At 39.7% G+C, this 57,671-nt stretch carries 59 protein-coding genes and 1 other annotated feature (2 of these 60 running past the window's edge); of the genes, 3 read left to right on the top strand and 56 right to left on the bottom strand.

Going from position 1 to position 57,671, the window contains the following annotated elements; translation table 11 throughout:
• The 11 genes from rpoB to rpmG all read right to left on the bottom strand — a co-directional run.
• Positions 1-1,689 carry the start of a DNA-directed RNA polymerase subunit beta gene (rpoB, locus tag DV740_RS11005; RefSeq protein ID WP_118088083.1) on the bottom strand. It extends 2,169 nt beyond the left edge of the window, so only the first 1,689 of its 3,858 coding nucleotides appear in the window; it begins with the start codon at positions 1,687-1,689; the stop codon falls past the left edge of the window.
• Between the two features lie 378 nt (positions 1,690-2,067).
• Entirely contained in the window at positions 2,068-3,222 is a 1,155-nt protein-coding gene (locus tag DV740_RS11000; RefSeq protein WP_118088082.1) for a DUF4179 domain-containing protein, read from the bottom strand.
• A 4-nt stretch (positions 3,223-3,226) separates the two neighbouring features.
• Entirely contained in the window at positions 3,227-3,778 is a 552-nt protein-coding gene (locus tag DV740_RS10995; protein WP_117697282.1) for a sigma-70 family RNA polymerase sigma factor, read from the bottom strand.
• Between the two features lie 166 nt (positions 3,779-3,944).
• A complete protein-coding gene (locus tag DV740_RS10990; RefSeq protein ID WP_022242929.1) occupies positions 3,945-4,265 on the bottom strand; it encodes a hypothetical protein in 321 nt (106 codons plus the stop codon).
• A gap of 162 nt (positions 4,266-4,427) precedes the next feature.
• On the bottom strand, positions 4,428-4,802 hold the full coding sequence (rplL, locus tag DV740_RS10985) for a 50S ribosomal protein L7/L12 (RefSeq protein ID WP_117697286.1): 375 nt from the start codon (positions 4,800-4,802) through the stop codon (positions 4,428-4,430).
• Positions 4,803-4,856: 54 nt separating this feature from the next.
• Positions 4,857-5,432, bottom strand: coding sequence for a 50S ribosomal protein L10 (rplJ, locus tag DV740_RS10980; RefSeq protein ID WP_022242927.1), 576 nt, complete (start codon positions 5,430-5,432; stop codon positions 4,857-4,859).
• A 47-nt stretch (positions 5,433-5,479) separates the two neighbouring features.
• Positions 5,480-5,625: a sequence feature (ribosomal protein L10 leader region), on the bottom strand.
• 34 nt (positions 5,626-5,659) lie between these two features.
• Positions 5,660-6,352, bottom strand: a complete 693-nt coding sequence (gene rplA, locus DV740_RS10975; protein WP_022242926.1) for a 50S ribosomal protein L1 — start codon at positions 6,350-6,352, stop codon at positions 5,660-5,662.
• A gap of 65 nt (positions 6,353-6,417) precedes the next feature.
• Positions 6,418-6,843 (bottom strand): 50S ribosomal protein L11, encoded by a 426-nt coding sequence (gene rplK, locus DV740_RS10970; RefSeq protein ID WP_117841463.1) that lies wholly within the window; start codon positions 6,841-6,843, stop codon positions 6,418-6,420.
• Between the two features lie 15 nt (positions 6,844-6,858).
• A complete protein-coding gene (gene nusG, locus DV740_RS10965) occupies positions 6,859-7,377 on the bottom strand; it encodes a transcription termination/antitermination protein NusG (RefSeq protein WP_022242924.1) in 519 nt (172 codons plus the stop codon).
• A gap of 17 nt (positions 7,378-7,394) precedes the next feature.
• Positions 7,395-7,604, bottom strand: a complete 210-nt coding sequence (secE, locus tag DV740_RS10960) for a preprotein translocase subunit SecE (protein WP_022242923.1) — start codon at positions 7,602-7,604, stop codon at positions 7,395-7,397.
• Between the two features lie 45 nt (positions 7,605-7,649).
• Complete coding sequence (gene rpmG / locus DV740_RS10955) at positions 7,650-7,799, bottom strand: 50S ribosomal protein L33 (protein WP_117697288.1); 150 nt, start codon at positions 7,797-7,799, stop codon at positions 7,650-7,652.
• Positions 7,800-8,108: 309 nt separating this feature from the next.
• Here rpmG and fliD (DV740_RS10950) point away from each other — a divergent pair, with 309 nt between their 5' ends.
• A complete protein-coding gene (fliD, locus tag DV740_RS10950; RefSeq protein WP_117697289.1) occupies positions 8,109-9,410 on the top strand; it encodes a flagellar filament capping protein FliD in 1,302 nt (433 codons plus the stop codon).
• 67 nt (positions 9,411-9,477) lie between these two features.
• On the opposite strand, the gene DV740_RS10945 is transcribed toward fliD (DV740_RS10950), so the two are convergent.
• The 23 genes from DV740_RS10945 to DV740_RS10835 all read right to left on the bottom strand — a co-directional run bounded on the left by DV740_RS10945 (position 9,478) and on the right by DV740_RS10835 (position 34,035).
• On the bottom strand, positions 9,478-9,723 hold the full coding sequence (locus DV740_RS10945; protein ID WP_022242921.1) for a DUF2442 domain-containing protein: 246 nt from the start codon (positions 9,721-9,723) through the stop codon (positions 9,478-9,480).
• Positions 9,724-9,749: 26 nt separating this feature from the next.
• Positions 9,750-10,016 (bottom strand): DUF4160 domain-containing protein, encoded by a 267-nt coding sequence (locus DV740_RS10940; protein ID WP_022242920.1) that lies wholly within the window; start codon positions 10,014-10,016, stop codon positions 9,750-9,752.
• Positions 10,017-10,287: 271 nt separating this feature from the next.
• Complete coding sequence (locus DV740_RS10935; protein ID WP_118088081.1) at positions 10,288-11,502, bottom strand: CgeB family protein; 1,215 nt, start codon at positions 11,500-11,502, stop codon at positions 10,288-10,290.
• 20 nt (positions 11,503-11,522) lie between these two features.
• On the bottom strand, positions 11,523-12,581 hold the full coding sequence (locus DV740_RS10930; protein ID WP_118088080.1) for an NAD-dependent epimerase/dehydratase family protein: 1,059 nt from the start codon (positions 12,579-12,581) through the stop codon (positions 11,523-11,525).
• Positions 12,582-12,590: 9 nt separating this feature from the next.
• A complete protein-coding gene (locus tag DV740_RS10925) occupies positions 12,591-13,301 on the bottom strand; it encodes an IspD/TarI family cytidylyltransferase (protein WP_117841468.1) in 711 nt (236 codons plus the stop codon).
• Entirely contained in the window at positions 13,298-14,230 is a 933-nt protein-coding gene (locus DV740_RS10920) for a LicD family protein (protein ID WP_199534951.1), read from the bottom strand. Before DV740_RS10920 ends, DV740_RS10925 begins: the two co-directional genes overlap by 4 nt.
• On the bottom strand, positions 14,211-15,266 hold the full coding sequence (locus DV740_RS10915; protein WP_117841469.1) for a pyridoxal phosphate-dependent aminotransferase: 1,056 nt from the start codon (positions 15,264-15,266) through the stop codon (positions 14,211-14,213). The genes DV740_RS10920 and DV740_RS10915 overlap by 20 nt, the downstream gene beginning before the upstream one ends.
• A gap of 18 nt (positions 15,267-15,284) precedes the next feature.
• Positions 15,285-16,298 (bottom strand): polysaccharide biosynthesis protein, encoded by a 1,014-nt coding sequence (locus tag DV740_RS10910; RefSeq protein ID WP_117841470.1) that lies wholly within the window; start codon positions 16,296-16,298, stop codon positions 15,285-15,287.
• Positions 16,299-17,273: an FkbM family methyltransferase gene (locus DV740_RS10905; protein WP_117841471.1), complete on the bottom strand. Its 975-nt coding sequence runs from the start codon at positions 17,271-17,273 to the stop codon at positions 16,299-16,301.
• A gap of 3 nt (positions 17,274-17,276) precedes the next feature.
• Complete coding sequence (gene wecB, locus DV740_RS10900) at positions 17,277-18,401, bottom strand: non-hydrolyzing UDP-N-acetylglucosamine 2-epimerase (RefSeq protein ID WP_117841472.1); 1,125 nt, start codon at positions 18,399-18,401, stop codon at positions 17,277-17,279.
• A 4-nt stretch (positions 18,402-18,405) separates the two neighbouring features.
• Positions 18,406-19,260 carry a dTDP-4-dehydrorhamnose reductase family protein gene (locus DV740_RS10895; RefSeq protein ID WP_117841473.1) on the bottom strand — a complete coding sequence of 285 codons (855 nt, stop codon included), beginning with the start codon at positions 19,258-19,260 and terminating at the stop codon, positions 18,406-18,408.
• Position 19,261: 1 nt separating this feature from the next.
• On the bottom strand, positions 19,262-21,745 hold the full coding sequence (locus DV740_RS10890; protein ID WP_118088079.1) for a hypothetical protein: 2,484 nt from the start codon (positions 21,743-21,745) through the stop codon (positions 19,262-19,264).
• A gap of 19 nt (positions 21,746-21,764) precedes the next feature.
• On the bottom strand, positions 21,765-22,937 hold the full coding sequence (locus tag DV740_RS10885; protein ID WP_117841475.1) for a radical SAM protein: 1,173 nt from the start codon (positions 22,935-22,937) through the stop codon (positions 21,765-21,767).
• Positions 22,938-22,942: 5 nt separating this feature from the next.
• Positions 22,943-24,127, bottom strand: a complete 1,185-nt coding sequence (locus DV740_RS10880) for a radical SAM protein (protein WP_117841476.1) — start codon at positions 24,125-24,127, stop codon at positions 22,943-22,945.
• Positions 24,105-25,364 carry a glycosyltransferase gene (locus DV740_RS10875; protein WP_117841477.1) on the bottom strand — a complete coding sequence of 420 codons (1,260 nt, stop codon included), beginning with the start codon at positions 25,362-25,364 and terminating at the stop codon, positions 24,105-24,107. Before DV740_RS10875 ends, DV740_RS10880 begins: the two co-directional genes overlap by 23 nt.
• Positions 25,365-25,381: 17 nt before the next feature.
• On the bottom strand, positions 25,382-26,536 hold the full coding sequence (locus DV740_RS10870) for a radical SAM protein (protein ID WP_117841478.1): 1,155 nt from the start codon (positions 26,534-26,536) through the stop codon (positions 25,382-25,384).
• Complete coding sequence (locus tag DV740_RS10865; RefSeq protein WP_158561559.1) at positions 26,533-27,738, bottom strand: glycosyltransferase family 2 protein; 1,206 nt, start codon at positions 27,736-27,738, stop codon at positions 26,533-26,535. The genes DV740_RS10870 and DV740_RS10865 overlap by 4 nt, the downstream gene beginning before the upstream one ends.
• A 1-nt stretch (position 27,739) precedes the next feature.
• Positions 27,740-28,465 carry a phosphocholine cytidylyltransferase family protein gene (locus DV740_RS10860; RefSeq protein ID WP_117841480.1) on the bottom strand — a complete coding sequence of 242 codons (726 nt, stop codon included), beginning with the start codon at positions 28,463-28,465 and terminating at the stop codon, positions 27,740-27,742.
• Positions 28,466-28,486: 21 nt separating this feature from the next.
• Positions 28,487-29,548 carry a glycosyltransferase gene (locus DV740_RS10855; protein WP_118088077.1) on the bottom strand — a complete coding sequence of 354 codons (1,062 nt, stop codon included), beginning with the start codon at positions 29,546-29,548 and terminating at the stop codon, positions 28,487-28,489.
• A gap of 1 nt (position 29,549) precedes the next feature.
• Entirely contained in the window at positions 29,550-30,692 is a 1,143-nt protein-coding gene (locus DV740_RS10850; RefSeq protein ID WP_118088076.1) for a CgeB family protein, read from the bottom strand.
• 56 nt (positions 30,693-30,748) lie between these two features.
• Positions 30,749-31,114 (bottom strand): molecular chaperone, encoded by a 366-nt coding sequence (locus tag DV740_RS10845; protein WP_117841512.1) that lies wholly within the window; start codon positions 31,112-31,114, stop codon positions 30,749-30,751.
• Positions 31,115-31,196: 82 nt separating this feature from the next.
• Positions 31,197-32,456, bottom strand: a complete 1,260-nt coding sequence (locus DV740_RS10840) for a glycosyltransferase family protein (protein WP_118088075.1) — start codon at positions 32,454-32,456, stop codon at positions 31,197-31,199.
• A 1-nt stretch (position 32,457) separates the two neighbouring features.
• The gene (locus DV740_RS10835) at positions 32,458-34,035 is read right to left on the bottom strand and encodes a glycosyltransferase (RefSeq protein ID WP_118088074.1); all 1,578 of its coding nucleotides are present in this window, start codon (positions 34,033-34,035) and stop codon (positions 32,458-32,460) included.
• A 118-nt stretch (positions 34,036-34,153) separates the two neighbouring features.
• On the opposite strand from DV740_RS10835, the gene DV740_RS10830 reads away from it, so the two are divergent.
• Both DV740_RS10830 and DV740_RS10825 read left to right on the top strand, forming a co-directional pair.
• On the top strand, positions 34,154-35,320 hold the full coding sequence (locus tag DV740_RS10830) for a CgeB family protein (RefSeq protein WP_118088073.1): 1,167 nt from the start codon (positions 34,154-34,156) through the stop codon (positions 35,318-35,320).
• A 13-nt stretch (positions 35,321-35,333) separates the two neighbouring features.
• Positions 35,334-36,503, top strand: a complete 1,170-nt coding sequence (locus DV740_RS10825; RefSeq protein ID WP_118088072.1) for a CgeB family protein — start codon at positions 35,334-35,336, stop codon at positions 36,501-36,503.
• Here the strand turns inward: DV740_RS10825 and DV740_RS10820 are convergent.
• The 22 genes from DV740_RS10820 to DV740_RS10715 all read right to left on the bottom strand — a co-directional run.
• Positions 36,487-38,319 carry a motility associated factor glycosyltransferase family protein gene (locus DV740_RS10820; RefSeq protein WP_158551970.1) on the bottom strand — a complete coding sequence of 611 codons (1,833 nt, stop codon included), beginning with the start codon at positions 38,317-38,319 and terminating at the stop codon, positions 36,487-36,489. The genes DV740_RS10825 and DV740_RS10820 overlap by 17 nt on opposite strands.
• A 1-nt stretch (position 38,320) precedes the next feature.
• A complete protein-coding gene (locus DV740_RS10815) occupies positions 38,321-38,620 on the bottom strand; it encodes a hypothetical protein (protein WP_022242370.1) in 300 nt (99 codons plus the stop codon).
• A 259-nt stretch (positions 38,621-38,879) separates the two neighbouring features.
• Positions 38,880-39,707 carry a flagellin N-terminal helical domain-containing protein gene (locus DV740_RS10810; protein ID WP_118088071.1) on the bottom strand — a complete coding sequence of 276 codons (828 nt, stop codon included), beginning with the start codon at positions 39,705-39,707 and terminating at the stop codon, positions 38,880-38,882.
• 188 nt (positions 39,708-39,895) lie between these two features.
• Positions 39,896-40,381: a flagellar export chaperone FlgN gene (gene flgN, locus DV740_RS10805; RefSeq protein WP_118088070.1), complete on the bottom strand. Its 486-nt coding sequence runs from the start codon at positions 40,379-40,381 to the stop codon at positions 39,896-39,898.
• Complete coding sequence (gene fliS, locus DV740_RS10800; protein WP_022242367.1) at positions 40,365-40,742, bottom strand: flagellar export chaperone FliS; 378 nt, start codon at positions 40,740-40,742, stop codon at positions 40,365-40,367. The genes flgN and fliS overlap by 17 nt, the downstream gene beginning before the upstream one ends.
• 65 nt (positions 40,743-40,807) lie before the next feature.
• Entirely contained in the window at positions 40,808-43,120 is a 2,313-nt protein-coding gene (fliD, locus tag DV740_RS10795; protein ID WP_118088069.1) for a flagellar filament capping protein FliD, read from the bottom strand.
• Positions 43,121-43,132: 12 nt separating this feature from the next.
• Complete coding sequence (locus DV740_RS10790) at positions 43,133-43,555, bottom strand: flagellar protein FlaG (protein WP_118088068.1); 423 nt, start codon at positions 43,553-43,555, stop codon at positions 43,133-43,135.
• Between the two features lie 87 nt (positions 43,556-43,642).
• A complete protein-coding gene (gene csrA / locus DV740_RS10785; protein ID WP_117841490.1) occupies positions 43,643-43,858 on the bottom strand; it encodes a carbon storage regulator CsrA in 216 nt (71 codons plus the stop codon).
• Position 43,859: 1 nt separating this feature from the next.
• A complete protein-coding gene (gene fliW / locus DV740_RS10780; protein WP_022242363.1) occupies positions 43,860-44,321 on the bottom strand; it encodes a flagellar assembly protein FliW in 462 nt (153 codons plus the stop codon).
• A gap of 16 nt (positions 44,322-44,337) precedes the next feature.
• The gene (locus DV740_RS10775; protein ID WP_118088067.1) at positions 44,338-45,849 is read right to left on the bottom strand and encodes a flagellin N-terminal helical domain-containing protein; all 1,512 of its coding nucleotides are present in this window, start codon (positions 45,847-45,849) and stop codon (positions 44,338-44,340) included.
• Positions 45,850-45,863: 14 nt separating this feature from the next.
• Positions 45,864-47,714: a flagellar hook-associated protein FlgK gene (gene flgK / locus DV740_RS10770; protein ID WP_118088066.1), complete on the bottom strand. Its 1,851-nt coding sequence runs from the start codon at positions 47,712-47,714 to the stop codon at positions 45,864-45,866.
• Positions 47,715-47,732: 18 nt separating this feature from the next.
• Positions 47,733-49,475 (bottom strand): flagellar hook-associated protein FlgK, encoded by a 1,743-nt coding sequence (flgK, locus tag DV740_RS10765; RefSeq protein WP_117841494.1) that lies wholly within the window; start codon positions 49,473-49,475, stop codon positions 47,733-47,735.
• Positions 49,476-49,492: 17 nt separating this feature from the next.
• On the bottom strand, positions 49,493-50,005 hold the full coding sequence (locus DV740_RS10760; RefSeq protein WP_022242359.1) for a flagellar protein FlgN: 513 nt from the start codon (positions 50,003-50,005) through the stop codon (positions 49,493-49,495).
• Positions 50,006-50,021: 16 nt separating this feature from the next.
• The gene (gene flgM / locus DV740_RS10755) at positions 50,022-50,303 is read right to left on the bottom strand and encodes a flagellar biosynthesis anti-sigma factor FlgM (RefSeq protein WP_118088065.1); all 282 of its coding nucleotides are present in this window, start codon (positions 50,301-50,303) and stop codon (positions 50,022-50,024) included.
• A gap of 204 nt (positions 50,304-50,507) precedes the next feature.
• Positions 50,508-51,572, bottom strand: a complete 1,065-nt coding sequence (locus DV740_RS10750; protein WP_118088064.1) for a polysaccharide pyruvyl transferase family protein — start codon at positions 51,570-51,572, stop codon at positions 50,508-50,510.
• A gap of 36 nt (positions 51,573-51,608) precedes the next feature.
• On the bottom strand, positions 51,609-52,328 hold the full coding sequence (locus DV740_RS10745; RefSeq protein ID WP_117841951.1) for a DUF4190 domain-containing protein: 720 nt from the start codon (positions 52,326-52,328) through the stop codon (positions 51,609-51,611).
• 33 nt (positions 52,329-52,361) lie between these two features.
• Entirely contained in the window at positions 52,362-52,592 is a 231-nt protein-coding gene (locus DV740_RS10740) for a hypothetical protein (protein WP_022244117.1), read from the bottom strand.
• A 24-nt stretch (positions 52,593-52,616) separates the two neighbouring features.
• Complete coding sequence (locus DV740_RS10735) at positions 52,617-54,104, bottom strand: AAA family ATPase (RefSeq protein ID WP_118088063.1); 1,488 nt, start codon at positions 54,102-54,104, stop codon at positions 52,617-52,619.
• A gap of 113 nt (positions 54,105-54,217) precedes the next feature.
• Positions 54,218-55,861 (bottom strand): ABC transporter permease, encoded by a 1,644-nt coding sequence (locus tag DV740_RS10730; RefSeq protein ID WP_118088062.1) that lies wholly within the window; start codon positions 55,859-55,861, stop codon positions 54,218-54,220.
• Positions 55,851-55,943, bottom strand: a complete 93-nt coding sequence (locus DV740_RS15360; protein WP_197420783.1) for an ATP-binding cassette domain-containing protein — start codon at positions 55,941-55,943, stop codon at positions 55,851-55,853. The genes DV740_RS10730 and DV740_RS15360 overlap by 11 nt, the downstream gene beginning before the upstream one ends.
• 137 nt (positions 55,944-56,080) lie before the next feature.
• Entirely contained in the window at positions 56,081-56,944 is an 864-nt protein-coding gene (locus tag DV740_RS10720) for a hypothetical protein (protein ID WP_118056696.1), read from the bottom strand.
• Positions 56,945-57,201: 257 nt separating this feature from the next.
• On the bottom strand, positions 57,202-57,671 hold the 3' portion of the coding sequence (locus DV740_RS10715; RefSeq protein ID WP_330415628.1) for a hypothetical protein. Its footprint extends 250 nt past the window's final position; only the last 470 of its 720 coding nucleotides appear in the window; its start codon lies beyond the right edge, outside the window; its stop codon occupies positions 57,202-57,204.

Here is a 57,671-nt window from a genome sequence, read left to right as displayed (position 1 = left end):
ATATTCGTTAATTCTTGCATAACATGCCAGTGAGTTGATAAGTCCGATGTTCGGTCCTTCAGGAGTCTCAATCGGGCACATTCTTCCGTAATGGGAGTAGTGTACGTCTCGAACCTCGAATCCGGCACGGTCTCTGGACAAACCACCTGGTCCTAATGCGGATAAACGTCTCTTATGTGTCAGCTCACCCAGCGGGTTGTTCTGATCCATGAACTGTGACAGCTGGGAAGATCCGAAGAACTCTTTCACTGCTGCGGTTACCGGTTTGATATTAATCAGGCTCTGTGGAGAAATTCCTTCCTGATCCTGGGTGGTCATACGCTCACGAACCACACGTTCCATTCTGGAAAGTCCGATTCTGTACTGGTTCTGTAATAACTCACCTACGGCACGGATACGACGGTTACCTAAGTGGTCGATATCATCGTCATTTCCAATGCCCCACTCCAAGTGCATATTGTAGTTAACGGATGCAAAAATATCTTCCTTGGTAATATGCTTCGGAACCAGTTCAGATACGTTTTTACGAATTGCTTCCTTGATATCTTCCAAGGATTCATTTTCATCCAGGATTTTCTTTAATGCCGGATAATATACCAGCTCAGTAATACCAACTTCCTTCGGTACTACGTCTACATAGGTAGTGAGGTCTACCATCATATTAGAAAGAACTTTTTCATTTCTTTCTTCTGTAGCAATATATACCGCCGGAACAGCTGCGTTCTGAATCTCTTCTGCAAGCTCTCTGGTCAGCTCTGTTCCTTTTTCGATTACCTCTCCGGTAGTCTCAAGAACAACATCTTCAGCCAGCACTTTTCCGCGTAAACGGTTCTTAAATGCCAGCTTCTTGTTAAATTTATAACGACCTACTTTTGCCAGGTCATAACGTCTTGGGTCGAAGAACATTGCGGTAATCAGGCTCTCTGCACTGTCAACAGAAAGAGGCTCGCCCGGACGAATCTTCTTATATAATTCCAGAAGACCTTCCTCGTAGCTTGTAGCAACGTCTTTTCCAAAAGATGCTAAAATCTTTGGCTCTTCGCCAAATAAATCTATAATTTCCTGGTTGGTTCCCAGTCCTAATGCACGCAGTAATACTGTGATTGGCACTTTTCTGGTACGGTCAACACGTACATAGAAAATATCATTAGAGTCTGTTTCATACTCTAACCATGCTCCACGGTTCGGGATTACGGTACAGGAATAGAGTTCCTTACCTACTTTATCATGCGCAATGCCATAGTAAATACCAGGGGAACGAACCAACTGGCTTACGATAACACGCTCTGCTCCATTGATAACGAAGGTTCCGGTCTCTGTCATGAGAGGTAAATCGCCCATAAAAATCTCATGTTCATTAATTTCATCTGTTTCTTTGTTATACAGTCTGACTTTTACCTTCAAAGGAGCTGCATAAGTTGCGTCTCTCTGTTTACACTCCGGAATTGTATACTTCACATCATCCTCACATAATGTGAAATCCACAAATTCCAAGCTAAGATGTCCGCTATAATCCTCAATCGGAGAGATATCTGCAAACACTTCTTTCAGGCCCTCGTCTAAGAACCACTGATAGGAATCCTTCTGGACCTCAATCAGGTTTGGCATTTCCAATACCTCTTTTTGTCTTGAGTAACTCATACGTATGCCTTTTCCAGCCTTCACCGGACGTATTCTGTTTTTCTCCATTGACGTTTCACCTCTCGTTTTTTATTCTCAATCCACTAAATTTCAGCAAATTATATTCTTTGGGCTTCATTTCCTAAAAAAGGATATAGTAAAGCCACCTCACCACAATAGTGCAACGTATATGATACCACAAGTAGTTTTCTAAAGTCAAGCATTATTTTCGCACAATATGCATATATTTTTCAATATTGGGGAATAATTTTCATCTTCGCAGTGATGCAGCCTGCCATCTGCGTTTTTTATAACTGCCTAACATCAGAAAAAGCAGCCATGAAATGCTTTTTTCTTTGCATCCCATAGCTGCTTTTTTCTTTACCCTTTTTTCTTTATTTTTCTATTCTATTACATATTTCATTATCTATTTTATTGATTCCGGTTTTATTTTAAGTCCACATCCAGTTCTGCAATACTTTCACCCGCACCATTTTTGTTGGTTACGGATATATGGATTGTACTCTCTCCATTATAAAGCAGCATAATCCGTTCACTCTGGCTTCCATCCTCATTTGGGGTAAACCGGCCGCCTAACCACCACATTGCATTGCCTGCTTCGTCGGTAATAAATATATCCGGGTCATTATGTGGGTCATTGTACGGTGCGCCGGTAATATCCGGGAGCTGCATGTCAACGATCAAGACGGCACCGGTTTTGATTACCTGACTTACTGCAACACCATTATCTTCTTTATTTACTGCGATAGTCTCATTCTTGGAAGTATCCACATGCACCGGGAAGGAGAGCTGCCAGTCTCCGCTTACTTTTGTGGTGGTCTGATATTCTCCATTTTCATCCCATGCATCGGAAAGATAGCCTTCCAAGGTGTCTATGCTCCAGGTTACGGTAAAATCTTTCAAGTCCGAAATGTCAATCGGATTATCATTTTCATCAGTCAATGTTGATAAATCAATTTGTTCCATCTTCACATAGCTTCCGTCCTCTGCCTTTTCAAAAGGCTGCCCGATTGCCGACTGAATCAGGGTTTCATTGATAGAAACATTTTCCATCACCTTATCACTCTGCGGTCCCATAATCCAGTCTGATTCATTCAGTTTTTCATTGTCTGTGCTAAGGGTGGTTGTGTAGTAAAGCAGGTAACCATCGCAATACACATCCGAAACGCTTATCTTTACTCCACTCTGGTCTGTTTCCAGCACACACTGATTATCCGAAACCAATTCCGTGGACTCTTTTCCAATGGTAGAATAGATATCCGAAAGTTCCTTTTCATCTTTATCTCCCTGTGTTGCGCCAATCAGTTTTCCGATTGTGTTGCTGTAGATGCTGTCTGCCAGTGCAGAATTAGAAAATCCTGCTACTCCTACTGCAACCGCACAGGCTGCTGCCATTCCTGCCGCAATTTTTCTTATATTTTTATTTTTCTTATTCCTTGTTTCCATGTTCATACGTTTTACCTCCATCCGGATTCTCGTTTTATACCGTTCCTTTTCTTCGGAGGATAACTCTTCTACTTCATATTCATTCAAATCAATTTCCGCATCATTTAACATTTCATAGATTTTATCGTCTTTCATCTCTTCATGCCTCCTTCTGTTTCAAATACATGTTTCTCATTTTCCGCTTTCCTCTGGATACCCGGTTGTAAATGACATCTCTCGGAAGTCCGGTATCTTCGCTTATCTGCTCTACAGATTCTTCCTCTACAAATAATTTCATAAATATTTTCCGGTCAAGAGGTTTCAGACACAAAAGCAATTGTTCTACTTCATGGCTTAATTCCCCTTCTATCAGTTGTTCTAACATCCTGTCATTTTCCGCCGCTGTCACATCATCCATACAAAGCTGTTCCAAGTCCCGCTTATATTTTCTAAGATAGTCGATGGCTTCGTACCGGGCAATGGCTGCCGCCCAGTTCTTGAAGCTGTTCTTCTTATCATCAAAGGATGCTGCGTGTTCCCAGATGGAAAGCAGCACATCGTTCATGCATTCTTCCTGTTTCTGTGGCATGGTAAATAAGTGTTTCCGGATGACTGCCTTAAGCAATCCACCATACATATCTATGACATAAATCAATGCTTCTTCATTATGCAATTGTAATTGCTGAATATAATTCTTCTCTGTTATCTTCATTGTTATCCTGCCTTTTGCTTCATGCACCATGGTTTGCATTTTTGCAGCTACACTTATTATTACGAATCTGGTGTCTTAAATCTATCACTTTTATAAAAATATTTTCTATAAAACAAAGAACCTTCCAGCATTTCTGCCAGAAGGTTCTTCTTGTTGATGTCTCATTCTACTGGAAGCTGTCCCAGTCTTTCTGCATAAATAAGTATGTAATTAGTGGGCACAATACTGCGCTGATGATACTTTTTACCACTCCAACTCCGCCAAAGATATTGATTACCAGACCGATTGCTGCACATGCAATCATCAGATAGAATCCAACCTTCTTCTGTGCAAACAAAATCAGGCCGGCACCTACGATAATAAGCACTTCTGCAATGAGGCTGACAATCAGCAGTGGCTGAATGAGCATTAACGGAATCATCATTACTCCGGAAATGATATTGATTACAAATACAATCCAGAGCCATACCTTAAGTCCTGTGTTCATAACTAATCTCCTGTTCTTATATTGTTTTCAAGTTACGCTACTATTATTACATATTTCCTTTTTTCGTCAATAGGTCTAAAGTCCTATAAACTACAAGAAAATCGGATCCATATTTCTATGAATCCGATTCCTATCATTTCTAATTCAGTTGTGAATCAAAAATTATTTTAATGTTACTTTAGCACCTTCAGCTTCTAATTTAGCTTTGATGTCATCAGCTGTAGCTTTGTCAGCCTGCTCTTTAACGATCTTAGGAGCGCCATCTACTAAGTCTTTAGCTTCTTTTAAGCCTAAGCCAGTAGCTTCACGAACTACTTTGATAACCTTAACTTTGTTTGGTCCAACTTCTGTTAACTCTACGTCAAACTCAGTCTTCTCTTCTGCTGCTGCTGCGTCTCCACCTGCTGCTGCAACTACAACGCCTGCTGCTGCGGATACACCGAACTCTTCTTCACAAGCTTTTACTAATTCATTTAACTCTAATACGCTTAACTCTTTGATAGCGTCAATCATCTCAGCTGTTGTTAATTTAGCCATTTTAATTTACCTCCGTTTTTGGTTTTGTTTTCAATAAATTGATTGGTTTGCAGATTATTCTGCTGCTGGAGCTTCCTCTGCAGGAGCTTCTACTGGAGCTTCTTCTGCAGGTGCTGCCTCTTCTGCCTTAACTTCTACGTCTGCTGCGCCGCCTTTTTCAGCGATCTGATTAATAACACGAGCGAAGTTTGTAATAGGAGACTGAATACTTCCAAGGAATTTGGAAAGTAATTCTTCTCTGGATGGGATTGTAGCGATTGCTTTCATTCCATCTGCATCATAGAAGGTTCCTTCTACTACGCCGGCTTTAATCTCAAGTGCAGGAGCTGTCTTTGCAAATTTAGCAATTACTCTTGCAGGTGCTGTTGCATCTGTTGTTGAAATTGCGAATGCGTTTGGTCCTTCCAATACGTCGGAAAGGCTTTCGAAATCAGTTCCTTTGATTGCAAAATTAACTAATGTATTCTTATATACTTTATAAGCAACACCAGCTTCTCTTAACTGCTTACGCAGCTGAGTATCTTCTGCAACGGTAAGTCCACGGTAGTCAACGACTACTACTGACTGTGCATCTTTAATCTGCTCAGAAATTTCCTGTACGATAGGCTGTTTAAGTTCTACTTTTGCCACGAATCGTGCACCTCCTTCTTTATTTTTCATCTTGCGAAAGACAGGTACATTACCTTAAAAAATCCTCTCTGTGGAAGACAGAGAGGATTTGAAATCTCATTTACAAATACATAAGTATCTGCATTTCCTCGGTAGGTTCTCTACGGTTACGCCTTACGGCACCTACTGTCTTCGGCAATATGCTTTGCTATTATAGCAATTAATATCTTGGATGTCAATAACAAAAACTAAACAAGCTTCAGTGGGTTGATTTTTACACCCGGTCCCATGGTAGGAGCTACAGAAACGCTCTTCATGTACTGACCTTTTAATGTAGCCGGTTTTGCTTTGTTTACGGCATCAATAAGAGTCTGGAAGTTGTCCGCTAATTGTTCTTCACTAAAGGATGCTTTTCCAATTGGCACATGGATAATATTTGCTTTGTCTAATCTATACTCGATTTTTCCGGCTTTGATATCGTTTACTGCCTTGGTAACGTCCATAGTAACAGTTCCAGCTTTTGGGTTTGGCATTAAGCCCTTCGGTCCAAGTACACGACCAAGACGTCCAACAACACCCATCATATCAGGAGTTGCAACAACAACGTCGAAGTCAAGCCATCCTTCGTTCTGGATCTTCGGAATTAATTCCTCTCCACCAACGAAATCAGCACCTGCTGCCTGAGCCTCGTCTAATTTGGTTCCCTTTGCGAATACTAATACTTTTACAGCTTTACCAGTTCCGTGTGGTAATACAACTGCACCACGAATCTGCTGATCTGCGTGACGTCCGTCACATCCGGTACGAATGTGAACTTCGATAGTCTCATCAAATTTTGCAACGGCTGCTTTCTTTGCAAGTCCGATTGCTTCTGCCGGATCATATAAAGTTGCTCTATCAATTGATTTTGCAGCTTCTAAATATTTCTTTCCTCTTTTCATTCTAAATAACCTCCTGTGGTATTATCGGGAGTGGAACCCTCCCACGTATTTTCGTTTCTTCTGGGTTACTCTTCTACTTCAATACCCATACTTCTTGCTGTACCAGCGATCATGCTCATTGCAGCTTCAACAGATGCAGCATTTAAGTCTGGCATTTTCAGCTCAGCGATTTCCTGAAGCTTAGCTTTAGAAATTTTTGCAACTTTTGTCTTGTTAGGAGTTGCTGATGCACTCTTTAAGTTGCAGGCCTTCTTCAGCAGTACTGCTGCTGGAGGAGTTTTTGTAATGAAGCTGAAGCTTCTGTCTGCGTAAACAGTGATAACTACAGGAACGATTGTGTCTCCCATATCTGCTGTTTTTGCATTAAACTGTTTTGTGAATTCCACAATATTCACACCGTGCTGACCTAAAGCAGGTCCAACAGGTGGTGCCGGAGTTGCTTTGCCGGCAGGAATCTGCAATTTGATATATCCTTCTACTTTCTTTGCCATTTGAGGTTGCCTCCTTTAATTCATCTTCTTTACATCTGAAAAACTAATCTCGACCGGAGTCTCCCGGCCAAATAAATCCACATTAATCGTACAAATCTGTTTTCCGTGATCCATACGCTGGATAACACCGATGGTGTCCTTCCACACACCACCGATTACAACGACAGTATCGCCTTCATCGAAATCTACGACAATGTTGTCTGACTTGATTCCCAGTGGTCTCATTTCAGCGTCAGTGAGTGGTACCGGCTTAGATCCCGGTCCAACAAATCCGGTTACGCCTCTGGTATTTCTTACCACATACCAGGTATCATCATTCATGACCATATTGATAAGCACATATCCCGGGAACATTTTCTTCTGAACCTGCTTTTTCGCACCGTTCTTAAGCTCGACAACATCCTGCATCGGTACTCTGACTTCGAGTATCTGCTCTTCTAAATGCCGGTTCTCGATTGCCTTATCGATGTTCGCTTTGACCTTATTCTCATAACCTGAATAGGTATGAACTACATACCAGTGTGCCTCTGCCATAATCACCTATGCCTCCATTATAAATTCACTAGAAAATTCACACCATACTGGATGATTGTATCCAGAAGTGTAATTATCAGACCAAGTACAACTGACACAATAACAACTGCTGTTGTCTGACGGGCAAGTGATTCTTTTGTAGGCCAAATGATTTTTTTGAATTCAGCCTTAAGACCGGCGAACCAGCTCTCTTTTACTGCTGTGTTCTTGTTTTCGGTTTCTCCCATTTTGTCACTTCCTTTTCTTTTTGCTCATTGTCACGCATTCACAAATTATTTTGTTTCTTTGTGTAATGTATGAGTCTTGCAGAATCTACAATACTTCTTTGTCTCCATTCTGTCTGGATGAGCTTTCTTGTCTTTTGTCATGTTGTAATTACGCTGCTTGCATTCTGTGCATGCTAATGTAATCTTTGTGCGCACAACTTCCACCTCCATTACTTTCTTTGTGTTTTCTATGCCTATTTTTAGGCATAAAAAAAAGACTTACTTCCAAGCTAGTCTATGATAGCACAAACCACATGGAGCGTCAACTCTTTTTTCATATTCTCTGTAAACTTGTAATCTAGTACATATATTACCACAAAATCTAGCGTTTTTGCAACATTTTTTGTATATCTTGTAGATGACTTTTTCTTATTTTTATGCTATATTAGATATGTATAAATGGATTTTACTATACCCCGGCATCAGGAAGATGCACATTTCATGGAAGAAAGGAGGGGGTTATTTATGGCATCTGCTATTCTTGATAATATGTATAACTATTATCTTACAACTTATGGCAAGTCTACCGTTTCCCGGTATGATTCCCACAAGAAGAGTGAGTTGCGCTCTGTTTACAATAATATTGTAAAAATCAATAAAGAATCCCCTCTTTACAAAATAAAAGATTCTGCTGATGCACAGAAGTTTGCTATCGATATCAAAGAGCATGCCCGTGATTTAAAAAATGTCATTGCTTCTTTATCTACCGGTGACAGTCTTGCAGAGGCTTTTCAGAAAAAAATTGCCGTTTCTGATCAGGATGATATTGTTGATGCAGATTATATTGGAAACGGAGATTCCGGCGAGAATACCAACAGCTTTCAGATGGAAATCAAGAAGCTTGCTTCTCCGCAGTTAAACTACGGTAATTACTTAAAGGATGACCAGCTTGCTTTTAAACCAGGCAGTTATTCCTTTGATCTGAATACCAGCAGTGCTTCCTATGAGTTCCAGTTTAATGTAAATCCGGACGATACAAACCGGAGTGTCCAGGATAAGCTGGCAAAGCTTTTCAATACTGCCAGCATTGGCATTCATGCAGATGTTAAAGAAGATGACTCCGGCCACAGTGCCCTGGTCTTAACTTCCAGACAGACCGGTCTTAAGGATGACGAAGATTTTCTGTTCCAGATTCTGCCGGGAACTTCCAACGAATCCATACAGGCAATGGATAAGCTTGGTATTAACAAGGTTACGGATGCAGCTTCCAATTCCGTTTTTCTGTTAAACGGTACGGAACACAGTTCCTATTCCAATACGTTTACCATCAACAATACTTTTGAAGTACACCTGAAAGCGGTCAGCCCGGAAGGCAGACCTGCTACCCTTGGTTTTAAAGCAAATGTGGATGCCGTTGCCGATAATATTCAGGAACTGGTGGATTCCTATAATTCCATGGTGGATACCGCTAATGAATACCGCGAGTCGCAGCCGACCAGCCAGAAGCTGCTTTCTGATATGAGCGGTGTTGCACAGCATTTTAAAAATGATTTTGAAGCCATCGGACTTATTATAAATTCTGATTCTACTATTTCCGTTGACCGGGATTTACTGGCGGACGCTGTCGAATCGGATGATGCCACCGAGAGTTTCCATGTATTAAACCGCTTTAAGAATGCTTTAAGCGTAAAAGCCAACCAGGCTTCCTTAAATCCGATGCAGTACGTGGACAAAGTAATTGTTGCTTACAAGAACCCGGGCAAGAATTTTGCCACACCTTATATTACGTCTATGTACTCTGGTTTGATGTTGGATAAATATTTATAAGACCTGACTTTTACATGTAGGAAAAATCAGGTCTTATTTTTTTGCTGCCAGTGACAGGGTATGTTCTTTATTTTGCGAAGCTGGTGCTTTGTGTATACAATTCATCCGGACAGATATCCTGACCTTCCGGCCATACAACAGTATATCCATCTGTTCTTACCCTTCTAAAGTAATCCGGATTCTCCAATTTTCCATACCACGAGCCTTTTATATATGGTTTAACATCAAACCGTTTTCTTTCTCCATTATCAAATTCAACATCAAGAATATAACCTTCTTCCGCCCGAACGCTTGTAGCCGTTGGTCTAAGCATCTTCATATCCTCCTTGTTCTGTTCCATTATTTTAATGGAGCTATCCGGAAATAGCCTTCTCCCTCACTTAGCATTTTCCAATTGGCATATAATTCATCTTCATGGATTGTCATCCATGCCAATAGCATTTTTAACTGCCGATTAGGGAACTTGCCTTCCAATACTTCTCCATTCAGCGAAACTACAATTTCCTCTTCTCCATACAACGCATGAATATGTGGTTTACTATGTTTTCCACCTTTTTCACTTTGCATGCGTACAATAATTCCATAAAACATTGATAATGCGGGCATTTCATTCTTCCTCCTATGCAATTTTTCACAGGAGTTTTCTAAAAAAATCCTGCTTTTTTTGTGAGTTTAAAGCATGAATTTTTCAAGAAATATAAGATGTGTTCATTGATTCTATGAAATGAGGCATTATACGGATTCCTTTTTGCATATTGCCAAAATTATGAAAAAATATGCTTCGTAGCTATTGTAACATAACCGTCGAAGCATATACAATACAAGTTTCTAAAAACACTGTAAAGCGTCTCTAATTTTTTTATAAATCCACTATCTTCTACTCCTCCCCAATCTTTTCCAACATAAACTTCAAACGTTTCCGATAGCTGCAGCAGTTCTTCACTTTCTCATAACCGTTCTTTGCTATCTGCTGCCGTTCTTCCTCATGGGTAAGATAGTAGCTGCATTTTTCTACCAGTTCTGCTTCGGATTCAAAGCAAGCCAAATCTTTTCCAATTTCAAAATAATCCGGTAATTCTGCCTGATAATTGGTCAACAGGAATCCACCTGCACCAAGTACATCAAAAATCCGTAGAGGCAACCCGCTCTTGATATTCGGAATCGTAAAATTAAGATTGATTTTCGAATAGTGGAATACCTTCGGCATCTCCGACCAATAATCTACTGAGCCGCAATTCTTTACCCGAAGCAAAGTATCTCCGCCTGTATTTGTATAAAGGTTTACCGGGAATTTAGCCACCAGCGCCAGCAATGCACGCTGCCGCTGCAAAGAAGCAGTTTTAAATCCAAGCACCGTTGTTGCAAATACCAGCCCCAGATCAGAAAAAGAATCCTTCGATTTCTTCAGTTCAAAATATTCCGATACACGCTCTAAGATATCCGCAGTCAACATCGGTTCGATTATATTGCCGCCGCTGATATTAAGCTGTGCCTCCATGACAGCATCAAAATAACCCCGCAAATATTCCGGGAACCTTTTTTCCAGTTCATCATAGCTGTTCTTCTCATATAAATTTCCTACAAAAGAAATCCCGCCTGCAAAATCCCGCACCGAATGTTTTGAGGCATTCCCACTATCTGTTTCTGCTAACTGCATTTTATCCATAGTATCCTGTGCAAATAGCTCATCCAGCCGGTTCGTATCCACTGCCAGCGGCAGATGCCAGATATGTTTTATGCCCATTCCCTTGAATTCCAGATAATTGGTCTTATCAAAGAGAAAGAAATAATTGCAGTCCAAGAATACATTCTTGTGATACATGCTAAGCAGCGGGCTGTCACAGCTCCAGGATACATACTTTATCCCCATCTGCTGGCATACTCCGGAAATCACTGCAAAATAATTCACCGTAAAGACAAAGTCATAGTTTTTCTGCTGCAAGATACCATGCAAACGTGCCGCAAACACTTCATCCTCATCATAGCTTTCCAGTTCCTGCTCAATTACATCCACCTGATGTCCCATGGATTGGAATGTTGCAATGATGTCTATGTAGTTGTAGGAATTCCAGCGGTAAACCAAAATATTCATAGGGTGGCTCCTTTGCTATCTTATAGTCTTCCTTCTCTGATAATTCTTACTGTATGTGCCGTACCTTCTTCTCCACCAAAAAGTCCCTGCCAGCCCAGCAACTCCAGCTTTTCCCCATTCAGGCTGGAATTATCCATGGGATTAAATGCCTGTCGCTCTTCCTCTTTTGGGATTTGAAACTGCACCTGAACCCCTGCTTCCTTTGCAAATTGCTCTGCCAGCTCTTTTATAGACATAATGGAATTTCTATTTGAAATATTATATGCCTGTTCCTTTTCGCCTTTTAAAAGCAATAATAAAATTGCCGATGCACAATCCAGTGTGTAACAATAGGACCTTATCTGCGTGCCATTACTTTTCATAATAAGATTTTTGCCATCTGCTGCATCATATGCAAACATAGAAGACACACGATTATCTGCTCTCCGTGCTGTAGGTCCGTAAATATGCCCCGGACGGGCAATTGTAACATGAAGATTATATTCTTTTGCATAACTGATGCACATTGTCTCTGCTGCACGTTTTCCCATCGAATAAGAAGATCTTGGATTTAATAAATCTATATATCCATATTCCGACTCTTCCAATGGATTTTCACCTGCATGTTTTCCATACACTTCACTGGAAGAGATAAATACCATCCTCTGAATCTTCTGTTTCACTCCATACTTTAACATCTGATCTGTGCCATATAATGCTACCTGCATCGTTTCTACCGGACTTTGAGTAAACATTTTCGGATAGGCAATTCCCGCGCCATGAATAATATAGTTCACCGGGCATTCAAATTTAATTTTTCCAGTAGCTTCATATGGAACAATATGGAACCAGGCTGCTTTTTCATAAGGCTCAAATTTTTCTTCTATCTGTTTCTCATTTCTACCGGCTGCATATAGTTCAACCGGCACATTTCTATCCTTGTTGTACCAGATTAATAAATCTGCAATCGCAGCACCAATCAATCCAGTTGCACCAGTCAGCAATACCTTTTTTCCTTCTAACGCCTTTAAGATATCATTGGCTGACTCAATTGTTTTTTGCAAATCTTTCCGATATGTCTCGCTGTTATATCTGCTCATTTTGCCTTCCTACTTTAACCACTCTGACCGTTTTGCCAGCAGCAGTGCCTTAAATATATCAACATCATCCACTGTTGTAATTTTTATATTCTTCTCTGAGCCCATGGAAAAATGCACCTGTTTTCCCAGTTCTATCATCAATGTACAGGAAGCCACCGAATTAGTTATTCCTGCTTTTTCTGCTTCTCGATGCAATTGGCAGATATCCCCTAATTTAAATCCATGCGGAGTTTGTGTCCGCTTTAATTTTTCCCTTGGATAACTTCCCGTAGATACCATGCCATCTTCTGTTTCAAGCATTGCCTCTGCACATGGAATAACCGGAATTGCATTTCCGAACTGTTTTGTCTTCACAATGCAATCTAATATAATATCTGCCGATACCATTGGTCTGTTCGCATCATGTATCAATATAATATCATCTTTCTCATATTCTTTTTCCAATGCATAAATTCCATTTCGGATAGATGCCTGTCCGCAGTCTCCACCCGGGAAAATATGTTGTAATTTAGTTATATTAAATTGTCTGGCATATGCTTCTAATACATGTTCCCATCCTTCCAGACACACTACCGCAATAACATCTATTTCAACATGTTTCTGAAATGCCTCTAATGTATATACAATAACAGGTTTTTCATTTACCGTAAGAAACTGCTTCGGAATATCCTGTTTCATTCTTGTACCTGCACCACCTGCAATCAATAATGCAATATTCATTTGTTTTCCTCCCTCACATAATAACCCAGTCGATTTAATTCTTCTTTTGAGAAAATATCTTCCGGCTCTAGCAGTTGAATTTTGGATACACTTAAATGTGCCTTTCGTTCTTCTTTTGGAGGAAGTTTCCTGTAATCTCCATATAATTCCCTCAGATAATTATCATATTCCTTAAACACCCGGAAAGAATATCCTTCAAATTGCATATCCATCATTTCATCAAAGCACTCTGCCGGCATACCATATTTTCCATGCGGATAAGGATATGTCATATGACTGACCAATGTTGTCCTTTTCCTGTTACACCTTCCGGCAATTCGATTCCGCCAGGAAAATATGGTATCTCTTGGAACTACACGATATAAACAGCCAAACCACTTCCTTTTCAATCCGGAAGAAGCTGCCTTCATCCCCAATTCAGAATACAACAGTTTACGAATTACATAGCATGCCATATAATGCAGCCTTCTTAAAATATATCCATCCGGAACATTATCAACTACAAATATGTCAAGAAAAATTCCTCTTGTGCTCTGCATATGTTCCTGTCCCAGCCGGACAAATTCTGTTCCCTTACGCCGCAGCTTTGCATAGCCCCAGCGATAGTTCTTATCTGTCCGGTATTCCTGCAAAGTAAAACGTTTCTGATCCAGTTCTCTTTTACACGCTTTATAAAATCTCTGATATTCTTTTCTTCGCATAATGACATCTACATCATCATCCCATGGAATAAATCCTCCATGACGCACTGCCCCAAGCAGGCTTCCTCCGTCCAGCGAATATGCAATCTGATATTTCCGGCAGATACGGTCTACTTCTATCAGCATCTCCAATAAATCCAACTGCAACTTACGCAGTTCCTGATCCGATAATATGATTTCAGTGTTGTTCTGTTCTACTGTATCTTTCTTACGACCGTTCAACTTCAAGAAATGCCTCCCAAAACTGTTTCATGTATTTTTTTGCTCCGGTGGAAATCCGTATCCATCCACTCAATACACCCTTCTTATAATCCCGAATCCAGATTCCTTTTTCTTTTAATTCTGCCACAACCTCTGCCGATGGTTTTACCGGCTTCACCAGAATATAGTTCCCCTCTCTGGCATAACAGATATATTTTTTCTTTTCCAGTTTCTTTAACAGCCATTGTCTGCCTTTCCGCTCCGTTTTTTTCAGTTTCTTTTCCAAATCACTGTCCCGGATTACTTCTAACGCAAACAGAATCGCAACATTATTTACATTAAAAGTTGACTCCGCATTTTCAATATAGGAAATAAGTTGCTCACATCCCGCAACATATCCGATTCGAAGTCCTGCCATGGAAAATAGTTTGGAAAATGTCCGAAGCACCATAAGATTGTCATATTTTTTAACCAAAGAAATAGCACTCTTTTTATAAAAATAATGATAGGCTTCATCAATCACTACGAACGCCCCCATCTCTTGCGCTTTTCTTATAATTTCTTCTATTTCATTGTCCTTATATACCGTTCCAATCGGGCTGTTGGGATTCAGCAATACAACAATATTGGTCTGAGTGTCTATTTCTTTACAAATGTCATTTACATCAACCGTAAAATCATCGTGATATTCTACCATCACATGCTGCATTCCAAACATTTTGGCATATACATCATACATTTCAAAGGTCGGTGCAACTGTAACAACTTTCCCACCTGCTTTTGCAAAACATTGGAATATCAGCCGCATTGCCTCATCTGACCCCGCCGTTACAGAAATATTTTCACAAAGCAATGCATCATGTTTCGCAATTGCTTCCATAAGTCTATCTTTCTGTGGATATGTTGCAAGATACTCCGGTGTAATTTTTTCCATCACCCGCCGAAACACTTTTTCCGGAAGTCCGCCCGGATTTTCATTCATATCCAGTCGAAGTACACCTTCCCGGTTATCATGAAATTTTACTCTGTATAAATCCTTAATATTTTCATTGATGTAATACATATGTATTTCCTCATTAAATTACATATTTTCCAGTTCATTACGAACATATTCCAATGACAGCAGTTTTTCCTTTACCTGCTCTACATTCAGAATCGTGGTATTATCCGATGTAAATTCTTCTAATTTTGCTTTCTCTACCTGACCCTTTTCATAGTACTGTTCGTAATTTAAATCTCTGTTATCCGCCGGAACACGATAGAAATTTCCAAGGTCAAATGCATGCATACATTCTTCTCTGGTCAAAAGAGTTTCATACTTTTTCTCGCCATGTCTTGTTCCGATATAATGAATTTCATTGGTATCATGGAAAAGTTCTCTTACGGCCTGTGCCAGAACTCCGATTGTACATGCCGGAGCCTTCTGCACCATAATGTCTCCAGGCTTTGCATTTTCAAACGCAAACATTACCAAATCCACAGCCTCATCCAAGCTCATTAAAAAACGTGTCATTTCAGGGTCTGTAACTGTAATCGGCTTTCCGCTCTTTATCTGATCGATAAACAGTGGAATAACAGAACCTCTGGAGCACATTACATTACCATAACGGGTTCCGCAGATTGTAGTCACATCTGTTGTTCTTGATTTTGCCACAAAAACACGTTCCATCATCGCCTTACTGATACCCATCGCATTAATCGGATATGCAGCCTTATCAGTAGAAAGACAAATTACCTTCTGCACATCCGCCTGAATTGCTGCTGTTAATACATTATCTGTACCAATTATATTGGTTCGAACCGCTTCCATCGGGAAAAATTCGCAGGACGGAACCTGTTTTAATGCAGCTGCACTAAATATGAAATCTACACCATGCATTGCATCCTGTACGCTTCGTATGTCACGAACATCTCCAATGTAGAATTTAATTTTTGTATTATTATACAACTTTCTCATATCATCCTGTTTTTTTTCATCTCGTGAAAAAATACGGATTTCTTTGATATCGGTATCTAAAAATCTTTTCAGAACTGCATTTCCAAAAGAACCAGTTCCACCTGTAATCATCAATGTTTTGTCTGTAAAGAATCCCATCTATCTAATCCTCCTGTTTCTTAGCTGCTCTGCTGTCTCTTTTGCAATATAAAGTGTATTTTCTATCGTAGACATATAATGAACATAGCCTTTTTTCTCCATCATCTGTGAAAATTCAGCTTCCCGTCCCCATACTTCTACGCAAATCAGCTTTACTCGAAAACGATCTGTATCTAAAGCTTCCAATATTTCAAAGTCCATGCTTTCTGTATCAATGTCAATAATATCCGGGGCTTTGGTACAGTTTTCTTCCAGAATACGATTGATATTCATTACCGGAACATCCTTATAATTGTCTGCAAATCCTTCTCGTTCTGCAACCTCCTGGTTAAATGTATTATAACCTTTCAAGCTGGACTGATGATTCATATAATAGCGGAGAATTCCACCTTCGTCACCACTGGCTCCCGCCTCAACAATTTTATTCTTTGGTCGATATATCTGTGCCAGTTCACACATATTTCCATTCGGCTCTATTAATATGCCATTGGTATAACCTTTTTCATATAGAAGATAAGTATTATTTCTGACTACCGGATGGCAAACCCCGATGTCAACATATAGTGGATCCTTTATTCCCAGTGCCTCTATCAATTGTGTAAAAATAATATCTTCATTTGCAGTTGCATAAGAATGTAAATACGGTGCCTGTGGACAGTCAATTAACCGGGATGCAATAAAATCATACTCTTTGAGGTATTTTTCTATTTCCGGCATTATCTCCAGTTCAATATTCGGATATATAATAAAGCAGACCTTTTTTCCGACAAAATTCTTTAATATTTCCTGGGATTCCATCTTTATGCCACAGCGGATTTTCCCCCAGTTCTCTTTGGCTGCATCAATCATATAATCCAATTGATACAGGCTTAAATTATATCGTCTGTCATATTCATCCCTTCCGGCACCCCAGCCAACCAGATAGTCATAGGAAGTTCTCAATTCATTTATGTTAGTTTTACAGGTGTATCTCATGTGCTATTTCCTCCAGACCTTATCGTCAATAATGCGTGTATAGCTCTGAACAATTCTTATTACAGTTGAAGAAACATTTACGGCTTCATAATCCGGAACTGCTTCTCCAAAATCTCCCAGTTCAGCCATTCTCACAGCCATATCAACAGACTGTAACAAAGATTCTTCTGTAATCCCACCAATTACAAAACAGCCCTTGTCCAATGCTTCCGGCCGTTCGGTAGAAGTGCGGATACATACTGCCGGGAAATGACTGACCGCCGATTCTTCCGGCATAGTTCCACTATCTGATACCACACAAAAAGCATGTTTCATCAACGCACTATAATCGGTAAAATTAAATGGCGGCATTTTCCTTACCAGTGGATGGAACTGATAATTACGCTGTTCTACAAATTTGGCACTTCTTGGATGCAAAGAATAAATAACCGGCATCTGATATTTTTCTGCCATCTTATTTACCGCATTCATCAGACTTTCAAAATGTTTCTCATTATCAATATTTTCTTCTCTGTGTGCTGAAAGAACAATATAATTCCTTTCTGTCAGTCCAAGAGTGGTCAGCACATTGCTTTCCTCGATTTCTTTCTGATGTGCCAGAATCACCTCTTTCATCGGAGAACCGGTTACATAAATATGTTCTTTTCGAATTCCTTCTGAAATCAGATATCTTCTTGCATGTTCTGTATATGGAAGATTGACATCCGAAATATGATCTACAATACGTCGGTTGGTTTCCTCCGGAAGATTCTCATCAAAGCATCTGTTTCCCGCTTCCATATGAAAAATCGGAACCTTTAAACGTTTTGCAGAAATTGCAGTCAATGCGGAATTGGTATCCCCCAGTATCAGCAATGCATCCGGTTTTACCTTCTGCATCAGTTCATAGGATTTTGCAATAATATTTCCCATCGTTTCTCCCAGATTGTCTCCAACTACATTCAGATAATAATCCGGCTTTCTTAATTTTAAATCATCATAAAAAATATCATTTAACCTTGCGTCATAATTCTGACCGGTATGCACAAATATATGTTCAAAATACAAATCTGCTTTCTTTATAATTTCTGATAATCGAATCAATTCAGGTCTTGTTCCGGCAATTGTCATCACTTTCAATTTTTTCATTATGCTATACTCCTTTATACTGTTGATAAAGCTGTGGATGTTTCTGTATCCATTCTGCCATTTCTTTTACCATCTTTTCATAAGACGGTACTTCAAAAATTTCATCCTGCGTATTAACCAATGACTTATTATTAACAATACTACAATTTTCTTTTATTTCAATCTTCTTTTCTCTGCAATATTGATTAAACAATCCCAATAATGCATACTTACTGATCTCTTCATTATTTACCAGATGGTAAAGTCCTTTTTGATTCTTCTTTCCATCTGCTTCAATTGCTTTTGCCAGCTGTAAGGTTGTAACACCGGACCAGATTACATTTTTATATCCGCTCACAGAATTTCTCTGCAACATAAACCAGTGAAAAAGTCCGATTCCATTTTCCTTTAATTCCGGTCCTACAATCGAAGTCCTGATTGTAAGATTGCGGTTATCACAAACTTCTCCCAATGCCTTAGAACGTCCATAATAGGATGTTGCATCCGGCAGATCTTCTTCTGTATACTTTCCTTTTGTACCTTCAAAGACACAATCTGTACTGATATGTATCAGCTTACTTTTTGTATTCTCTAACTTTTCTGCCAGAAAATGTGGGAATACGCTATTTAAATAAATTCCATCCGAAAGTTTCTTATCTACTGCTGTATTCAATACTCCAATACAATTTACCACCACATCAAAATCATCAGCTGTAATTGCATCCAAAAGCTCGTCTTTCCTGCAGGCATCACCTATGATTGTCTTACATATCGCACTTTCTTTTTTTGCAAACCCTGTTACATCATGTTTTTGTTCCAGCAGGTACTGTGCCACCATATGTCCTGCCATTCCATTCACTCCAAGGATTAAATATTTCACGTCAGTCTTCCTCCGATGCATCCATTATTTCATTACAAACATAATCAAAAATTCCTTTTCCAGCACTTCCATCATTCCGTGCAAAAGTATCCAGTACCGCATTTTTTCTCTGCTTTGCATAAATGTCTTTCTTATTTCTTACCAAATCTGCAAAATAAGAAAATCCAAACAGTGAAGAACGGTAAATATATTCTTTTTCTCCTTTACATTCCAGAATTTGAGACACCAGTTCTTCTGTATGCTGCGTCTGAAAACGTTCTTTTTTCAGACTGTTATCTTTCGTATCCAGCACATAGAAATCCGCAAGCATAAATGGTGGAAAATATATTTTATCTTCTACTGCAACCGCCTCTGAAAATGGCTGTTCATGCTGTCTTAAATATTCTATCACTTCAATATGGTCTATATCAATTCGAGTTGGTTTTCCATTTTTCTCTATTTTAATAAAATATGGGACATTTCTTGGTATCAGCCATAAATTCTCTTTCTGCAGTACCATCCGATAAAACAGAAATGTCTTATCCTTGTCTTCCATTGGTATAAATTCATCATATTCAATCTTATTTAACTGCCTAAAATCCTTACTACATTGCAGCAAATATTGTCCATCTGCTGGAAGTATCCACAGCTTATCATCCCAGAATATGCACTGCATGAATCCACCATCTATTTTTTCCAGTTTATGACTGATAACCTCTTCTCTCGTAATTTCCAATATCCGGTTTTCTGTCCGTATCGGAATATACAACTTTTCATTATTGATACAGCTTTGACCATAATAAAAGCTTCTCTGGTTATCGTTATCTTCCGGAAGCGCTCTTTTCTTTATTTCTTCTGTCTCAAGATTTAAAACAAGCACCGGATCTCCAGAAAAAAGTGGTGTAATTACCAATTTATTCTCCTGTCTTATTGCTGAAACACATTTTAAATCATCTTCTTTTTTGTAATAGTTTGGAAGATAATGTACTTCTTTTGTTTTTTTATCAACAACTGCGATATGTCTGGCAAAATTTGGCAGCATGAATATCTTCTCTTCTGTAGAAACCACATAACCATATGCATTTTCCTGCATACGATTTTCTTCTAAAATACTTCGTATATATTGTACCGTTTTCGTCTTCCGGTTGATTGCAAACAATGTATTGCAGGCTCTTCCTGTTCCATAACAGACTTCCTGCTCCAATTCCATCAAATTCGCACAAGAGAACTGCTCTGCCGGTGTCACTTTAAGATTATCAACATCAGAATCCAGAAGATAAACCGGCTTTCCTGTGACTTTATACAAAGTCAGCAAAGAACCTCCATCGCCAAAGTATGCATCACTTAACGCTATTGCACAATGCATGTCCGGTGTATCATCATAAATCACATTCTCTATTTTTTTGAATTGCCGGATAACTGCTTCATATTTCTCATATATTTTCCGGTTCATTGCCAGTGCAGTGCTCTCACTTAATGGATGCGGTCTCCAAATCAGCACGATATCCTTGTTCTCTTCAAAGAACTCTGCAACCTTTCGCAAAAAAGTAAATGCTCCTGTCTTTTCATTGATAATCCGTGACACATGCGTATTCAAAAGAAATACTGTTTTTGTTCCAATTACTTTCTCCCACTGCATCGGAACTGTCACTCCATTTCTTCCTTTCAGAATCTTATCTATCTTCGGTGAACCCAAAGCAACCACTTTATCTGCCCCGACATATTTTGCATAGATTTCTCTCAGTTTTTCAGACTGTACGAAAATCTTCCATGCATTTCTTACACCCGGCACAATACAATACGTCTCATTAAAACTGTTTTCATTTACGACATCATAGGGAACATAACACAAATGGCTGGTATATTTTATTAATTCACTGCTGTAAAACTGTTCCTCAACTCTGGTTACCCGGTTATATCCATCATAAGGATTATGTATAAAGATTACATCCGGTCGTTCCTCTTTAAGCTTATATTGATATGCATCTACAATGGGTAATCCTTCCGGAAATCGATTTCCTTCATATACTGCTGTTTTCTTTCCATCCTCCAAAAGGTAATAAGGAACTGGCATTACAGACACTCTACACTTTGAATTTTGTACGGCAGCCAAATATATGCTTTCCATAGAATCCCACATAGCTGCTTTATATGGCAGAAACAATATTTCATATTTTCTATACAGCAGATGCTTTACATAATAATCTTCTGCCTGCTCCAGCTTTTTTCCTGCTCTTTCATTTTCCACTGCTGCCTGAAGTCTGTTGTTTTTTTTCATGCTCTGAAACATCTGATATACAAGCTCACAATACTCTTCCAACATTCTGATAAAAGGTGCTGTCTGTCCCATATTCTGTTCCACATAATTTCCCAGTTCAATGATTGTGCCCTGATTTTCTTCCAACAGGGCAAAGACTTCTTTCTCTGGCAGACTTTCCAATATATTATGCTGTTTTCGTATATTTTCAAGAATAGACTGTACTTTTTTTCTCTCAGACTGTTTCATAAATGCCTCCATATAACCACTATTCTATCTGCTCTGCAACCTTCACTTTATTACAGTTTGCCTCTGACCAGCCTGCACATTTTTTACAAAAATCCACATAACCTTTTGTAGTATATTTCAGTAGAAATTCAAGTAACTCCGTTTTTCGGACTTCTGAATAATCTTTAAGGTCAAAGTAATCATTTTCTGTTTCTTCTATAATTCCTGCCTTCGCTGCAAAATGTGCAAAATTGCAGGAGTACAATCTTTCATTTTCCAGGCAGTTCCACGGGCTGCCACAATTATCAAAATAGTTTTCCAGTTGTAAATCAGTCATATCACTATGTTCTGTATGTTCCACATCCAGACTGAACCATTCCGGAACATAATTGTCAATCCACTCAATGCCATATTTTTCCAGTTTTTCTACTGTTTGTGTATAGGTTTCCCTTAACTGAGGTACATTCTCACGATAATCATCCAAATAAACCTTTATACGATGTTCTTTCATCAACCGGCATAGTTCATCACCCGGTACAATACTTCCATTAATTACAGTTTCTATACTTTCAATCCTGTTTCTGTAATTTTCATCCAGATAAACCAGTGTCCTTCCCAAATCTTTATTCAGCAAAGGCTCTCCCCCGGAAACCTGAAACCTTGGAGTATAATCAATCCACCGAAACAGCGTATCAATATCTCTTTTTACAAAGGTAAAATCATGTATAATATGCTTTTTAAAATATGGTGAAAAATTCAAACAATCCTTGCATTTTAAATTGCATACTGTACTTGGAATCATACAAACAGAAGAAATCATTAACTTATCGGCTGCAAAAAAAGCATATTGCTGATAGGTATAAAAATCCAGAAAGTCTTCGATATAAAAACAATCGAGAGCCTTTATATATCCTGCCGTTCTAAGCAGCCTCATAACCTGCTCAGCAGCCTTTTTTTCCATAGCAACAATAATAATATGTTCCTCATCTACTTTTTGAAGAATCTTTTCCGGTGCAATTACCTGCTCTCCCAGATAACCATTCTGTTGTTTTTCTACGTTGCGGTCTATAAAACCATCTATATTTCCAAGCCAATTGATTCTATGATACAAATCAGCTCCATAGATTCCTGCTCCGTAAATATATATTTTAGTTTTCTCTCCATAGATTGATTTTACATGGTCTAACTGATGTCCCCGGTTTGTCCATTTCATTACAATTACTCCTTTGCTTTCTGAATAGCTGCATCTTCCAGATTCGGATTAATGGATGTCCAGCCTGCACATTTTTTACAGAATTCTACATATCCCTTTTCATTGTATCGTAATCGGAATTCTAATAATGCTTTTTTGTCTACCTCGCCTGTTAATACAAAGTAATTGTCTTCATCATCCGGTAAAATCCCTGCCTTTGCTGCATAATGTGCATAATTACAGCCTGTTATCTTCTTCTTGCGAAGTGTTGACCACGGATTACCACATCTTTCATAGAAACTTTCCAGTTTCTCTTCTGAATCTTCTTCATGGCTTGAATTTTCAGAATACATACGAATCCACTTTTCTGCATAATTATAAATAACAGAAATTTCTTCCTGATTAAGTTTATTTTTTACACGTTCATACAATGCTTCTCCATTTGGAAGGGTCTTTCTGTAATCATCTAAAAATACCGTTACCTTGCATTTCTTTAAGATCCGGCAAAGTTCATCAGATGGTACAATTGTTCCATTCGTCACTGTCTCAAGGCGAATCACTTTATCTTTATAATTCTCATAAATGTATTCCAATACATGTCCCAGCTCTTTATAAAGAAATGGCTCGCCACCACTAATCTGAAGACGATAAATTAAATCCACCTGTCCAAAAAAGGCATCAATATCTGCTTTTACTTCTTCCAGACTGTCCACAATATGTTTCTTAATATATGGGTTAAAATTCAGACAGCTTCTGCAGTTCAAATCACAAACGGTACTTGGAATAATATTTTCCGATGTGAAAAACAGCTTATTCTTCACATACATAAAATAGATGGGAAGATATGTATAAAGGAAATAACTATAATCGTAAATATCTTCTTCCTTTATTTCATGTTCCAGTAAACCTTTTTTTATCTCTGCAGCTCCGGATGGTGTTGCACAGATTACTACAAAGTAATTCTCTTTCTCCTTCTTCCAGAGTTCTTCCGGAGACATTACACGATATCCTCTTTTTCCTTCCTGCTGTTTTTTTTCATCTCTGTCTACCAGCCATAGTTTCCAGCTGTCTTTACATTCAGAACCCTCATACACATTCAGAATATCCTCTGCATAATCTCCTGCGCCATATATAATCATTGTTTTCTTATCCTTTAACTGATAGCCGATGCTTTCAAATTCTCTTCCCTTATGCTTCCACTTCATGCTCATGTTTCAAATTCTCCTTTAATACTGATTTTAATGGTTCACAATAGAATAATTTTTTGTATATCTCTGAATATTTTTTTATGTATTTTATGTTGTTTTTTTTCAGTTGAAGTTTTATCTCATCTTCTGCCAGTGCAGACACAATAACCGCTGTATGTTCCTGATGTTTCACCAGATAATCCATTCCATAGCATGGAATACCACAGATTCTTGTGTTCCATTTTTTCTCATCATTATCAATATAAGAATGTACCAAAAATCCTCTCAACTGTAATTCATTCAGCATTCTTTTCCCATAATCCCCTGCGCCAAACAAACATATTCTATCTACCCCTTTATCCTTCCATTCCGGGAACAGGAGATTCATATCTCCTTTTCCATCTGACATTATTTCATCCTCTACAAATGCCAGCAGCTTATCCTTAAGATATCCCAGTATGGTATCCGCCTTCGGACTCTGTTTCAACAAAACATATAATCTGTAATAAAAGTTAAATACACTTCCACACATATTTATCTTTTCATCATCTGTCAGCCATTCACAGAAATTTTCAAACATTTTATTATATTCCGGTCTGTGACATGCCAAAGTCTGGCTGCCCTGCTCTCCATGAATTCTTCCCACAAAAAGACTCTCCGGCACAAATACAGATTTCTGTCCCCTCATTACATGAAACAAAAATACAGAATCCTGTGTTGCAATCAGTTCCGGATCGTATAAGCCAACTCTTTCAAAATGACTTTTATGTATCAGGATACTGCATCCATGAATACACAGGAAAACTGGTGCAAAATTACTGTTCGTCAGTTGCTGCATATCATATTGTTTCAGCCAGTCCACACTGGTTTTTTCTCCTGTTGTCATATTTAAAAAATCAAAATTAGAATGAGCAATTGCTGTCTTATCTCCGGATTTTTCAATGGCTTCTATCTGTTTTTCTATTTTCTGCGGATAATAATAATCATCATGAGACAACCAGGAAAAATACTCACCCTTCATCTCCTTTATTCCTCTGTTTACCGCGGTTGCTACTCCACCATTTTCTTTTTTGATATAGCGGATTCTATCCCCATAGGATAATGCAATTTTCTCAGTGGCTCCATTATCATTTGAACCATCATTTACAACAATTACCTCGCAATTCGGATAAGTCTGATTTAATGCGCTATCAATTGCCTCCTTCATATAATTTGCTCCGTTATAAACCGGAATCACAATTGACACTATTGGCTTTTCCACTTTTTCTGCCTCCTGACCTAACTTCTTTCTTTTTGCTTTGCAGGTGATACAATATGATCATTAATATCGACATAACCGCTGCATCTTTTACAGAATTCCACATATCCCTTTTCATTATAGCCCATACGGAATTCCATCAGTTCTTTCATTCGGCTTCTGTCATATTTTTTCAAATCAAATACTTCATCTTCCTGTTCTTCCATAAATCCTGCTACAACTGCATAACTGGCATAATTACAACTGTATATTTTTTCACCGCGCAGCTCCTGCCACGGAACATGACATCCTTCAAACCACTTCTGCAGGCGCAGTTCACTCCAGTCACTATGGTCTGTTGTCATCGGTGCAAGATCAATCCAGTTGTCAACCTTGTTTATTTCATATACGATTCCATATTCTTTAAACAGCTTCTGAATCTCCTGAAATCTCTCTTCCGATGCCGGAACAGCCTCCCTATAATCATCTAAGGTAACATCCACATTATATTTTCTACAGGCTTCCAGTATCTCCTTTTTCGGCAAAACAGTTCCGTTTGTTACTGTTCGCAGGAAATGAACTTTATGTCTGTAATTTTCTCCGATATACTCTATCAACTGTGCCAGATGCGGATATAAGAATGGCTCTCCACCGCTGATATGGAATAGCATAATATAATCCACACACCGGAAAAACATATCTACATCTGCCTTCACAATCTCCCAGGAACGAACCATCGGCTCTTTCATATATGGTGTAAAATTCAGACATGCTTCACAATTTAAATTACATTTTGTGCTCGGCAGAAAAGAAATGGATGGAATATACAATTCTTCTCTCTGATATGCAAAATAAACGGACATGAAGATTTCCATTGTAAAAAAGTCCTGATTATAAACATATCCACTGGTCATCAGCTGCTGTATTAGCGGCTTTCTGGTATAAGGTGATACTGTTATAATAATTCCGGCATTTTCATTATCAATTTCCTCTAAATCAAATACACGTTTTCCTAGATAATGCTCTTTTTGTTTTTCCGGGTTGTTATCAATAAAACCTGCAACCGAAAGCTTATCTTCTAATTCCTGATAAACTGCTTCTCCATATTCACCAGCTCCGAATAAATAGAATTTATCCTTTTTTTCTATATTCTGATAAACTGTATCAAATTCGTGTCCTTTATTTGTCCACTTCATACTTTCACCTGTTTCCTGCTTCTATCTGTTAATATTCCATCAATCTCCTGCCGGATTATGATATTGGTAAAGCCAAGCTTTTGCAATTGTTCCAGCGCACTCTGGCAATTTCTGAGAGCCACTACAACCATAATATTATCCTTATCATCAAGTACCGTTTCCGGTAATTGACAAGGCAATCCATCTATTATCTTCTGATTCTTTTCTGTGCTATTATCTAAAAACAGTTCTGCCTCTATTCCCCTCTTCAGAAGTTCATAATGCATTCTTACCCCATACTGTCCTGCACCAAATATCACAATTCTTTTCCGGTTCTTCTGAAGTTTTTCCGCTAATATCTTGCGGTTTCTATTGTCAGAATCATTCGGACTGCATTCGGCAAGCATTTTTTCTATCACAGAAATATCTCCACCGTAACTCTTTATAAAAGCTGTCATGCGTACAAGAAAACGCCATGGCGAACCGAATACACGTTCCATTTCTTCCAAACTCATTTTCTTTATCAGTCTTATATACAGTGCACATGTCTCCGCATAATAAGACGGTATGGTTCTTGAGCCTGCTGCCGCATGTTCTCTTACCCGAAACAGTGCTTCCGGAACAAAACAGGATTTACGATTTCTTAACATACGAAACCAGAGTTCTATGTCCTGTACCGTATAAATTGTTTCATCAAAACAGCCTGCCCGGGTAAAATTGTCCCGATGTATCAGCGCTCCGCAGGCATGTATCTGTAACTGTAATACACTGAATACAGAATTGGTAATCTGTTCTAACGTGTAATATTTATGAAAATTTGTCGTAGTAAGGCTCCCGGATGCCATATCATAAAAATCATATTCACATTGCACTACTGTTGTCTTATCCGCAAGCGACTGTACTGCCTGCATTTCCTTTTCTATCTTCTCCGGATAATATAAATCATCGTGTGACAGCCAGGAAAAATATTCTCCCTTCATATTTCTAATTCCCATATTCAGTGCGCTCGCCACACCACCATTTTCTTTCTTCAAGTAGCGTATCTTATCTCCATAAGACAATGCAATTGCTTCTGTTTTTCCATCATCCTTTGAGCCATCATTTACAACCAGTATCTCAATATTACGGTACGTCTGATTTAACGCACTATCAACTGCTTCTTTTAAATAATTGCCCCCATTATAAACAGGAATTACAATTGATACCAAAGGCAGTTTACTCATCTTATTTCCTACTTTCTCTTGTATGTGCAACATAATCTATAATTCTTTCATAATCATCAAAATAATCTATTTCTGCCCAGAACTTACCGTCCACATCCACGGTATAAATATCCTGTTCTTTCTGATCCGTAAAGGAATATAATACATTTTCCCACCAGGCACTATGCTGCTGGCTTCGAATCATTTCCTCCATACGTTTTTTAAATAACGGCAGAAAACTCTTTTCCACTTTTGCCATACCTACATATTCGCAGCTGCGCAATTCAATCGGAAGTCCCTTTCCATACTTTTCAATTCGGCCATTCCATGCCGTCTTAAAAAAATAATCTCCCTCCTGCACCCGGGAACGGTCGATTGCCATAACCGGACTTCTTTTATCTTTAAGCAGTGCAGTTAATATCTCTTCAGTAAAGAACACATCTGCATTCATGATAATCAGATCATCATCCATCTCTTCTCTTGCAAACCAAAGACTTGCAAGGCTGTTTGTAACATCAAAAAAAGGATTGTAGCAATATGTAATTTTTTCCATTCCTTCTAATGCTTCTTTTACCTTTTCTTCTTTATATCCGGTACATACAATACACTGCATTCCAGCTTTCTGAAGCAATGCTACGGAACGCCGAATCAATGGTTCTCCATCTATCGGCAAAGTTGACTTTGGCACCATTTCAACATTTCTCGCTATTCTGGTTCCCCGTCCTGCAGCCAATAAAATAGCCTTCATAGTTCTCATTCTCCTTTGTATCTATTCACCCTTTGAGCATGCCCTGATTCTCTCCTGTGCTTTTGCATAATCTCCGCATTTCCGATAATATTCCAGTGCCTGTCCGATGTCTCCGAGGCACTCCCGGATTACGCCTGCATTGTAATATGCCAGATAAGAATTTGTTCCTGTCATCCGTGCGCTCTTATACTCCGTTGCCTTTAAGAACTCAGCTACTGCTTCTTCGTAACGCTCATTATTCATATAGATGAGTCCCATCAGAAACTTGAAATCCGCACAGTCTCCAAACTCTTCATAAATCCCCTGAAACTGCAATGCCGTTTCAACCCGCCTGGTATTCAAAAGTGCGTATCCATAGCTTTCTACCATGTCAATTACATATTCCAGCTTTGGATTCAAGTCATAGCCCAATGCTTTTTCAAAATACCGGATTGCCTCTTCATAATCCTCTGCCATATAATAGCTTTTTCCAATCTGATACATGAAATAAGTATCATCCGGATGGTTCTCCAACTCTTTTAACAATAACTTCAGATTACGTTCTGCTTTTTTCCTCCGCTCCTCTTCGGTGCCTTCATAACCATCATGCAAGATAACAACCGGAGCAAGGTAAGTTTCATACTCTTCTTTATTTTTCGCTGTAACCTGTTCGTGGATACTGCCCGAATATTCATATTGCTGTCTGGAGAATATCCGGTTAATCCGTTCTATGTATTCTGTTTCCTGCTCTCCTACAGAAATGCGGTTAATTCTTTTGATTCGCCCTACCATAGAAGGATGCTGCTTTAACAAGTTTTCCAGCTCGCCTGTATCTATTTCCTGTAAATATTCATCACTGTCTATCATCATAACAATGTCATTGGACGCCTGAGTCAATGCATAATTCCGTGCTGCGGAGAAATCATTGCACCAGCTGAAATAGCATACTTTATCTGCATATTTTTTTGCCATGACAACCGTATCATCCGTAGAACCGGTATCTACTACAATAATTTCAAAGCCATACCCCATCAGTTGTTTCAGGCACTTTTTCAATTTTTCTGATTCATTTTTCGTGATGATACATACAGAAATTTTTCTCATGTTATAAATCCTCAAGTATTACTTTCATCCGTTCTTCAAATCGAAAATCTTCTTTTACCCGCTGTAATCCTCTATCCGCAATTTCTTTCCGTTCTTCTTCATGCTGCAAATAGTAATTTACCAGATAATAAAGCTCTTCTATATCTCCATAAGTGATGATTTCTTCTCCCAGCCGGAAGTACTCTGCCAACTCTTCCTGGAAGTTTGAAATCACAAATCCGCCACTGGCAAGAATGTCCAGTACACGCAGCGGAATTCCTGTCCGGATTGTTTTCAGCGAAATATTAAGATTCACTTTAGAGCATTTAAATACTTTTGGCATCTGGGTATAATAATCGATATAATTCTTCTTTCTTATCTTTGGTATGGCTACATTCTGTTCTCCGGAATAGAGCGCTACATCAAAATGATTGGAAAGAAGCGTTAATATTTCCTGCCGCTCTCTTCGTGTAATCTCACTGGCCAGCAGAAATTCAATTTCACGATGATTTACCGTAATCTCTCCATTCCACTGCTTCTGATAAACTGCATTCATGTTCTGAATCAACTCATCCGTTATAAAATCCGGCAGGAAATAGCCGCCATATACTTTTTTCTGAGCCGCAATCACACCTTCCAAATATCCTCTGTCATACTCTTTCAAAGGTGCCATATACTGTGAATAGACAGTCTGATATAATTTTCCTACCAGTGAAATCTCTGCCCCATATTCCTTTTTATCGACTTCTGTAACTGCAACCGGATAAAATGTTTCCACATCTGCTGCCAGTGGCAAATAGCCGGCATTGATTCCCTGTCTTTGATATTCTTCTGCCTGTCCACGGTCAAAAAAATACACTTTTGCATAGGAATTCTTCAGTGCCTGTACATTGCGGATATGAATCGGAGAATCATAGACCCACGCACGATAAGGCAGTTTATGATTCTGGCATACATCAGAAATAACCGGATTAAAATTTATAGAAATCACTGCATCATACGCCTGCTGCGAAATCCTCTTTTCCAACTGCTCTGCAAACCGATCATCCGATTCCCAGTCATTCATCTGATAAAAGAAGGTATCATAAGCAATATTCAATCTGTGTAACGCACGTTCCATTCCTTTTCCCATAAAAGAATGCCATTGCCAGAATAATATTTTCATCGTTCTCTCCTGCTTTGCAACGAAAAACACTGATACCTTTCGATATCAGTAGTTTTTTAATTCATCTTAACTTTGGCTACTTCTTCCAGTTTTTCAAAGAATGGTATCATGTCCTTCTCAAAGACTTCTGCAAGCTTCTCATCATCTTTTTCCTGATATATTTTGCTGAAATTTACAAACAAAGCATTTGCTGCCTGCTTATCAATAAGCTGCTCGATTTCATTGAGATAGTCCATTGTTCCATTTAAGACCTGAATTTCCCAGTTCATACCTTTGATAATGCTCAAAAGATATTCATCGGTATCCGGCTGACGATTTCCATGTAATTCTTCCATTACATTTCTCATAGATTTTAATAATTTCGGGCTGTACTCCGTCAATACTTTTAACGCTTCTTTTTCTTCTCTTCTATTATCTTCCATGATATTTTCACCCTGGCACATCCTGTGCCGCCTTTCTATAGAATATATATCGGTTCATTCCTTCATTTTCACAATAGTATTTTCACTTTTCACTGCATTTTCTTTCCTGGGCATCTATTTTATCAATAAATGCAAGAAGCTTTTTCGCGCTCTGCTCCCAGGTATAATTTTCCTTTGCTTTCCTGTAAGCATTCTCTGCAATCATCTGCAGATTATCTCTTCCTGCCTCTTCCAGATAATCCGTAAGCAGTTCCGGAATCTTATAAAGTTCATTCAACCGGTACATGAGAATATCTTTCCCATCTGTAAACTGCTCTTTCAGATAAGTGCTTTCATCGGTAAGTACCACGCTATGCTGTAACATGCTGTTTGCAATCCGTTCCGTAAATCCATCCTTATGCCAGGCCATCACATTAAAAGATATAAGGCTTTTTTCCATGACTTCAAGGCTTTCTCTCATATCCACCGCTTCATGGATACGAAGATATGGTGAATCCCCAAACGGGCTCTTCTTCCAACTGTCCCCGAATACTTCCAGTGTAATGCCTGCTTCTAAAATTACCTTTACTGCTTTTTCCCGGTAATAGGACATGATGCAATAAATCATTGGTTTGACACCATCTAATACTTCTAAAAATTCTTCATCCGATAGTACAATTCCATCTTTTCGTAAGGATTCTTCCAATGCTTTCTCCGCAGTCTCTTCCGGGTGCTGTTTCATCTGAAACAGAAAATGGGCTGCTATCTTTTTAATGATTCCCTGGCTATTTCTGATCAGTGGCAGATAACTCCGATAGTCCGTATAGGTGCCAATAAAGGATATCTGATATTCCTTTTTATCCTGCGCCCCCCTCAAATTCCGCTCTGCTTCCTGTTTTCCATTCTCTCCTGCTGCCTTCTCACAACCTCCCGGAAAGATAATGGAACTTCCTGCAATTCTCGGATAATACTTTTCTATAAATGCCGCATAATTTCTGTCATGGGTTGCACTATAGCAATGCTCCGGCATTCTGATATAATGATTCTTCATCCAGATTGGATGGTCAAACTGGAAATTTATTTTTGGTCCCTTTATCAAATCATGTAAATAAATGCCTGCCTTCGGAAGATAAATATCAAAAAGATAACTCTGAAAGCCAATTACCGCCTGATATGTTTTTCCTGCATAAGCTGCCAGAGCAGCTTCGCCGCTCTGCTTCACATCAAAATATTCTACCTCTTCTCCAAGCCTCTGTAACGCTTCTCCCAGTTGCTCTGCAAATGTATTTAAAATGTTATAGCAGATTGGTTCTCCCTTATAGATTAAAATTGTCCCTTTCGCTTCTCTTATTCTATGCGCCATGTTATCTCCCGTCCGGATGCTGTACCTGCTTTTCCTGCCTTATTGTATAAGTTTCCACAAATTCACATAACCTTCGATAGTTTTCTTTTTCATCTACTGCAAGAATTTCCTCTGCTTTTCTGCGGCATGCTTCCTTCTTCTTCTCCATGAATCCTTTATCTTCACAATATTGATGTACCAGATTTACCATCGACTCAACAGAATCACAGGTGAATACCTTGCCCACATTTACCTGCACATCGCAGTTGTCCAGTGTCACTACCGGAATTTCCTGTAAAATTGCATACATGGCTCCGGTACCGCCGCCCTGTCTTGGCGGGTTCAAAAACAAATCTCCTATGGTCATGGTTTTCTGTAATTCTTCGGTATATCCAAGGAAATAAAAACGCTCCCGATATGCTTCTGCTATCCTTTTTTCCAGTGCCTCGCAATTTCCAATGACCGCCAGTACTGCTTTTGGATTTTCCTCTAGCATCGCATAAATCGTCTTAAGAAAATCCTCTGTTACTTCCTGCACCAGCCGGTTTCCCACCAGTAAAATTACGAACTTGTCTTCTGGGATGCCATAATTTTCTTTCTTCTCTTTTTCCACAACCACTGTATTTCCCACAATGGAATGTTTTACTTCCACAAACTGCTGGTACGGTTTCAGCCAGCTCTGATATCGTCTTTCTTCCGCCATGGTATAATCCGAAGCCAGTACGATAATCGGTGCATTGGTCACAGGAATTGTCTTAACGCACCTTCTAGTTAATACGGTAGTGAACTGTCGGCACAAATCAGCCAATATTGTTTTATCACCGATTTCAAGCACCCACTCAGGTGCTTCCTGCCATATCATTTCCGCCGCATCATAAAGCTGTTCCGGATAATTTTCCTGTGTAAAAAGCAGATTATAACCCTTCAGTTCCTCTCCTTCTATCTCTCCCTGAAATGCTCCTGCTGTATTCATAAAATTATTCCACAGACACTGCTTATACCACAACGGTGCTGTATTCCGATTTGGCATATAGGCGACATATAATACCACTTCGTAACCCAGTTCCTTTAAATAACGGTTCATCTGCAATGTTATTTCCGTCGGTGCATGCTGTCTTCCGATAAACTGTTTTGTTATCAGAACAATTTTTTTATTCCGTTTTTCCCACGGCAGATAGGAAAATTCCTTTTTATTCCGCTGTCTGATTTCATCCATCAATGCAGTATAAGCGTCACTGTTTCTCTTATATTCTGCCTCTTCATCCTTTATCATTTCACTGGCAAAAATTGTCCGCTGCAACTGATTCATTAATTCCACTTTCTGCCATAAATTCAAAGAGTCATCTGCCGTTAATTCTCCCATATAAGGAATGATTTTTTCATCCCGAAGAACCGCCAGCAGGGATGACCAGATGTAAATCTGCAATGTTATCGGAAACTTTGCCAATGACTGTTCTATTATGCGCAGCATATTCTGCTGCATCGCTGCATCAAATTTCTGGTAGCTTTCCTTTAACTCCCGCAGCGTTCCTTCTTCATATTCCCCTGTTGCATCCAGCTGCCCCAGTCCTCTTTGTAAAATCATAAAAAACTGTTCCATATATTTTCTTTTCGTCCTGCGACGATTTCTCCTTATTCTAACCTTGTTTCTTTCTTTCGATTTCGTTACAATAGTTATAGTTATTATACTCTATATCCAAGGAAGAGGAAAGTTTATCATGAAAATACTATTCTACCGTTATGGAAGCATTTGCGAACCGGATATTATCGAAGCCATAAAGCATTTAGGGCATGAAGTATTCTGTATTAATCTTGAAATTACCGATAAAAATATTCCCACACAGACAGTCATCAAGCATGTTTCTGATACACTGTTATCATCTTCCTTCGACTGCATTTTCTCAATAAACTTTTATCCTGTTTTATCGGAAATCTGTAATATCATGAAGCTTCCTTATATCTGCTGGACGGTAGACAGTCCTGTCATGGAATTATATTCGGATTCCTATTCGAATGAATGGAACCGTATTTTTCTTTTTGATTCCATGCAATATCAGGACTTTGCGCCATATAACCCGGCTCATACCTTTTTCCTGCCGCTGGCAACCAATGTAAAACGTTGGGATTCCGTTCTTGCTGATTCCAATCCCGATTCTTATAAAAGTGATATTTCCTTTGTTGGATCGCTCTATACGGAAAAATGTCCTTATGATGCCATCAAGAATCCTTCCTCTTATCTCGAAGGATATCTGAATGGAATTATGGATGCACAGGAACAGATTTACGGTGCATTTCTTTTAAATGAATTGCTGCCGGATTCTATTGTCAAAGAATTTATTGACTGTATGCCGGATTATTATATTCCGCCGGAAAAAGCCAGACGGGTTGACCGGGATATCATTGCACAGCAGTACCTTGGCATGAAGGTAACTGCCAATGAGCGGAAGCACCTTTTGTCCCTTCTTGGCTCCCATTTTTCAGTAGACTTATACACCGGAAGTGATGCAGACGCTCTTCCTGTCCACAATCGTGGACGGGTTAAGACTTTAACAGAAATGCCTCAGGTCTTTGCCCACAGCAAAATTAATCTGAACATGACCTGCAAATCCATCCGGAACGGTATTCCCCTTCGTGTCTTTGATGTTCTTGGATGCGGTGGCTTCTTACTGACAAATTATCAGAATGATTTAAGTGAATGTTTTACCATTGGAGAAGATTTAGACATCTATACCAGTCCTGATGACCTTCTGTCTAAATGCGAATACTATCTTTCCCATGAAAAAGAACGGATAGAAATTGCCGAAAACGGCTATCAGAAAGTATTAAATCATTATACTTATGAGAAACAACTTCAGAAAATGTTATCCTCTGCGCTCTCTCTTTAATGAAAGGAACTCTATGAAAATATTATTTCTTGATTCACCGGCTTTTGCCAAAAAAGATATGTTAGAAGCATTTCATAACTGCAACATTGAAACCGATTTATTTATGCACGAGGATTATAATGTCCGCAAAAGTGCTGCCTATGATGCGGCTTTTGATGCTACTGTAGAAAATACTTCCTACGACTTTGTATTTTCCTTTAACTATTATCCGATTCTGGCCACCTGTGCCCATCGGCATAATCTCCGTTATGTTTCCTATGTTTATGACAGTCCGCTGGTGGCTTTGTATTCCTTTACGATTACTTATCCCACCAATTATATTTTTCTTTTCGATTATCCGATTTACGAAGAGTTAAAGCAGGGGGGCATTGACCGGGTATTCTATCTGCCGCTTGCTGCAAATGCAAAAAGACTTTCCACCATGCAGGCAGCAGATTCTATCCTTGATATAATCTCTTCCGAGATTTCTTTTGTCGGTTCTCTTTATAACGAAGACCACCTGCTTTATGACCGCCTATATCAGAAGCTTCCTGCCTTTACGAAGGGATACCTCGATGCAATTATCGCAGCCCAGCAGCAGGTATATGGTGAATTCCTAATTCCCGGTTTATTAAATGATACCATCTTAAGTGATATGCAAAAATCCGTTCCATATGCGCCTAATGAAGACGGCATCGAAACACCGTGCTATATTTATGCCAACTATTTCCTTGCCAGGAAACTGGCAGAATTAGACCGCACTGCAATCCTAAAAAAGCTTTCCGCAGCGCATCAGGTAAAGCTTTATACCAATAATCCTACTCCGCAGCTTCCCAAAGTAGAAAACATGGGAGCAATTGACTATTATGAGATTATGCCTCTGGTTTTCCAGCATTCAAAAATTAATCTCAACATTACATTGCGCAGCATCCAAAAAGGTATTCCTCTGCGGGCATTCGATATTATGGGAAGCGGTGGCTTCCTGCTGACAAATTATCAGGAGGATTTCCTGAATTATTTTGTTCCGGGAGAAGACTTTATTTATTATTCTTCCTATGAGAAAGCTGATGCTTACGCCAGCTATTATCTTTCCCATGAAAAAGAGCGTCAGCAGATTGCTGCCAACGCCCTTGGTAAGATTTTAGATGCTCACACCTTTGAGCACCGGATTCAAACCATGTTATCTGTTATAGACGGTCAATAAATTTTTCATGTAAATCTGCTATGAGTCGGTCTACCGCAGATTCATAGCCTTTGTACCAGGCTTTTGCACGATTGCATAAGTCTGGTATTGTTAAATCTGCAGATAATACATCATCCCCAATGGAAAATTCTATTTCACTGTTATAATATAGTAACAAATCCTGCACCGGCTCTTTCTGGATTTCTTCATTAAGATTTCCAAATTCTGTCAGCAGCTTCTTCTGCTCCTCTATATTTCCATCTTTGGATGCCTGTTCTAACTGCTCCGCAACTTCCCTTGCTTTCTTAATATTTTCCTTTACTTCTTCCAGACGCTTCGGCTCTTCCTTTATCTCATGGATAATATCCTGCCGTTCTTCTTCTGAAAATGCCAGTGGTACTTCCTGCAATAATTTTTCGAAATCAATTTCTTTCGTGCAGGAATCAATGACTTCTTTTAATGTCATCACTTTTGCGCCTTCTATTTTTGCACCGCCCTCTGTTGCATTGATTACCGTAATATCCTCCGGCAATTTTAAAATTTCATTTTCAATCCATTTCCGGTACATATCCATCTGATAGTCTGTATCCAGCATGGTTCCATCATTGCCCTTTACCTGCACAATGACACGTTTCTTCTGATGCTGCTCATTCTCTTTTTCATCCATTTTCAGACCGCTGTTATAGCTCTGTCCTCCGGTAAAAGCAAGGTCCTGGCCGATAAATACAATTTTCTTAAAACCCAGTGCCTTTACCAGCGAAAATGCGCTGGTAGAAATAGAACCTCCGGTTAAAATATCATCCAAGACATAGCCTTTTCTTTCTATTACAGCCTTTGCAAACATATTACACGGAAATTCATCATAGAAATGTTTGCCGGTATGTCTCTTTACGATTTCTTCTCTGGATATTGCCTCAAATACAAACGGAAATGTGCTGATATCAATTCCTTCAAAAAAGCGGTCTGCAACTCTTGCGTCTACCGTCATTCCCAAATCTGGTGTAATTCCGGCATTTACTACTGCCCGGAGTGCTGCATCCACCACAAGAATCAATGCTTTTCCTTTCGCCCGCTTCAGTTCCTGCACATTTTTATTTAAGGATGGTCCTGCCGCCACAATAATTGCCGGTACATCGCTCAAGTCCTCCTCCGCAAGACATTCTTTCAGATAATGGGTATCTGTCTGCCAGAGATAATCATACATATTACTGAGAGCATGTGCCGCAAACTCATCCCGGAAATTATAGATGGTATTCCGATATGTTTTCGTCTTATTCATGAAATATATCATAGTCTCTAACATATGTTTACATTCCTTCGGATAAATGGAATCATAATTCGGAAGAATACCAAGACGCAGCATCCGGATATTGTTGAAGCTGATACCGGATTCTAAATAATCTTGCAGCATGTTCTCTGACTCTACAATCAAATACACATTTTTCTTCTTTAAAAGTTCAGTATAATCAAAGGTCTCTAATGTTTTTTGGAAAATAGCAACGGATGGTTCATATACAATAAGTGTCATGGTCTCATCCAGCGTCTGCGCCAATGCTTCTATACTTCTTCCGTCTCCAAATCCCAAAAGAAAGAACACACTGTAGGAGCCTTCTTTTTCAAACTGGCTGACATACTGCATGGATGCTTCCTTTGGATTATATTTACTATTTAACCGGTATTCCAATCCGCCCTTTGTCACAATCGGATAAAGCATTTCATCTTCCGCTGCTTCATAGCGTATCTCTACTGATTGCTCCGGCTGTGCCGTTTCCAGATATTCATGAAGTCTTACATGGTGTTCCCGGATTGCCTGCATATTCTTTTCGTATATCGTCATATTATATCTCCCATCCCATATATCTGCCATATTCATAGTTCAGGCAATCTGCCAGTTCCATGATCTGATGATTCTGATATGCATGAATCAAATGTTCCAATATAGTAACTGCCTGTTCCTGTATTGCTACGTCGGTTTCACCTTTTTCTGTATAATATGTAATTTGTTCTAACAGGCTATCCTTTATCTCCTGAATATGTGCACCAATCCATGGATAAGTTTCCTCCTGCTGGTTCTGATACAACTTCCGGATTACTGCTTTCATTTCCTCTTGTAATTGACTATACTTTCCTGCTTCCACTTTATAGTACCTCGTCTTATCTCTTTTCTTCTATTCTACATGATACTAATCTTTTCGTCACTAAGAAAATAATTATCACTACCCGTGTAACAAAGAATGTGCCTTAGCACATTCTCGCACCTGCGACATCTAGCTTATACGCACCGTGCGCATCCTCGCGGAGCGCTTTTTTACTTTACAGGAAATCAATTTCCTGTAAAGTAAAAAATAAAGCCGACCCTTTCGGGTCAGCTTTACTTTTATGGTTGAGTACTTATGATTACTGAAGTAAGGATAATACACCCTGAGTAGACTGATTAGCCTGTGCTAACATAGACTGACCTGCCTGAGCAAGGATGTTATTCTTGCTGTATGTAACCATTTCAGAAGCCATATCTGTATCACGGATACGGGATTCTGCTGACTGAGTATTCTCAGATGTGGTATCCAGGTTGGCAATTGTATGCTCCAGACGGTTCTGGATAGCACCCATTGCTGAACGCTGTTTAGAAACAACTTCGATTGCATCCTGAACTGATTTCATGTAAGAACCAGCTTTTGTAAATGTACTTACACTTAAAGTTTTCTTAAGACCAATCTTTGTTGCACACATATTAGCAATTGAGAAGTCGATAGACTGTCCGGAAAGGGCACCTACCTGTAATTTCATCTGATTTGTTGCTCCAGAGAAAGTACCATCTAACAGGTTCATTGTGTTGAACTGTGTGGTAGACTGGATACGGTTGATTTCAGATGTTAACTGATCCAATTCAGCACGGATAGCGCTTCTATCTACAGAAGTGTTAGTTCCGTTAGCTGCCTGTGTAGCAAGTTCGTTCATACGCTGTAAGATAGAATGTGTTTCATTTAATGCACCCTCAGCGGTCTGTACTAAAGATACACCATCCTGTGCGTTTGAAGAAGCTTTGTTAAGACCACGGATCTGGCTTCTCATTTTCTCAGAAATGGAAAGTCCTGCTGCGTCATCTGCTGCACGGTTGATTTTGTAACCGGAAGATAATTTCTCAGTTGATTTTGCCTGTGCACTTGTTGTGATACCTAACTGTCTGTTTGTGTTTGCTGCCTGTAAATTGTGCTGTACTACCATAATTAATTCCTCCTTGAATTTAACGTCGCTTCCTTGCGACTACTTGTTTTTTGTTACAGATATCTTATCGGCCGTACGCTCCTCAAATCCATCTGCTAAGTAACAATATCTTGTTTACTTGTTATATATATCGGACGGTCGTCTCAATACTTTATAGTAAATGGAAAAATTTTTTAAATTTTTCCAGTCTACTTCTTATTATCCAGAAACGTAGAATCCGGTGTTCCCATTTTCATCATATTTCTGTAATAGGAATTCACCGCCTGTCTGGATTTCTTTACTTCCTTAATCTGCTTCTTCACGGAAGTAAATTTCTGCTGCATCAATACCTGATTGCGTTTTTCCTGGCTCTGGATTGCAGTGCTCTTGTCCATGATTGCGTTAATATCCCGCTTCATCTGAGCAATGTCTTCCGAATATGCCCCTCGGTTCTCTGTCAAATCAGCTCGAACCCGGTCATAAATCTGACTGAATCCGTCATCTAACTTTGATAACTGCTCTACCAGATCTGCCTTACGGTTCAGATTTTCTTCCAGTTCATCCGGATCTAAATCCGGATTTTCCAGCATGTCCTTCTGCAATACATTTAATGCCATAATTGTATCCAGCAGTTCTATTTTTTTCGTAAGGCTCTGTTTTAAGATTTCAATATAGCTGTTATTTGCTGTGTGCAAGCTTCATTACCTCTTTCCAAGTATCACGCATGGTGCGAAGGTGTACCAGTACTTCCTCTAAAATTTCTTTATCTTTTTTCATGTTTGCCTCAACCAGACGTTCCTGTAAGTACTTATACACATTTTCAAAGTCCTTTGCAACCGGATACTTATGATTTAAGGTTGCCTGAAACTCTTCTATGATATTTTCTACTTTTACAATATTTGTATGGGCTTTCTGGATATTATTCTCCTCAATTCCCATGATTGCAATATTACAGAATTTGATGGCACCTTCATAAAGCATCAGTGTCAATTCTGCCGGAGAAGCAGTCATAATCTTACTGTTCTGATATGCTGCATATCCATTGTTCATTGTCATCGTGTTACCTCCATGTATTTTCACATTATCACCGGTCTATACCTGTGACTGACATTTATCGGCACTTATGAACCTAAGAGACCTGACAGTGAGGATGTAGACTGCTGTAATTTTGCCAGTGCAGTTTCCATCGCCGCAAATTTCTTATAATAAGAATCTTCCATCGAAGTAATCTTATCTTCCCACTTCTTAATGGTGGTAGTGTAATTGCTATACTCTTTTGCCATCTGCTTATCATTATAAACAGTCATTGCACTGCTCAGAGAATTAGAGCGCATCTTGGTATCAATCTCATTGTATACACCGGTAACAAGCTGCTGCATGAATGCCGTAACTGTATCCGGGTCTTCCTGTAACATCTGTTTTAACTTATTGGTCTTAGAAGAAACCGCTGAATCATCTGCATCACCATCAATATGATAAGCATTTTCCTCATTCTCATCTGCATTGAGATATCCCAGGGTTGAAATACCAAAGCTGGAAAGGCTGTAACTCTTGCCATTCACAGTATATCCCTTATACATGGCACTGGTCATGGAATTTAAAAGATTACCCAGACTGTCATCCCGGCGAAGCAATGCACTCTTTACCTTCTTCTCCCATTCCTCGACTTCAGAATCTGTCATGGCATCTTTTTCTTCCGTTGTCAACGGCTCATATCCTTTGGCAGAATCTGCATTGTAAAGAGAAGTCATCTCATTAATCAGGGAATTATATTCTTTTAAGAAATCTTTTATTTTCTTGTATACACCGTCTACGTCATTCTTTACCGTCACATTAATCTCACTGCCCTCTGTTGAAGCCAGCGCCTCAATCTTCAGTCCGTTAATGCTGAAGGAGTTAGAGGATGACGTATATTTTGCATTATTTACATAAATCTCTGCATCCTGGCCATCTACGCGGGTTGCATCCGTATTATACTGTGTCTTGTCAGCTGCATTGGCAAGCTGTTTTACCGCATAGGAAATACGTGCCTCTAGCGTCGCCTGATCTTCCCCGTTATCTAACAGGGCATATTTTTCAAGAACAGCCTTATTGTCACTGATAATCTGATTCTGGGCAGTAATACTGTCCTGCTCTTTCGTAATCTTATCATTGTATGCATTGGTAAGTTCTTCTATGGATGCATATTCTGAATCTGCTACCCCCTTATAAGCATGCTGTACACTGGTAATGAAATCATTCATATCCGCTTTTTCATCAGCTGTCAGGGTGTCATCAGCTGCCTGGGCATCATACTTGTCTACTGCTGCCTTTGCCGCCGCAAATTCTGCAATGGTAACCTGTTTTACATCTTCTCCGGCATTTTCATCCTTCTTCTCAACAAGGCCTGCTTTGGCTGCAAGGGCATTCAGGCGGTCTGTACCGGTTGCTTTTTTATCATCTGCGACTGTATCGTCTGCTACAATCAGCTTTCCTTCTGAATCTCTTTTAAAGTTTCCATCATCATCCAATTCATATGTTTTGGATAAATCAGCTTTGGACATAGCTGCCAGTTCATCCAAATCACGGATTTCTCCTGCATTATCAAGTCCCTTATATGCATTCATCATGGTCTCATAGGAAGATGCATAATTTACCTTTGTTGTATAACCGGAAATCTTAGAGCGTGACTGTGTAATGCTGTTATTGGCTGCTGAGATTGCATCCTTGGAATTCTGCAGATCCGCAAGAATCTGTGCTATATCCTGTCCATCATACGCTGCCCATGACTTATAATTCTCTGTATTGCTCTTGGAAGCTACCCTCAAGCCCAGTGCCTTTAATGCTGTACTTCCATTGGCATCTACTCCTGACAGACTGAAATCATTGGCTGCTCCCGTTCCGGATGCTGCTACATAAATTCTCTGGTTCGTAGCATCATAAGATGCTTTTACGCCTGCGTCATTTAATTTAGATACAAAATTACTTACGGTTGTATCTGCTGTCACTTCAATAGTGCTGGTCTTTCCGGCAGATGTCACTTCAATCTTTCCACCGGCAAAGCTGTCATCACCCAATAACTCGCTAAGCTTGGTTGCTCCGGTTGTAGAAGCTGCTAACCGACCGCCGGTAAGATAACCGGACTTTGCCACCTGATTAATCTTTAAGCTGTAGCTTCCGTTTACAGCAGTACCCTCTGCACTGACACTTGCCTTGGTAGTATCCGACACCGACGCCATCTTGGTCTTATACGCAGAACTGTACTTTAAGCTTGTCATGTTACTGTAAAGACTCTTTACCTTTTTATTTAATGTCTTCCATGCATCCTGCTTCCAGGAAAGCTTGGTCCGTGCTTTTACATATGTATTTTTCTTTACATTATATGCAGATACGAGCTGTGTAACAATCGACTCGGTATCCATTCCTGACGCTAATCCTGATACTCGAATTGCCATCTTAAGTACCTCCTATCTCTTCTCGTCTACCATCAGCCCTGCCATCTCCCAGAGCTTCTGTATCATGTCAAGTGTCTTCTCCGGCGGATATTCTTTAATCACTTTCTTGCTCTCTTTATCCACAATCTTAATGGTAACACGATTAGTTCCTTCGTGGATACCAAAGATTGCTTCTGTATGAGACTGGCTGCGATTGATGCTTTCCACCGCCTTCTTAACCTGTTCCGAGGAAGAGGCAGTTGCTTTTTCTTCTTCTGTTGGATTCTGACCCTGTGCTGCTGCATTTTCTAATACACTGGCATTTTCCTGCTGCATTTCATCTGCACTTGTCTGTAATCCTTCTGTTGTTACTGCGGAACTTTCTCTTATTGTTCCCTGAACCGGAGAACTTCCCTGATACACCGATCCACTGTTTCTGATTGATTCAATTGACATTGCTTACACCTCCATGTGCTTCTTGTCATTTCCGTTTACCATTGTTCTAACTCTTATATCGGTAGAACCCGTAAATTTATTTAGCGGTTACAGTAAATTTTTCAAAGCTTCTAACCCATCGGCTTTAAGAGAAGCTTCATTCTCCTTCTGAATCTGTAAATATACTTCTTTCCGGTATACCGGCACATTCTTCGGTGCGCAGATGCCGATTTTAATCTGGTCTCCTCTGATCTCCAGTACTGTTATCTCAATATTGTTATTGACAACAAGGGATTCTCCCTTTTTTCTTGTTAATGCCAGCATCTTATTCACCTGCCTTCTTCTTTGCTTCTTCTAAAATTTCATAAATTCTGTATCTTACCGGCAGGTCATCCTCTACGATTATCTGACTCGCTTTTCTTGTGTCTGTATTAATTACAATCGGTGCTTTTAAGTTCACTGCAAGTTCTTTGATATTCTGCGGCACGGTAACTGTTACCAGTACATAAAGGTTATCCTCTTTTATGGTTCCAAGATTCTTTAACAATTCCTCTTCCACACTTGGATTATATGTTTCACAAACGAACAGCGGATCCATTACCGGAAATGCTATCTCTGGCTCGTCCATGGACTGTAACCAGGAAATGGATGGTCTGCCCTCTTTTTCTTCATCGAAGATTAAGGTAAACTTCTTCATATCCGGAAATCCAATGATTCCGTCCTCAAATGTTATGATTTTGCTTTCGTCAATTTCTATTTCCCCAAACAATCTTGTTGCTGCTTTCATGCCAGTTTCTCCTTTCTTACAGATAATCCAGTAAAGTCTGTCTTTCTAATTTAGCGGCCGCCTGTAAAGATGCCTGATATGCAGTATAGGAAGAAGTATAGTCAATGATAATCTCTGATAAATCCTTATCCTCATTGTCTGATTTTAACGCCTCTACCGTCTGCTGCTGATTAGACATGCGGTTCTTTGTAATATCAAGCTGCTGTCCCTTGCTTCCCACATCCGTGATTGCAAGGTTTACATCTGACATATAGCCTTCGAATTTCGTCAATCCCCTGTTAAATACTGTCTGCAGCTGATGGTCTGCATAATCTGCCTGTTTCTGGGCAGCAGCCAGACAGCTTTCTAAATATTCCTGGTCGTCCTTTGAGGAATACTGGCTTAAGCCTTTCATTTCCTTAATGTTATCCACTACACTATGTGCGTCAATCGCTGACTGCACAATGGAAGTAAGATTATCTAAATCTCTTGCGATATCAGAATTGAACACTGTGCTTGCCTGTGTATTTACCACCAGTGTCTGATTCGATGCAATGGTATATTCAATATCCTGCCGGACTCTCTTTCCGTTTTCAAAATTAGTATATTGGATTGGATTAGCTGCATCTGTATTATTGGTACAGTCAAAATAATTCTCCGGTCTTAATTCTCCTTTGGAAAATCCGGTCTTATCATAATTCACAGAAACCGTTGCTCCTAATGATTTCAGATTGGATGCAAGTGTTTTTCCCATCAGAAATTCACCGGTGTCTTTATTAAATACGATGTCATTATCTGCTATTGCATAAGAAGACGCTTCCAGATCACTAGTGGTAACAGTGGTAACATTCAGCTCCTTCATGGTCATCTGTCCGGTTGCTTTGTCTGTATAACTGTAACTGATTTTTCCACCAGTAATATCGGTAATATTGTCATAGGAAAGGCGCAATCTGTGCAGTGTAGTATTCTCCGGTGTACCCGGTGCTGTCTTTGCAGCTACGTCTGCAGCTGTCGGTGTCTTAACATTTCCATAGGAATAATTATATTCTTCTATTTTATCTGCGGATAAATACTCGCTGATATTATATGTCTCTTTGCTGTCTGCCTGGAATGTCAAGGTTGAATTCGTCTTATAACCGGTAAATACTGTTCTTCCTGCATAATCTGCATCACCTTCAGAATAAATCTGGTCACTTAAGGACTGTAACTGCTTTAAAATAGTCTTACGGTTTTCTTCCGTCAGTGTTCCATTGGCTCCTGCATCACACTGGGTGTGAATGGTAGTCAGCAGCTTTTTCATGTTAGTAAGAGAGGTTTCGGTAACATCTAACCATGCCTCTGCATCCGGAATATTTTTTTCATAATACTGATTAATCTGGCTTAAACTGCTGCGCAGCCGAAGTGCACGGATAGCAATAACCGGGTCATCGGATGGCCTGCTGATTTTCTTCTGTGAAGTCATCTGATTATTCAATGTATTCACATTGGTCTTGTTTCCATTGATATTTATTTTGGTATTGCTCATGATCATGTTATTGGTTACTCTCATTCTAACAAACCTCCTTATACTCCGGTCTCTAAGATTAATCTGTCATACATCTCTGCCATAACAGAAACCATCTTGGATGCCAGATTATATGCATTCTGGAATTTTACTAAGTCCAGTGCTTCTTCATCTTCATCTACACCGGATACAGACTGTCTCTGCATATCGATAGTCGACTCTATATTGGAATAATTCTTGCTGAAAAGCTCCGCTTCTTCTGTATCTACAGAAATATCCGAAAGCAGACACTGTAAGAAATCATCTGCCCCCGTTCCACGGTAAAGCTTGGTATCACTCTCTAATTTCTTCAAGCTATCCAGCAATGTATATTTATCCACACCATCGGTGTACTCTGACCTGGTTACTGCTGCAAATCTTCCCGGGTCTGTTATGGACTCTGAATTTACAGCAAAGTTTAATGCTGTCAGCTGATAATAGGTATTGGAACCGGAGGATATCTGTGTATCTGTAAAATCATATTCTCCGCCTAAAGCTTTCTTTCCCACAAAAAAACTTCCCATTTCTTTTCCATTTAAATCCACTGCCGGATCAGCTGCGTCTCCACGTTCAATATCATTAAATGCTTTGGTAAAGCTTCTTAAGAACTGGTTCATCTGGGACATATAGTACGGGATTCCCATGGCATCCACACTCTTTCCAATGCTGACACTTTCTCCTAAGAACTTGCTTCTCTGGGATGCATTTAACTCCTGCTTTAATGTAAAAGTATAACTTCCATCTGCATTCATGGTAAAATCGGAATAAAGATAATCATTGTTTAATACGGTTATGATTCCCTGTTCTGCAATGGATAATTTCTCTACATCCGTCATAGATGGATTCTTTACGGTAATCTGCGTTACGGTTCTTCCATCTACCACAGTATTCCGGATACTTCCGGCTTCTGTTCCTATCTTTCCGGTAAAGTTCTCTGCATTATTTCCATCCCGCATCTCAAACAAAGCTCTTAAGCTTCCACCCATGGATGCGCTGGCTGCATTGAATTTAACTCCGGTATCTGACCAGGTCAGGTCATATAATCCATCAATATCAGTCTGATTAATCTTCTGCTCTCTCGCTTCATAAGAGAGGGTACGGTAATCGTATCCGTCCACCATGGTCTGTCCATTAATTTTCACGGTGTATTTATTAATTCCAAGATCCATATCCGGATAATTACTGTTGGTAATCGGCACTTCTGATATTTCAACCGGAACAATTGCGGAAAGTTCATCCACCAAAAGTGCTCTCTTATCTCTCAGCTCATTGGCATGTCCACCATTGATTTCCACCTGATTAATCTGCTTATTAATCAATGCAATTTTCTCTGCAATGGAGTTTACATTATCTACAGTAGACTTAATCTCATTGTTTAAGGTTCCCTGTAATTCCTGAAGGTTCGTAGCAACTCCGTTAAAATAGGTAGCAAGACTCTGGGCACTTCCGATAAACTGCTTTCTTACATTTTCATCAAAGTTCGTATGCTGTGTGGTATCCAGATTGTTAAACATGGTTTTTAACAATGTGGAAAAACCCTTTTCCGTATCATCATCTGTAAAATATGTCTGAATCTGTTCCATATAGTAAAGACGTTTCTGATACAATCCAAGGTTTCCATTATTATTCCAGTATTTCGTGTCATAATAGCTGTCCCGGAGCTGTGTGACAGAAACCGCATTTACTCCGGTTCCGGTGGTTCCGTATTTTGCATTGACACGCATTCCTTCACCGGCTTCTTTATTCGTTACCTGTTTACTGTAACCCTTGGTCTGTACATTAGATACGTTATTGGCAGCAGTATTTACAGATGCCTGAAATGCATTTAATGCAGATGCTGCTATATTTAATCCAAAAAATTGTGACGGCATATTCCCACCTCTTCTATATTACAATCCGTTAATTAATGTCTCTATCATGTCACTTACCACATTCATAAAACGGCTGGCTGCATTGTAAGCATTCTGGAACTGAATCATACTGGTCAGTTCCTCGTCAGAAGAAACTCCGATTACCTGCTGACGCTTATTATCAACGGTATTTACCGTGTTATTCAGTGTCTCTGACATGGTATTGTAAACAGAACCTGCTGTTCCTGTTTCACCAATCATCTGTGCATAATATTCCATAAAGGTACATTTACTGGTAGCATTTGGATTCAAAGAAATCTCACTCTTCTTCCACATCTCTGTAAATGCGGTACCAAGCTGCTGCGCTACCTGTTTATTATTACTATCCTGTGTCAGATGCGGGATGTAAGATGGCTGGCTGATAATTTCATCATTTACCTTAAGGCTGGACAAGGTATACATTTTAGAAATATCTGTTGCACTTTCCTCATTGTATACATAGTATGTCCTGGTATTTCCAGCCGCATCCGTTACATTCACCTCTGTATAGCGATCCGTTCCTACCCTGGAAAATAGCTCCTGTGGCGGAAGCTTTCCATCACTTCCTACTGCGCAGTTATCTGTATCTAAAACTTTCATCCCCTGTGTAATGGTAAACGCATTTCCATCTGCTGTTGTTCCGGTTAAATCTGTGCCGGCATATTCTACATTCGGACAGAAGATATCATTGATTGCTGTAACCAGTTTATGTACCAGCTGGTCTAATTCTGCTTCTGTAGAAAGCATTACAGACATTCCTGCACCATCATTATATTCCTGACGGGATTTTCCTTCTATATCACGGTAATCTGCCACATAATTTCCACGCTGCATTACCAGTGCCTTCAATTCTCCGATGTCAGTGTTATAAGCAGACGAAATATCTACATTAAAGTTAAATACATCGGCTGTCTGTCCACGATTCGTATCTGACATCTGCGGCCAGTATGGTGTAATATAACCGGTCTCATCATCTACGCTTTTTCCCATCTCATATACCTGGGCACGATTTACGAAATCAACACCTTCTATTGAAACAAATACAGTTCCATCGTATTTTTCATCATAGTCGATATGAACCAGACCTGCCAGCTCGTCCAGTGCGTTATCCCGCTGGTCTCTTAATTCCATTGCAGTCTCGACTCCACCAGCCTCGATTTTTACAATGTTTTCGTTTAAATCATAGATTTTCTTTCCCAGTTCATTAATCCGGTCAATATCTTTGGAAATTTTTGTATTTAAATTATTCTGATAGTTCTGTAAACTTGTGTAAACGGCTTTCGCCCGGCTGATAAACAGACTCGATTTCTGCATTACAAGGTTCTGGTTTACCGAATCAGACGGATCTTTGGAGAACTCTTCAAATGCAGTATATAAAGACGAGATACTATCCTGGAATGCTTCTCCCTCCAACTCCTGAAAATAAGTATAAATTTCATTGGTTGCAGAGTAGCATGCGGAATAAAAAGACTGTCTTCCAGTCTCTGTACGATATGATTTATCTAAAAATATATCTCTTGAATGAATGACATCTGCAATACTTACACCAAGTCCGGACTGCTGATTACTGATTGCTGCATTTTTATCAAATGTATTGTAATGGCGGTCCGCCTGAATGACCTGCTGGCGCACATATCCGGTTGTGTCAACATTCGCAAGGTTATTTGCTGTCGTATTCAAGGCATTCTGGCTTGTCCGAAGTCCAGAAGAACCAATATATAAACTTCCCATTCCATTTGCCATGGTACTTTTCCTCCTGCCTACTGTTTCGTGTCAAAAGCGCTGCTTCCTAACAAATCTCCGGTATTGTATGCAGATTTGTTATAATTTGCCGTTTCCGGTGCCTGCCTCAGGCTCTTAAACAAGGTCAGGTCAAACTCCACCATCTCTAAGGACTGTTTTATCAGTGCCTGATTCTGTGTGTTTAGCTGTGCCATTTCCTTTAACGTCCTGTGAAGTTTATCCCGAAGTGAAATAAGGCGGCTTTGTTCTTTTGGCTGTGATTCCAGTATCTGTATCATGGTCTCAATGGTAAAATCATCCTTTGATTTACCCAGTACATCTGCCATATCCTGTAAGATGGTTCTGCGGCGCACTTCATATCCATGAAGCACATCTGTCATTTCCTGCTCCATTGCAGTAATTTCTTCCAATCTCTTTACATTTCCGGCAACCAGTACATCTGTCTTCTCTTTTGAAAGAACAATCAACTCCTGATATTGTTTATCTTCCTGCAGAAGTACATCTGCCAAATCCTCCATCAAACTAGCCACGGCTTATCCTCACTTCTTACTTCTTCATTTCGTTATATTTTGCCAGTAACATACTTGCAAAATCTCCGGAATCCACATCATATTTTCCTGACTGGACACTTGTTTTCAGTTCTGCTACTTTATCTTCCCTGATATCCGAAGCTTCTGCGACTGCCTGTTTTGCGATCTGGTAATCTTTTCCCAACTGGGAAATCTGCACTTCATCCCTGCCTGTGCTTACACCATATGGCTGCTGTACTTTACCAGTCTTACTTGTTTTATATATGGATGCGATCTGGTTATAAGCTTCTATACGCATAACGGCATCTCCTTTCTTCCTTGAAATGATTCGCATTTCTGCTGTCTAATCTATTTATCGGACGTTTCTTTGGAAAACTTAGTGCAATTTTAAGAAAATATTTTTTCCTCCTGTTACCGGTCTGTAGTGCCTGCCTGCAACAGCTTCTTGCGTAAAATAGCCCCGGCATCACCGACACCAGGGTTATCTCTTTTATTTTCATTCTTATATAATATCCTTAATGGATAAAATGTGACGTTTCATATTTTCAAAATACTGATTCATCATGCGATATGCATTTTCCATGCTGCAATAATGATTCTCTGCAAGATTAAGAAGTGCATCCTCCACCTGGTAAATTATCTTGTCATTGATATGGTACTGTAATGCTCCATTTTCTACCTGAAGATACTTTGTCTTAATCTCAGGCAGTCCCAATGTTGCATTAAGACTGCTTCCTCTTGCATCTTCTTCCAGTAATATGGAGAGGTTTCTTCTGGAAAGGTTATAGATATGAGCATGTACACGAAATCCGATATGCAAATCGCAGTCATCATATACTTTAAATCCTTCATCACTGCCTGATATATCCATAAAATGCACATTCAGTTCCTTCATAATTGGTTCTATTCCAAGCCTTGCATCCGGGAAGCCTCTATGGCAGACAAAATATATTTCACAGTTTCCAAAGAATCTTCTTACAAACTGGGTCAATTCTACTGCCAGACCCCAATTCGCCATGTTTCCGCAATCCGAAATACAGATTTTTCTACTGGATGTCAGCCCTTTTCCGGTATATCTTGTAATTCCAATATGTTCCAAATCATACCATGCCGGACAACCTGTCATCGCTATATTATCGTAACCATTGTTGCGCAATACATTCACGGTTGCAATATCCCTGCATCCCATCTTCAGGCCTTTTTCCATTGCTTTCTGAAACAGTGCCCTCATAGGTTCTTCAAATTGATAACTATACTGGCTGACCACATCTGAATTGTGTTCCCACCATCCCATGCCAAGGAGCATAACTGGGATTTTAATTTTATTTAAATCATCTGTAACTGGTGCCATCCTTGGATAAAATCCATTACAATATCCAGGTCCACCGGCAAACACTAAAATATCGCAGGCATTTATTTCTGGAAGTTTTTCTTCCAGACTCTGATTTCGATAATATTCCACGATTTCACTGTCTGGATAAAAATATTTCAGTAATGAAATTGCCCGGTTCTTTATCAAAAAATCGCCGGCATTAATAATTGCTCCGTGTAATACAGCTATTTTCATCTCCGTCACCTCTCTTCTTTTATTTTACGTTTCCTTTTAATAGTATCTGTAACTTCTCACCGGATGGCTTGCAGTATACACGATTGACAGAATTAAAAGCAGTACACTGATTCCCGCCAGCACAATGGTTGCAATTGCAAGTCCTTTTTTCTTCGTCTGTAAGCCCTGGAATCCACACCAGAATTCCAGCACAATTATAATTGCTCCGTATGTAATACCAAAGAAGGATAACAGCAGTCCCACCAAGCTGATTACAAAACCTGCAATCGTCCAGTTCTCCCTTGTCTTTCTGGATTTCTCCACAAACTGATTGGCACTGTTCTGTGGCGGGATATACCCCTGCTGTGGTGGCATGCCCTGCTGCATCGGTGCTCCCTGCTGCATTGGCATTCCCTGCTGCATTGGCATTCCCTGCTGTGGTGCCATACCCATCATATCAATGCGATGCAGTTCTACAAACAGCGGTTCTAAATCATCCCGGAAAGATTTCTTTGGAATGGCACCTACAAAGCCTTCCAGCCCTCTTGGTTTCTCAAAAGTTCCCATATATGCCAGCACAATCACTTCTGTTCCATGAATGTAATATTCTATAGAACGTTTTCCCTTCATCCACGGGTCATTAAAGAAATAATAATTGGCATTTGGCTTTGGCATCTGTACATACTGGTTGGCTGCCAGATAATTCTGAATCACCTGGTTAATCACTGCCGGTGCCGCATGCACGCTAAATCTGTATTCTGTTTTTTCTTTGCTCATTTTTCCTTCTCCTTTATATTATGTAAACCGCCTTTATTCCATCGGGCATCCCCGGCGTTCCGGTCCTTCCATGCCGCTTACATACCGGGCATTGAATTCCATATTAATCTCCCGGAGTTCCTTCTCTCCATCAATGTATGCCTGATACATTTCCACGATTCCGGCACTGCATCCATCGCAGGTTGCAGAAATATTTCCCAAGGATTCTGCAACAATTGCCTCACGTTCTTCTTTTGTTGTATCTTTGATTAAATATCCGCTCATCCTTATTCTCCTTACCAATCACTTTTACACAAACAGCTTCTTCACATTTCCAGCATCAAAGGTTACGGATGGCACATGGTCTACTTCAATCTGATAAAGGGCATTGGCTGCTAAATGTTCTGCTGCCTGTTCTAAATCACGGATACCGGAAGTATGTTTAAACTGCTCTACAATTGCATCCAGTCCATCCTCTGTTACAACGCACTCTCCCTGATGCAGACCGATTCGTTTTAATACCTTTGGCAGTGCAAAACGGGAGAAGATAATCTTCTTTTCTTCTGAGGTATAATCCGGGATATCAATTACTGCAAAACGGGATAAAATCGGTGCACTGATATCGGCTTTATTGTTAGCAGTAGCAATCGGATAAACTCCCACGGTCGGAACCATACATTCCATATAATTGTCGGTAAATCCAAGGTTATCCAACAAGGTTAACAGCACATCTGCCGGGTTTCCGTTTCCTTTGCCGGATGCTGCTTTATCCAACTCATTGATAATAAATACCAGATTGGATTCTCCCGCCATGGAAAATGCTTCCATAATAATTCCCGGCTTTGCATTGGCATAAATGCGGGAGCTTCCGGTCAGCTGCTCCGGGTCATTGATGGAACTCATATCCAGCGTTGTCCAAGGCAGCTTTAAGATTCTTGCTACCGCATAGGCTATCTGGGATTTTCCGGTTCCTGCCGGTCCCACCAGAAGCAGTCCATATGCCGGCAGGGTATGGGTTCTGTTAATCTGAATGATAGTTTCCATGATACGCTGTTTTACTTTCTCCATGCCATATAGCTCTTCATCCAGAATCTTTCTTGCTTCCACCGGATCAATTGCCTCAAAATAATTGCTCTTCCACTGGATATTCATCATAATGGACAATGCTCTCTGGGCATGACGGCGTTCCTCCGGTGATACCTCATGGGAGCGTGCTACTGCAAGATTTCTTCTCGCCCAGAGACGGATATTATCCGGCATGGTTCTGCCGGCGCAGGTCATAAAATCGGAAATGCTCTGTAAGCTGGTCAGCTTCATATCATCTCCATTTTCATCCTCTTCTTCCTCGTCCATTTCCTCTGTCGGTGCACTGCTGGCAAGAAGTCTCTCTATCATAAACTGTAAAAATCCATCCTCTGCAGACAATTTGGTTCCTGCGCCAAAGGTTGTCTCCCGAATCTTGTATACAGCATACCCCTCTTCCCGGTTCTCTCCCGAAAGGCGCACACTGATATGATTTTCTCCCAGCCATTTAATCAGGCTGACGAAACGTGCATCTATTTTTAAAATATCTGCGCTGTAAGTCTCGCTTTCCTCTTTAAATTCAAAAGCAGTCTGCTGGCTCTGGTTTGCAAACACTCCTCCGGAATGATGTTTCCACTGACGTTTTTTATTATCTAATACAAGAATCGGCTCATCCGCCGTCTTCTCCTTCTCATTGGACTGAAACGTTGTATAAGTGCATACGGACTCTGTTTTCTTCTCACCCGGTGCATTGCTAAAGTCAAAAACTGGCATTTTTCTCTCTCCTGTATCTTTTCATAGGTTCTTTCCATATACAAAGACCTTTTCTCTCAGAATACCACAAGGGTTCTGAAAAGAAAAGGTCTATTCATCCACTTATTCTCCGCTTACTCTACACCTTTTAAGGTTTCTACCATATTGAGACTGCGGATTCGTTTTGAGAACATAAAGCTTACCAGCATCGAAATTATCATAACCAGAATACCGGCTATGATATAATCCACCGGTGCCAGTGACAGATTATAATCGAAATTCTCTCCATTGGTATTTATCATTGCATTTAATGACACATTTCCAAGCGGTGCTCCAATAAGGATTCCGATGATGCTCAGCCACAGATTCTGTATGCTCAGTATTTTTCTTATTTTAGAAGATTGTAAACCCAGTACCTTTAATGTTGCAAATTCTTTTACTCTTTCATTAAAGGAAAGGACTCCGGAATTATACAATACCACAACTATCATAAGTATTGAAAATACCGCCATCATAACAACCATCATATTGATTACCGACATGCTGTTTTCATACGCCGCCTGCATCTCACTTTTACTGTTCACCCCGGTTACATAACTAAGGTCAGCTTTATCTTCTGCCGCTCCTTCATTCGTCATCAGAAATCCCGGTGTATATTCTGCCCCTGTTTTCTCATAGTCTTCTCTCAGATATGCGATTCCCTGGGATTCAAGGCTTCGGTAAATTGTTCCGACTTCTGCTTCATACCAGGTATTCTTACTATAAAGATGCCAGTAAATGGTATCTCCTTTTTCCACATGAAGGTCTTCCGCCAGCTTGCAGCTGATTCCAACGGTTCCCGGCGTCAGATTTTCCACCTGATTATTTAAATCCAGTATATTATAGAGATTCTTTCCTTCTAATACTGTGATGGTCTCTTTCTTCTTTTCTTCTGATGGAGCATTTTTCTTCTTTGCCACCTCTATCTGGTTTACCATCACTACTTCACCATCCAGTTCCTCCGCCATGGCATCTGCATCTTCCGTCTTAGCATCCTCAGAGAATTTAATCTGATATTCGCCTGCACTCACACGGTTAAAATTGATTTCCACCATGCTTCCCAGCAGCTCATTACAGCCAACCGCATATACCATAAGCAGCATGCCTACTGCTGTTCCGATCACACACATAAAGCTGCGCAGTTTTGCCCTGGAAATATCCCTGAGATTATACTGGCTGGTAAAAGAAAGTTTTTCCCAGAATGGCAATTTTTCAAAAATACAGCTCTTTCCTTTCTTCGGTGCTGCCGGCCGTAATACTTCTGCCGGTTTAATACGAAGCAGTTTCCGGCAGCTCATATAGGATGCAAGCACACATACTGCCACGATGCCTGCTGCAATGATAAAATACATCGGATGGAATACCGAATGCAGACCCGGCACGATATACCAGTTTGCAAACATACCAATGACTGCCGGGCTTCCCCACAAAGTTCCTGCCAACAGTCCAAGAACGACTCCAACTACCGAAACAACAAGACTGAAACTGATATAATGCAGCATGATTTTATACCGTTTCAAACCAAGGGCATTCATGGTTCCTATCTGGGTACGCTGCTGTTCTACCATTCTTCCCATGGATGTTGCAATTACTAAGATTGCGATTCCCACAAAAATGATCACAAACAGATAGGAAAATGACTGATGCTGCTCTAACTCACTGTCTAACCGCGCCAGTCCCGGAATAGATTTTCTGTCTACAATGGCTGAATAATCACGGTCGATGCTTTTATCTATCATCTGACCTAACTACCGTCGATTTTCCTGCTCCTGACTGTCCTAAAATCACCACAAATTCTCCCTCGTTAATGGTAAAGTTCACATGATTGACTGCATATTCTAGTGCTTCTCCTTCTTTCGCGAAAGTTAGTCGTGTCTAATTGGAATTATAGCACAAAAAAAGGATAACCAAGTTCTGGTTATCCTGTTGAGAAATATTATTATTAATTTTCAAAAAATTTATTCTGTTAATCCTTTGATTTCATCCACAGATAATCCTGAAATTTCTGCTATCTGCTCCAAAGAAAAGCTGCCCATCCTGAGCATCCGGGTTGCTGCTTTAACAGATGCCTGCTTTTCACCCTGTTCTACCCCTGCCTCAAACTCCGCTTTGCGAAGTTTCTTTTCTTCTTCAACTTTATCATATTCGAAAATACTCATCGCAACTACCTCCGCACGATTCTTTTTCAGGAAATCAGCAAGTATATTCTCCCGGATGCATTCTGTAACCGCTCGTTCCACAGCATCCTCCAACGGAAGCTGTTCTGCATACTTTCTGACTTTCGCTACATACTGCGCATACTCCTTTAATTTTCGGCAATGCTGCATTAATTCGCAATTATGTCCTTCATTGATATTTAATGTTGTCACAATCAGTTCCAATGCCGGTTCTGCTCCGGTATGTAAAAAAGCATCTGACAACCGGCTGATGCAACAGTCCTCTAACGGCTCTATTCCATTATAAAAAACAAAAAAGCCGGGAGTCGGAATCTTTTGAATTGCAGATGAATATAACGATTTCCGGTCGATGAGTTTCTGGTATTCCGCTGCAATATAAAACAAGTCCCGAAGAGGAATATTGGGATTTACTGTAGACTGATGTTCATAAAGATAGAGATTCATGTCTAAAATAAATGCCAGATCATTTTTCATTCCCATATAAATAGCATTTTCCAATGTTACAATTTCCAAGTCATCGGGATTGGTATAATTCCGTTTGTTTACCGCATTATAGAGTGACAGAAGTGACTCCCTGTCTGAAAAAAGCATACGAAAAATCGTATCCTTATAATTGCGGTTTGCTGCTGGTACTTTCTTTGTCATATGTAGTTCCTCCTTTGATTTGCAGGAAGCTGCTACATACTCCTTTTCCTGTAACTTCTCCTGCTTTTTATTTAATAAATGGTATAAAAAGCATAGATAGATACAGAAATGTCATAACGCTTAAGACTGCCAGAATGGAATAATAGAAAATGTTATCTGGATTGTATTTTATGCTTTGGATTATTGTATCACAAAGATTTTGTCCCCGGCAATCCTTTTATGAATATTTTAGATTTCTAAGAATCTCCTAAGTTTTATTAATGGGTCCGTTCATATTCTAAGAATTCTTTTGTCTTAGACCAGTACTTGATTCCCCAGTTTTCAAAATTCCATTCTTCCATATAGGCATTACACTCATAATCCACATAATAGAGGACATTTTGCCACAGGATAAAATTTGTAGGGAAATAATCAATATTTGTATGTGCAGCATATAACTTTGTGCACATTTCTTTTACCTGTTGCAGGCAGATTTCCGGCAGTGCGTCCTTTTCCACCTGCTGATAGACAGTGTCTCCCGGAATGTATTCCTTTAAAATGCGTTCCTGTGTTTCATCGATATCAAGCAGCTTTGGCATGGTAATTCCAATTTCCATAAGCCGTTTATAATCCCTTTTTTCAGCCTCTAACTTATTACCAAACTGATAATAACTGCATGGTTCATGGTGAATCTGTTTCAGGACATATTCCTTCTCCCCATCCGTCACAAGATAGGAATAGCCGCCTT

Origin of the sequence: Roseburia sp. AF02-12, assembly GCF_003461765.1 — a bacterium.
Classification (GTDB): domain Bacteria; phylum Bacillota; class Clostridia; order Lachnospirales; family Lachnospiraceae; genus Roseburia_C; species Roseburia_C amylophila.
This window is presented reverse-complemented; position numbering and strand designations above follow the sequence as displayed.

Bases quoted from the DNA above. Each gene is read 5' to 3' on its own strand.
- DV740_RS11000 (WP_118088082.1), bottom strand. From the start codon at position 3,222: ATGAAAGACGATAAAATCTATGAAATGTTAAATGATGCGGAAATTGAT.
- DV740_RS10995 (WP_117697282.1), bottom strand. From the start codon at position 3,778: ATGAAGATAACAGAGAAGAATTATATTCAGCAATTACAATTGCATAAT.
- DV740_RS10990 (WP_022242929.1), bottom strand. From the start codon at position 4,265: ATGAACACAGGACTTAAGGTATGGCTCTGGATTGTATTTGTAATCAAT.
- rplL (WP_117697286.1), bottom strand. From the start codon at position 4,802: ATGGCTAAATTAACAACAGCTGAGATGATTGACGCTATCAAAGAGTTA.
- rplA (WP_022242926.1), bottom strand. From the start codon at position 6,352: ATGAAAAGAGGAAAGAAATATTTAGAAGCTGCAAAATCAATTGATAGA.
- rplK (WP_117841463.1), bottom strand. From the start codon at position 6,843: ATGGCAAAGAAAGTAGAAGGATATATCAAATTGCAGATTCCTGCCGGC.
- nusG (WP_022242924.1), bottom strand. From the start codon at position 7,377: ATGGCAGAGGCACACTGGTATGTAGTTCATACCTATTCAGGTTATGAG.
- secE (WP_022242923.1), bottom strand. From the start codon at position 7,604: ATGGGAGAAACCGAAAACAAGAACACAGCAGTAAAAGAGAGCTGGTTC.
- fliD (WP_117697289.1), top strand. From the start codon at position 8,109: ATGGCATCTGCTATTCTTGATAATATGTATAACTATTATCTTACAACT.
- DV740_RS10945 (WP_022242921.1), bottom strand. From the start codon at position 9,723: ATGCTTAGACCAACGGCTACAAGCGTTCGGGCGGAAGAAGGTTATATT.
- DV740_RS10940 (WP_022242920.1), bottom strand. From the start codon at position 10,016: ATGCCCGCATTATCAATGTTTTATGGAATTATTGTACGCATGCAAAGT.
- DV740_RS10935 (WP_118088081.1), bottom strand. From the start codon at position 11,502: ATGAATATTTTGGTTTACCGCTGGAATTCCTACAACTACATAGACATC.
- DV740_RS10930 (WP_118088080.1), bottom strand. From the start codon at position 12,581: ATGAGCAGATATAACAGCGAGACATATCGGAAAGATTTGCAAAAAACA.
- DV740_RS10925 (WP_117841468.1), bottom strand. From the start codon at position 13,301: ATGAATATTGCATTATTGATTGCAGGTGGTGCAGGTACAAGAATGAAA.
- DV740_RS10915 (WP_117841469.1), bottom strand. From the start codon at position 15,266: ATGTATTACATCAATGAAAATATTAAGGATTTATACAGAGTAAAATTT.
- DV740_RS10910 (WP_117841470.1), bottom strand. From the start codon at position 16,298: ATGGGATTCTTTACAGACAAAACATTGATGATTACAGGTGGAACTGGT.
- DV740_RS10905 (WP_117841471.1), bottom strand. From the start codon at position 17,273: ATGAGATACACCTGTAAAACTAACATAAATGAATTGAGAACTTCCTAT.
- wecB (WP_117841472.1), bottom strand. From the start codon at position 18,401: ATGAAAAAATTGAAAGTGATGACAATTGCCGGAACAAGACCTGAATTG.
- DV740_RS10890 (WP_118088079.1), bottom strand. From the start codon at position 21,745: ATGAAACAGTCTGAGAGAAAAAAAGTACAGTCTATTCTTGAAAATATA.
- DV740_RS10885 (WP_117841475.1), bottom strand. From the start codon at position 22,937: ATGAAATGGACAAACCGGGGACATCAGTTAGACCATGTAAAATCAATC.
- DV740_RS10880 (WP_117841476.1), bottom strand. From the start codon at position 24,127: ATGAGCATGAAGTGGAAGCATAAGGGAAGAGAATTTGAAAGCATCGGC.
- DV740_RS10870 (WP_117841478.1), bottom strand. From the start codon at position 26,536: ATGAAGTGGACAAATAAAGGACACGAATTTGATACAGTTTATCAGAAT.
- DV740_RS10865 (WP_158561559.1), bottom strand. From the start codon at position 27,738: ATGAGTAAACTGCCTTTGGTATCAATTGTAATTCCTGTTTATAATGGG.
- DV740_RS10860 (WP_117841480.1), bottom strand. From the start codon at position 28,465: ATGAAGGCTATTTTATTGGCTGCAGGACGGGGAACCAGAATAGCGAGA.
- DV740_RS10855 (WP_118088077.1), bottom strand. From the start codon at position 29,548: ATGAGAAAAATTTCTGTATGTATCATCACGAAAAATGAATCAGAAAAA.
- DV740_RS10850 (WP_118088076.1), bottom strand. From the start codon at position 30,692: ATGAAAATATTATTCTGGCAATGGCATTCTTTTATGGGAAAAGGAATG.
- DV740_RS10845 (WP_117841512.1), bottom strand. From the start codon at position 31,114: ATGGAAGATAATAGAAGAGAAGAAAAAGAAGCGTTAAAAGTATTGACG.
- DV740_RS10840 (WP_118088075.1), bottom strand. From the start codon at position 32,456: ATGGCGCATAGAATAAGAGAAGCGAAAGGGACAATTTTAATCTATAAG.
- DV740_RS10835 (WP_118088074.1), bottom strand. From the start codon at position 34,035: ATGGAACAGTTTTTTATGATTTTACAAAGAGGACTGGGGCAGCTGGAT.
- DV740_RS10830 (WP_118088073.1), top strand. From the start codon at position 34,154: ATGAAAATACTATTCTACCGTTATGGAAGCATTTGCGAACCGGATATT.
- DV740_RS10825 (WP_118088072.1), top strand. From the start codon at position 35,334: ATGAAAATATTATTTCTTGATTCACCGGCTTTTGCCAAAAAAGATATG.
- DV740_RS10820 (WP_158551970.1), bottom strand. From the start codon at position 38,319: ATGACGATATACGAAAAGAATATGCAGGCAATCCGGGAACACCATGTA.
- DV740_RS10810 (WP_118088071.1), bottom strand. From the start codon at position 39,707: ATGGTAGTACAGCACAATTTACAGGCAGCAAACACAAACAGACAGTTA.
- fliS (WP_022242367.1), bottom strand. From the start codon at position 40,742: ATGACAATGAACAATGGATATGCAGCATATCAGAACAGTAAGATTATG.
- fliD (WP_118088069.1), bottom strand. From the start codon at position 43,120: ATGGCAATTCGAGTATCAGGATTAGCGTCAGGAATGGATACCGAGTCG.
- DV740_RS10790 (WP_118088068.1), bottom strand. From the start codon at position 43,555: ATGTCAATTGAATCAATCAGAAACAGTGGATCGGTGTATCAGGGAAGT.
- csrA (WP_117841490.1), bottom strand. From the start codon at position 43,858: ATGCTGGCATTAACAAGAAAAAAGGGAGAATCCCTTGTTGTCAATAAC.
- fliW (WP_022242363.1), bottom strand. From the start codon at position 44,321: ATGAAAGCAGCAACAAGATTGTTTGGGGAAATAGAAATTGACGAAAGC.
- DV740_RS10775 (WP_118088067.1), bottom strand. From the start codon at position 45,849: ATGAGAGTAACCAATAACATGATCATGAGCAATACCAAAATAAATATC.
- flgK (WP_118088066.1), bottom strand. From the start codon at position 47,714: ATGCCGTCACAATTTTTTGGATTAAATATAGCAGCATCTGCATTAAAT.
- flgK (WP_117841494.1), bottom strand. From the start codon at position 49,475: ATGGCAAATGGAATGGGAAGTTTATATATTGGTTCTTCTGGACTTCGG.
- flgM (WP_118088065.1), bottom strand. From the start codon at position 50,303: ATGCGTATAGAAGCTTATAACCAGATCGCATCCATATATAAAACAAGT.
- DV740_RS10750 (WP_118088064.1), bottom strand. From the start codon at position 51,572: ATGAAAATAGCTGTATTACACGGAGCAATTATTAATGCCGGCGATTTT.
- DV740_RS10745 (WP_117841951.1), bottom strand. From the start codon at position 52,328: ATGAGCAAAGAAAAAACAGAATACAGATTTAGCGTGCATGCGGCACCG.
- DV740_RS10740 (WP_022244117.1), bottom strand. From the start codon at position 52,592: ATGAGCGGATATTTAATCAAAGATACAACAAAAGAAGAACGTGAGGCA.
- DV740_RS10735 (WP_118088063.1), bottom strand. From the start codon at position 54,104: ATGCCAGTTTTTGACTTTAGCAATGCACCGGGTGAGAAGAAAACAGAG.
- DV740_RS10730 (WP_118088062.1), bottom strand. From the start codon at position 55,861: ATGATAGATAAAAGCATCGACCGTGATTATTCAGCCATTGTAGACAGA.
- DV740_RS10720 (WP_118056696.1), bottom strand. From the start codon at position 56,944: ATGACAAAGAAAGTACCAGCAGCAAACCGCAATTATAAGGATACGATT.